General features: G+C 58.7%; 44 protein-coding genes, 3 tRNA genes and 2 riboswitches (1 of these 49 only partly in view). Of the genes, 31 read left to right on the plus strand and 16 right to left on the minus strand.

The annotated features are described in order from the left end of the window. The first annotated feature begins 410 nt into the window (after positions 1 to 410). Positions 411 to 1,055, plus strand: a complete 645-nt coding sequence (locus HMPREF2527_RS01155; RefSeq protein ID WP_070505790.1) for an L-alanine-DL-glutamate epimerase — start codon at positions 411 to 413, stop codon at positions 1,053 to 1,055. A gap of 150 nt (positions 1,056 to 1,205) precedes the next feature. Here the strand turns inward: HMPREF2527_RS01155 and HMPREF2527_RS09970 are convergent, their stop codons facing one another. From HMPREF2527_RS09970 to HMPREF2527_RS01170, 3 genes are all read right to left on the minus strand, one after another. Further along, complete coding sequence (locus tag HMPREF2527_RS09970; protein WP_070505792.1) at positions 1,206 to 1,646, minus strand: GNAT family N-acetyltransferase; 441 nt, start codon at positions 1,644 to 1,646, stop codon at positions 1,206 to 1,208. Positions 1,647 to 1,792: 146 nt separating this feature from the next. Beyond that, a complete protein-coding gene (locus tag HMPREF2527_RS01165; protein WP_049333921.1) occupies positions 1,793 to 2,323 on the minus strand; it encodes an alkylhydroperoxidase, AhpD family in 531 nt (176 codons plus the stop codon). Between the two features lie 3 nt (positions 2,324 to 2,326). Next, positions 2,327 to 2,905: a peroxiredoxin gene (locus tag HMPREF2527_RS01170; protein WP_070505794.1), complete on the minus strand. Its 579-nt coding sequence runs from the start codon at positions 2,903 to 2,905 to the stop codon at positions 2,327 to 2,329. Positions 2,906 to 3,131: 226 nt separating this feature from the next. On the opposite strand from HMPREF2527_RS01170, the gene HMPREF2527_RS01175 reads away from it, so the two are divergent. Further along, positions 3,132 to 3,764, plus strand: coding sequence for a GNAT family N-acetyltransferase (locus HMPREF2527_RS01175; protein WP_070505796.1), 633 nt, complete (start codon positions 3,132 to 3,134; stop codon positions 3,762 to 3,764). Positions 3,765 to 3,829: 65 nt separating this feature from the next. On the opposite strand, the gene HMPREF2527_RS01180 is transcribed toward HMPREF2527_RS01175, so the two are convergent. After that, positions 3,830 to 4,147: an acylphosphatase gene (locus tag HMPREF2527_RS01180; RefSeq protein ID WP_005509193.1), complete on the minus strand. Its 318-nt coding sequence runs from the start codon at positions 4,145 to 4,147 to the stop codon at positions 3,830 to 3,832. A 265-nt stretch (positions 4,148 to 4,412) separates the two neighbouring features. Between HMPREF2527_RS01180 and HMPREF2527_RS01185 the strand changes: the two genes are divergently transcribed. Both HMPREF2527_RS01185 and HMPREF2527_RS01190 read left to right on the plus strand, forming a co-directional pair. Continuing rightward, on the plus strand, positions 4,413 to 5,984 hold the full coding sequence (locus tag HMPREF2527_RS01185; RefSeq protein ID WP_070505798.1) for a DHA2 family efflux MFS transporter permease subunit: 1,572 nt from the start codon (positions 4,413 to 4,415) through the stop codon (positions 5,982 to 5,984). A gap of 369 nt (positions 5,985 to 6,353) precedes the next feature. After that, complete coding sequence (locus HMPREF2527_RS01190) at positions 6,354 to 7,481, plus strand: zinc-dependent metalloprotease family protein (protein WP_070505800.1); 1,128 nt, start codon at positions 6,354 to 6,356, stop codon at positions 7,479 to 7,481. A gap of 383 nt (positions 7,482 to 7,864) precedes the next feature. On the opposite strand, the gene HMPREF2527_RS01195 is transcribed toward HMPREF2527_RS01190, so the two are convergent. Together HMPREF2527_RS01195 and HMPREF2527_RS01200 are read right to left on the minus strand one after the other, a co-directional pair. Further along, positions 7,865 to 8,557 carry an SDR family oxidoreductase gene (locus HMPREF2527_RS01195; protein ID WP_044151027.1) on the minus strand — a complete coding sequence of 231 codons (693 nt, stop codon included), beginning with the start codon at positions 8,555 to 8,557 and terminating at the stop codon, positions 7,865 to 7,867. A 414-nt stretch (positions 8,558 to 8,971) separates the two neighbouring features. Beyond that, the gene (locus HMPREF2527_RS01200) at positions 8,972 to 9,823 is read right to left on the minus strand and encodes a transcriptional initiation protein Tat (RefSeq protein ID WP_070505802.1); all 852 of its coding nucleotides are present in this window, start codon (positions 9,821 to 9,823) and stop codon (positions 8,972 to 8,974) included. 233 nt (positions 9,824 to 10,056) lie between these two features. On the opposite strand from HMPREF2527_RS01200, the gene HMPREF2527_RS01205 reads away from it, so the two are divergent. Then, complete coding sequence (locus HMPREF2527_RS01205) at positions 10,057 to 11,142, plus strand: C4-dicarboxylate ABC transporter substrate-binding protein (protein WP_070505803.1); 1,086 nt, start codon at positions 10,057 to 10,059, stop codon at positions 11,140 to 11,142. A 159-nt stretch (positions 11,143 to 11,301) separates the two neighbouring features. On the opposite strand, the gene HMPREF2527_RS01210 is transcribed toward HMPREF2527_RS01205, so the two are convergent. The 4 genes from HMPREF2527_RS01210 to HMPREF2527_RS01225 all read right to left on the minus strand — a co-directional run bounded on the left by HMPREF2527_RS01210 (position 11,302) and on the right by HMPREF2527_RS01225 (position 16,676). Next, positions 11,302 to 13,425, minus strand: a complete 2,124-nt coding sequence (locus HMPREF2527_RS01210; protein WP_070505805.1) for an AMP-binding protein — start codon at positions 13,423 to 13,425, stop codon at positions 11,302 to 11,304. A 443-nt stretch (positions 13,426 to 13,868) separates the two neighbouring features. Further along, positions 13,869 to 14,711 (minus strand): ABC transporter permease, encoded by an 843-nt coding sequence (locus tag HMPREF2527_RS01215; RefSeq protein WP_049350468.1) that lies wholly within the window; start codon positions 14,709 to 14,711, stop codon positions 13,869 to 13,871. Next, positions 14,711 to 15,775 carry an aliphatic sulfonate ABC transporter substrate-binding protein gene (locus tag HMPREF2527_RS01220; protein ID WP_070505807.1) on the minus strand — a complete coding sequence of 355 codons (1,065 nt, stop codon included), beginning with the start codon at positions 15,773 to 15,775 and terminating at the stop codon, positions 14,711 to 14,713. Before HMPREF2527_RS01220 ends, HMPREF2527_RS01215 begins: the two co-directional genes overlap by 1 nt. A gap of 64 nt (positions 15,776 to 15,839) precedes the next feature. After that, positions 15,840 to 16,676 (minus strand): ABC transporter ATP-binding protein, encoded by an 837-nt coding sequence (locus HMPREF2527_RS01225; RefSeq protein ID WP_070505809.1) that lies wholly within the window; start codon positions 16,674 to 16,676, stop codon positions 15,840 to 15,842. 4 nt (positions 16,677 to 16,680) lie between these two features. Further along, a riboswitch (SAM riboswitch) is annotated at positions 16,681 to 16,777 on the minus strand. Between the two features lie 175 nt (positions 16,778 to 16,952). Further along, positions 16,953 to 17,061: riboswitch (SAM riboswitch) on the plus strand. Between the two features lie 114 nt (positions 17,062 to 17,175). Between HMPREF2527_RS01225 and HMPREF2527_RS01230 the strand changes: the two genes are divergently transcribed. Continuing rightward, positions 17,176 to 18,603: an LLM class flavin-dependent oxidoreductase gene (locus HMPREF2527_RS01230; RefSeq protein WP_070505811.1), complete on the plus strand. Its 1,428-nt coding sequence runs from the start codon at positions 17,176 to 17,178 to the stop codon at positions 18,601 to 18,603. 180 nt (positions 18,604 to 18,783) lie between these two features. Beyond that, entirely contained in the window at positions 18,784 to 19,212 is a 429-nt protein-coding gene (locus tag HMPREF2527_RS01235; protein ID WP_070505814.1) for a YchJ family protein, read from the plus strand. A 137-nt stretch (positions 19,213 to 19,349) separates the two neighbouring features. On the opposite strand, the gene HMPREF2527_RS01240 is transcribed toward HMPREF2527_RS01235, so the two are convergent. Both HMPREF2527_RS01240 and HMPREF2527_RS01245 read right to left on the minus strand, forming a co-directional pair. Further along, a complete protein-coding gene (locus HMPREF2527_RS01240; protein WP_070505816.1) occupies positions 19,350 to 20,798 on the minus strand; it encodes an NCS2 family permease in 1,449 nt (482 codons plus the stop codon). A gap of 320 nt (positions 20,799 to 21,118) precedes the next feature. Next, the gene (locus HMPREF2527_RS01245; protein WP_070505818.1) at positions 21,119 to 22,585 is read right to left on the minus strand and encodes an NCS2 family permease; all 1,467 of its coding nucleotides are present in this window, start codon (positions 22,583 to 22,585) and stop codon (positions 21,119 to 21,121) included. A gap of 347 nt (positions 22,586 to 22,932) precedes the next feature. Between HMPREF2527_RS01245 and HMPREF2527_RS01250 the strand changes: the two genes are divergently transcribed. The 5 genes from HMPREF2527_RS01250 to HMPREF2527_RS01270 all read left to right on the plus strand — a co-directional run bounded on the left by HMPREF2527_RS01250 (position 22,933) and on the right by HMPREF2527_RS01270 (position 28,350). After that, complete coding sequence (locus tag HMPREF2527_RS01250; RefSeq protein ID WP_070505820.1) at positions 22,933 to 24,903, plus strand: hypothetical protein; 1,971 nt, start codon at positions 22,933 to 22,935, stop codon at positions 24,901 to 24,903. A 39-nt stretch (positions 24,904 to 24,942) separates the two neighbouring features. After that, the gene (locus HMPREF2527_RS01255; RefSeq protein WP_210390347.1) at positions 24,943 to 25,659 is read left to right on the plus strand and encodes an ABC transporter ATP-binding protein; all 717 of its coding nucleotides are present in this window, start codon (positions 24,943 to 24,945) and stop codon (positions 25,657 to 25,659) included. 239 nt (positions 25,660 to 25,898) lie between these two features. Then, entirely contained in the window at positions 25,899 to 26,105 is a 207-nt protein-coding gene (locus tag HMPREF2527_RS09780; RefSeq protein WP_155115169.1) for a hypothetical protein, read from the plus strand. A gap of 181 nt (positions 26,106 to 26,286) precedes the next feature. Continuing rightward, a complete protein-coding gene (locus HMPREF2527_RS01265) occupies positions 26,287 to 26,652 on the plus strand; it encodes a DUF2218 domain-containing protein (protein ID WP_070505823.1) in 366 nt (121 codons plus the stop codon). Between the two features lie 294 nt (positions 26,653 to 26,946). Beyond that, complete coding sequence (locus HMPREF2527_RS01270) at positions 26,947 to 28,350, plus strand: FAD-dependent oxidoreductase (RefSeq protein WP_070505826.1); 1,404 nt, start codon at positions 26,947 to 26,949, stop codon at positions 28,348 to 28,350. Between the two features lie 368 nt (positions 28,351 to 28,718). Here HMPREF2527_RS01270 and HMPREF2527_RS01275 read toward each other — a convergent pair whose 3' ends face one another. Then, positions 28,719 to 29,300 (minus strand): hypothetical protein, encoded by a 582-nt coding sequence (locus tag HMPREF2527_RS01275; protein WP_005507238.1) that lies wholly within the window; start codon positions 29,298 to 29,300, stop codon positions 28,719 to 28,721. A gap of 938 nt (positions 29,301 to 30,238) precedes the next feature. Between HMPREF2527_RS01275 and HMPREF2527_RS01280 the strand changes: the two genes are divergently transcribed. From HMPREF2527_RS01280 to HMPREF2527_RS01310, 7 genes are all read left to right on the plus strand, one after another. After that, a tRNA-Glu gene (locus HMPREF2527_RS01280) sits at positions 30,239 to 30,311 on the plus strand. A 68-nt stretch (positions 30,312 to 30,379) separates the two neighbouring features. Beyond that, positions 30,380 to 30,453: transfer RNA gene (locus tag HMPREF2527_RS01285), tRNA-Asp, on the plus strand. 73 nt (positions 30,454 to 30,526) lie between these two features. Next, a tRNA-Phe gene (locus HMPREF2527_RS01290) sits at positions 30,527 to 30,599 on the plus strand. A 250-nt stretch (positions 30,600 to 30,849) separates the two neighbouring features. Further along, on the plus strand, positions 30,850 to 31,782 hold the full coding sequence (locus HMPREF2527_RS01295) for an ABC transporter ATP-binding protein (protein WP_012904237.1): 933 nt from the start codon (positions 30,850 to 30,852) through the stop codon (positions 31,780 to 31,782). Next, positions 31,779 to 32,558 (plus strand): ABC transporter permease, encoded by a 780-nt coding sequence (locus HMPREF2527_RS01300; protein WP_070505828.1) that lies wholly within the window; start codon positions 31,779 to 31,781, stop codon positions 32,556 to 32,558. Before HMPREF2527_RS01295 ends, HMPREF2527_RS01300 begins: the two co-directional genes overlap by 4 nt. 3 nt (positions 32,559 to 32,561) lie before the next feature. After that, positions 32,562 to 33,260 (plus strand): ABC transporter permease, encoded by a 699-nt coding sequence (locus tag HMPREF2527_RS01305; protein ID WP_070505830.1) that lies wholly within the window; start codon positions 32,562 to 32,564, stop codon positions 33,258 to 33,260. Between the two features lie 5 nt (positions 33,261 to 33,265). After that, positions 33,266 to 34,231, plus strand: a complete 966-nt coding sequence (locus HMPREF2527_RS01310) for an ABC transporter substrate-binding protein (RefSeq protein ID WP_070505942.1) — start codon at positions 33,266 to 33,268, stop codon at positions 34,229 to 34,231. Between the two features lie 144 nt (positions 34,232 to 34,375). On the opposite strand, the gene HMPREF2527_RS01315 is transcribed toward HMPREF2527_RS01310, so the two are convergent. Then, on the minus strand, positions 34,376 to 36,178 hold the full coding sequence (locus tag HMPREF2527_RS01315) for an alpha,alpha-phosphotrehalase (RefSeq protein ID WP_070505832.1): 1,803 nt from the start codon (positions 36,176 to 36,178) through the stop codon (positions 34,376 to 34,378). A gap of 404 nt (positions 36,179 to 36,582) precedes the next feature. Between HMPREF2527_RS01315 and ilvD the strand changes: the two genes are divergently transcribed. Continuing rightward, the gene (gene ilvD / locus HMPREF2527_RS01320) at positions 36,583 to 38,427 is read left to right on the plus strand and encodes a dihydroxy-acid dehydratase (protein WP_070505834.1); all 1,845 of its coding nucleotides are present in this window, start codon (positions 36,583 to 36,585) and stop codon (positions 38,425 to 38,427) included. Positions 38,428 to 38,667: 240 nt separating this feature from the next. Further along, the gene (locus HMPREF2527_RS01325) at positions 38,668 to 39,702 is read left to right on the plus strand and encodes a 2-oxoglutarate dehydrogenase (RefSeq protein ID WP_070505836.1); all 1,035 of its coding nucleotides are present in this window, start codon (positions 38,668 to 38,670) and stop codon (positions 39,700 to 39,702) included. A gap of 122 nt (positions 39,703 to 39,824) precedes the next feature. Here HMPREF2527_RS01325 and HMPREF2527_RS01330 read toward each other — a convergent pair whose 3' ends face one another. Beyond that, positions 39,825 to 40,103 carry a putative quinol monooxygenase gene (locus tag HMPREF2527_RS01330; protein WP_044150828.1) on the minus strand — a complete coding sequence of 93 codons (279 nt, stop codon included), beginning with the start codon at positions 40,101 to 40,103 and terminating at the stop codon, positions 39,825 to 39,827. A gap of 293 nt (positions 40,104 to 40,396) precedes the next feature. Between HMPREF2527_RS01330 and HMPREF2527_RS01335 the strand changes: the two genes are divergently transcribed. Further along, positions 40,397 to 41,593, plus strand: a complete 1,197-nt coding sequence (locus HMPREF2527_RS01335; RefSeq protein ID WP_005509232.1) for an RNase H family protein — start codon at positions 40,397 to 40,399, stop codon at positions 41,591 to 41,593. Positions 41,594 to 41,883: 290 nt separating this feature from the next. Here the strand turns inward: HMPREF2527_RS01335 and cls are convergent, their stop codons facing one another. After that, positions 41,884 to 43,362, minus strand: a complete 1,479-nt coding sequence (gene cls, locus HMPREF2527_RS01345) for a cardiolipin synthase (protein ID WP_049340251.1) — start codon at positions 43,360 to 43,362, stop codon at positions 41,884 to 41,886. 188 nt (positions 43,363 to 43,550) lie between these two features. On the opposite strand from cls, the gene HMPREF2527_RS01350 reads away from it, so the two are divergent. From HMPREF2527_RS01350 to HMPREF2527_RS01390, 9 genes are all read left to right on the plus strand, one after another. Next, positions 43,551 to 44,222, plus strand: coding sequence for a TetR/AcrR family transcriptional regulator (locus tag HMPREF2527_RS01350; RefSeq protein ID WP_239662189.1), 672 nt, complete (start codon positions 43,551 to 43,553; stop codon positions 44,220 to 44,222). Positions 44,223 to 44,353: 131 nt separating this feature from the next. Beyond that, positions 44,354 to 46,090, plus strand: coding sequence for an MDR family MFS transporter (locus tag HMPREF2527_RS01355; RefSeq protein WP_070505840.1), 1,737 nt, complete (start codon positions 44,354 to 44,356; stop codon positions 46,088 to 46,090). A gap of 516 nt (positions 46,091 to 46,606) precedes the next feature. Then, positions 46,607 to 47,602, plus strand: coding sequence for an ABC transporter permease (locus tag HMPREF2527_RS01360; protein WP_005507218.1), 996 nt, complete (start codon positions 46,607 to 46,609; stop codon positions 47,600 to 47,602). Continuing rightward, positions 47,599 to 48,600 carry an ABC transporter permease gene (locus HMPREF2527_RS01365; protein WP_005507216.1) on the plus strand — a complete coding sequence of 334 codons (1,002 nt, stop codon included), beginning with the start codon at positions 47,599 to 47,601 and terminating at the stop codon, positions 48,598 to 48,600. The genes HMPREF2527_RS01360 and HMPREF2527_RS01365 overlap by 4 nt, the downstream gene beginning before the upstream one ends. Beyond that, positions 48,600 to 50,693, plus strand: a complete 2,094-nt coding sequence (locus HMPREF2527_RS01370; protein WP_070505842.1) for an ABC transporter ATP-binding protein — start codon at positions 48,600 to 48,602, stop codon at positions 50,691 to 50,693. The genes HMPREF2527_RS01365 and HMPREF2527_RS01370 overlap by 1 nt, the downstream gene beginning before the upstream one ends. A 429-nt stretch (positions 50,694 to 51,122) precedes the next feature. Continuing rightward, positions 51,123 to 52,823 carry an ABC transporter family substrate-binding protein gene (locus HMPREF2527_RS01375; RefSeq protein WP_070505844.1) on the plus strand — a complete coding sequence of 567 codons (1,701 nt, stop codon included), beginning with the start codon at positions 51,123 to 51,125 and terminating at the stop codon, positions 52,821 to 52,823. 368 nt (positions 52,824 to 53,191) lie between these two features. Continuing rightward, a complete protein-coding gene (locus HMPREF2527_RS01380) occupies positions 53,192 to 54,922 on the plus strand; it encodes an ABC transporter family substrate-binding protein (RefSeq protein WP_070505846.1) in 1,731 nt (576 codons plus the stop codon). A gap of 409 nt (positions 54,923 to 55,331) precedes the next feature. Continuing rightward, positions 55,332 to 57,032: an ABC transporter family substrate-binding protein gene (locus HMPREF2527_RS01385; RefSeq protein WP_070505848.1), complete on the plus strand. Its 1,701-nt coding sequence runs from the start codon at positions 55,332 to 55,334 to the stop codon at positions 57,030 to 57,032. A gap of 443 nt (positions 57,033 to 57,475) precedes the next feature. Then, positions 57,476 to 57,671, plus strand: the beginning of a protein-coding gene (locus HMPREF2527_RS01390) for an ABC transporter family substrate-binding protein (protein WP_070505850.1). The gene runs 1,514 nt beyond the window's last position; the window shows 196 of its 1,710 coding nt (coding positions 1-196); its start codon is at positions 57,476 to 57,478; the stop codon falls past the right edge of the window.

Genomic DNA, 57,671 nt, shown 5'->3' on the forward strand with positions numbered 1-57,671 from the left:
GGGGGGGGGGTCGGGTGACGACGTTATCACCGCATCCGGCTCTGTCTGCCTGTGCGCGTACCTGAAATGGCACCGATTTATTGTAGACCCGCCGCCGCTCCTGCTCCTAGTTGAAAAGTGCTCATGACGAGCTCTGAGACGAGAAGGAGAAGCTTGTGGGCGCGCTAAAAGATGGGCGTAGAATGAGTGAATCTCCACCCCCAATGCTGTCAGGATTGTTTTTGCGCTTGGCGCCACATGGTGTGCCATTGCTGGCACGGCGCTGTCGGCGCTCATGGTGTGGTTGCCATCGCGTAGCCGGAACGCTCGCTAAGCTGGAGCTAGACGAATACTAGAGGCATGTGGCCCGGTCGTTTGATAGACCGGGCCACATCGCAAATCGTTATCTGCGTAAGGTGAAAGGAGCCGCCGTGGCGGTATCGCGCGACGAAGTTTTCGGGGTCCTGCAGGGGGTTATACCCCATCTGGAGGAGGCGCTTCCCGGCTGGTCGGTGCGCCCCAACATCACGGGTACCGGCGCGGTGGGGCTCTACCTGGACGGCCCCGCAATCTACCGGGACGGCGAGCCCCTGGCCGGCGTGAACGTCGAGGGTGAGCCGGTCGCCCGCCACCTGTGCGGCACGATTCAGACCGCCGACCGCGGCCTGCCGCAGGAGCTCGGGCAGGTGCGTTACCAGTACATCCTGGGAGTGAGCGTGGCGGAGCACGAGAGCGAGTACCCCGAGCCGGCCGACCTGGCGAGCATGGGGGAGCCGAGCTGGGTTCCTGCGCTGAGGGCCCTGGAGGCGCTGGTGGAGTCCGAGGACCGCGAGACGCTGTTCATCAGCCGTGGCGGGTGCGTGCCGGGTCGCCGCGTCCTGGGTAAGCGCCGTGTGGCGCTGCGGCGCGAGTTCTTCCCCGGTAAGCCCTGGCTGGGTTTGGGCACGATTGACTGGTGTGCGGGCGTGCGCTCGACCCCGGTGTACGCCGAAGATCTGGTGGCTCTGGTGGCCGCGGCGACGCGCCTGGCGAGCGGCTGGGATGCCGCCCTGCGAGCGGACTCGGCGACCAGCTGAAACAAAAGTAGCTAAAACAAAGCGGCGCATCCGACCCGGAAAAGGGGTGGATGCGCCGCTTCTGTGTAAGCTCTAACGTTTAGTGGTTTAGCCCAGTGCCTCAGCCAGTTTGAACGAGTTGAGCCGTATCAAGCCGCATGCGATATTGCCTTATCGATAGCATGCAAGGGTGATGCATCCTGCTACCTCTACGGGGGCGTAACCGTAGCATTTGTAGAGCGCAACGGCGTGTTCACTAGCGGTGTCGGTAGTGATGAGTCGCTGTCGAATGTCTTCTCGGTCAAAGTCCTCAATGACACGCTTTAGAAGCGCAGAACCAATGCCCTGACGCTGGGCGTGCGGATGCACTAGGAGGTCCTGAATGTAGGCGATAGAGTGTCCGTCCCCGATGGCGCGTACTAGCCCGACGAGCCGTCCCGTTCCTTCCTGCATCACCTCTTGTGCGGTGTAGAGATACCGGGACCCTTCCAGCATTGGGATGAGACGTTCGGGTGTTTTGGTATAGGCGCTCCAGCCGACAGAATCGTAAAGCTCAGTAAGTTCTTCCACGCTGGGATAGGGGCTGGTGGAGTCCAAAATACAGTACCGCATACAGGCATTGTATAGCGCCAAATCGGGGGAATTTAGAAACTGCTACCCAACACGTTGCTGGGCTTGAGGACATAAAGGAAGCGGCGCATCCGACCCGTAATGGGAAGGATGCGCCGCTTCTGTGTAAGCTCTAACGCTTAGTAGGTTTAGCCCAGTGCCTCAGCCAGCTGAATGCCCTGCGCCACGCCACCGAGGGTTGCAGCAATACGGATCAGGTCGTTGACCTGCTCCTTGGTTGCGCCCTCTTCGCGCAGGGTGTGCTCGTGAGCCTCAACGCAGTGGGAGCAGCCGTTGACTGCGGACACTGCCAGTGCGAACATCTCGAAGTCCAGCTTCTCAATGCCACCGTTCTTACCGATAATCTGCATGCGCAGGTTTGCACGCTGGTCATCGTATGCACCGTGCAGGAAGCCACGGGTGCGGTAGAAGATGTTGTTCATGCCCATGATGGTCGCAGCACCCAGAGCAGCCTCGTAAGCGGTGTCGCTCAGGTGCTCCTTAGCCTCTGCAGCAATCTCAACAACAACAGAGTCAACCTTGGTCGCTGCTGCGGTTGCGAGGATTGCGCCCCAGAGCTGCTGCTCGGTCAGGGAGGTGATGCGGGGCAGGGAGGACAGGTTGAGGTTCATGTCCTTCGCGTAGGAAGGCAGAGCCGAACGCAGGTTATCGATGCTCATGGATTACTTCATCTCCTTGAATGCGTCGATGGTCGCTGCACCCTTCTGCCAGTTGCATGCGCACAGCTCGTCGGACTGCAGTGCGTCCAGCTGGCGGAGCTCGTCGGTGTTACGGCCGACGGAGTCAGCGGTAATGGAGACCGACTGAATGGTGTTGTGGGGGTCGATGATGAAGGTTGCGCGGTCTGCAACGCCTTCCTTGTTCAGGATGCCCAGTGCGCTGACCAGCTCACGCTTGAGGTCGGATGCCATGACGATGGGCAGGTCCAGGAGCTCTTCGTGGGAGCGGCGCCATGCGTAGTGGGTGTACTCGTTGTCAACGGAAACACCGACTACCTGGGTGTCGCGCGCCTCGAACTCGTCAGCGAGCTTGCCGAATGCTGCAATCTCGGTGGGGCAAACGAAGGTGAAGTCCTTCGGCCAGAAGAAGACGACGCGCCAGGTGCCTTCGTCCAGACCCTCGGAGGAGACGGTGGTGAAGTAGTCTTCGGGCTTGGTTGCTTCGATGTCAGCCAGCTTACCGGGGACAACGCCGGTGAGCTCGTATGCGGGGAACTGGTCGCCGATGGTCAGAACTGCCATGGTGTTCTTCTTTCTATTTCGTGCCGCGCTGATTCGTTGCGCGGCGCTTGTTCTAAGTGGTGCCCAATGGGCGGGCTCGATGACTATTTTATTATGAATAATTCATAATAATCAAGTGATGACGGGTGAAAATGCGAGTATTAAGTCGTGATTTGCGTCACTAAATATTCTGGGATGTTCACAAAAGCTTTTCCGACGCACAAACCCGAGGGTTTAAGCTCGAACCATGACCCCCGAACACAGCGACTTTTCTGAGCACAGCGAACACGTAGAGCCCAACCAGCCCGAACTCATTACCGAGCGCCTCACCCTCCGCCACCTGTGCGAGGCGGACATCCCCGACATCGTGGAATCCTGCCGCGACCCGCAAATGATTCGCTACACCCGCGTACCGCTAAACTACACGCGCGCCGACGCTGAGGACTCCCTACTCACCACCGCCCGTCAAATTGCCGCCGGGCAGATCCAACGCTGGGCGATTGACGCCTCCGGTGTGTTCGCAGGGAGTATCGAGCTGCGCTTGGCTGACGGTACCCCCGAAAGCCCCGGAACTCGCGCCGAACTGGGCTATTACGCAGCTCCGAAGGCGCGCGGAAAGGGCTATATGACTGAGGCGCTGCGAGCCGTCCTCGGCTATGCTTTCGACCCGCTCGGGCTGGGTCTTGATACCGTCCGCTGGACCGCCCTGGCGGGTAACGAGGTATCCGAACGTGTGGCGATTAAAGCGGGTTTTACCGGCATCTATGACGATATTGACCCGAACTCCGGCCGCCCCGACGAGAACGGCCACCCGGTGCAGCATCGGGTACGCCGAGCCGATATGACCCGCGCCCAGTTCGCGGCGCTCTGGGCTAACTAAACTGCGCTCTGGACGTAACGTGCACGGGGTTGAGCGGGAGCCCATGAGAAAGCCCCGCAATCTAGCTACCTGATGCCGAAGCCGCGGAACGAGCCGTTCGGCTCCTCCCACTCGACGAGAACCTCATCCACGCGCCCGGCGGTGTCGTCACCGCGCAGCACATCCACCAGGCGAGCGCAGGAGGCAGCGGTACCCTCCGCAACGACCTTCACGCGTCCGTCGTCGAGGTTCTCGGCGTAGCCGGTTAGGCCCATGGGCTTGGCGGTTCCGGCGCACCACCAGCGGAAGCCCACACCCTGCACTTTGCCGCTGACGAAAGCGACGAGGCGGATTTCGGCGGGTTCTGCCGGGGTGCGGTCGGTGAAGAAATCAAAGAAACCCATGGGTCCTCCCGGGGTCATCTCATTGTGAGTGGTCTGATGGGGGTGAGCGCCGGTGGTGGCGCCCGGATTAGCTTCTATAGCTTCAGTCTAGGGGGTGCGGGGTGCCTGTTGCCTGGTTGCCGCGCGCACACGCCGTGAAGAGCTGAATAAGGGTAAAGCAACCGAAGCCACGCCCTGAAAAGGAGTAACATTAGGGACATTCACTCAGCGGTAACGCTGAAGACACAGACATCTACCCGCATACAACCCATCCCCTGGAGGATCATTGAGTTCACGCCCTAAAAAAGCGCCTCTCGTCGGTAACCCGGCGAAGACACCCTACAAGCCCTGGCCTGCTCTCTGGTCCCTGGTTGTTGGCTTCTTCATGATCCTGGTGGATGGCAATATCGTCACCATCGCCCTGCCGCACATGCTGCAGGATCTGGAGGCATCCCTGTCGGCGGGTATGTGGGTGACGAGCGCCTACCTGCTGGCGTATGCGGTGCCGCTGCTCATTACCGGTCGTATGGGTGACCGCTTCGGTCAGAAGAACCTGTACATGATCGGTATGGGTATTTTTACGCTTGCCTCCCTGTGGTGTGGTCTGGCGCCGAATGTTGAGTCGTTGATTACTGCCCGCGTGGTGCAGGGCCTAGGCGCGTCGCTGATGACCCCGCAGACCATGTCTCTGATTACGCTCATGTTCCCGCCGAATGCGCGCGGTGTCGCCATGAGCATTTGGGGTGCGACTGCGGGTGTCGCCTCGCTGGTCGGCCCGATTCTGGGCGGCGTGCTGGTGGATACCCTCGGCTGGGGCTGGATCTTCTTCATCAACATTCCGGTTGGCCTGGTCGGCCTGTTCTTGGCGTGGCGTAATGTGCCGGTGTTCGAGCAGAAGAAGCACAGCTTCGACTGGTTGGGCGTGGTGCTTTCGGCGGTCGGTCTGTTCCTGCTGGTTTTCGGTATTCAGGAAGGCGCTACCTACGACTGGGGCACCATCACTGACTCGTTCATGGGCACCGGTGTTCCGGTGAGCGTGTGGGGCCTGATTATTGCCGGCATTCTGGTGCTGGGCCTGTTCATCGGGTGGCAGGCGATTAACCCGCGTGAGCCGCTGGTTCCGCTGAGCCTTTTCAGTGACCGTAACTTCTCCGTGTCGAATGTGGCTATTTCCGCTATGGGTGTGGTTGCTATCAGTATGGCGTTCCCGCTGACCCTGTACCTGCAGCAGGTGGAGGGCCTGGACCCGACCCAGGCTGCGCTGATGACCGCCCCGATGGCGTTGTTCTCGGGCGCGTTGGCGCCGGTGGTGGGTGCGCGTCTGAACCGCTATGACCCCAAGTGGTTTGCGGTGATGGGCTTTACGCTGCTGGTTATTGGTTTTGCTCTGCTCCGCCCGACGATGGTTGCTGACGGCAACCTGTGGCTGATGGTTGGCCCGATGATTATCCTGGGTGCGGCGAATGCCTGCATTTGGGGTCCGCTGTCGGTGTCGGCGACCCGTAACCTGCCGCCTGAGCGTGCCGGTGCCGGTTCGGGCGTGTACAACGAGACCCGTCAGATGGCGTCGGTGCTTGGTTCGGCTGCGATTACCACGATTATGGCTTCTGCAATTACTTCGCACCTGTCCGCGTTGGGTCCTGCTGCCGCAGCGGGCGGTAGCTCTCACGGCGGTGCTGGAGGCGGCGTACTCCCGCAGATTCTGCGTGAACCCTACGCGGCGGCAATGGCTGATTCCATGATGCTGCCCCTGGCCGCTTCGGCTGTGGGTGCGGTCGTGTGCCTGTTCTACACCTCCCGGAAGGCTTCGGAGGCGAAGGCCGTCGCGCAGAACGCTGAGGTGGAGACCACTAAGTAGAAGGCTTATCAGAACGGTTTTACGTCGTATTTGGTGCATAAACCTGAAAAATTACGTCATATTTGGTGCATAAACCTGAAAAATGGTGTTATACCGGGAAAATCTAGATGCACTCTGTGTATGATGAAGCGGATTATTGTTGCTCTGAGGTGTCAAAACCTCGTGAGGGCGCAATGATCCGCTGTTCTTTAAGCGGCATCCCGCGCCACCATACTTGTTCGGGGTGCCGCGCCACAGCGCATACATATACACTCTCCGCATAGACTGTGCCCAATGATCCAATAATTCACTCAACGCTGCCTCCGGCAAACATATAATCACGAGGGTCCTCGCGCGCATTTATGCGAACGAATACGAGAAGAGATACAAATGGCTTTCTCATTTTCTACCCGCGCGGCACGTACCGCGCTCGCCTCGGCGGCGATGCTTGTGCTCAGCTTGGTTGCTGTCCCCGCAGCGCAGGCGTATAACCCCGATATTGATGGCGACGGAATCGGTAATATTTTGGAGATGAGGGGGTATGACGGCAACCGTGACGGCAAACTGGAGATTGACTACCCAGGCATGGGCGCCAACCCCTTGAAGAAGGACCTCTTTGTCGAGATGGACTACATGCCCGGTCTGCTTGCTAGCGAAGAAGAGCTCGACCGCATCACCGAAATCTTCGCGAATATGCCGATTCGCAACCCCAACGGAACCACCGGTATCAACCTTCACCTGGATGCCGGTAACGCCCGCAGCGCCAAGTACAACCTCGGCGGTGGTAACGAAGTCCCCTACCAGCAACTGGATAGCACCATGGAGAAGTGGTACGAGATCCGAAGGGCTAATATGGACCCGGACCGTGGACCTGCCTTCCACTACATGATTTGGGGTGACGCCCACGATGAATACGGGTCCTCAGGACTGGGTTACATAGGCGGTCTAGGGTTCGTCGTGACTGTGGGTCCGCGCTTCTGGGGCAAGTCCGCAACTTCCGATGTTCGCGTGGCGACCTTCGTGCACGAGCTTGGCCACAACCTCGGCTTGCGTCACGGTGGTACCGGGGGTGTGAACTACAAGCCGAACTACATGAGCATCATGAACTACCGTTACCAGCTTAGGGGCATAGAACGCCCGGACGGCACGAAGTACTTCGGCTACTCGACCCGCGTCTACAAGGACCTGGACGAGAACAAGCTGGACGAGAAGACCGGCTTTGGTCGCAATGCCTACGGCCTGTACTATAGGGGAGCTCCCGCCTGGGAGGCTATCGACTTCAATCGCAACGGCAAGATTGATGACGAGCCGGTGTCGGTCGACCTTAACCGTGATGGTGAGAAAACCATCCTGACCGCACCGAATGACATGAAGAATATAAAGCTGCCGGCTACTGATGTGGATTATAACGAGGACGGTGCGAATTCTTCCGAGCAGAAGTTCTCTGGAGAGATTGAAGAGAACGAGATGACCGCCGACCGTGCGCGTGCCGAGGGTCTGGTTCCCGCGAAGGACTAAGCGGTAGCAGTCACCGGCGGTGCCCGGTAGGATAAGCCTTAAACACAGCGAGGGGCCCGGTATCCATAATGGATGCCGGGCCCCTGGTGTTTTAAATTCGCTGTCTTAGCGGGTCATTTCCCTTTAGCGGGTGATGGTCGCCGAAGCAGTCAGACCAGAAATGTCCTGGTAAGCTACGCCTCGGCGGGCTCTTCCGGGGTTTTGTCGGCGAAGAGATCGAAGAATCCCACGGGAACCTCTTGCAGTTGCTCTAAAAATTCATGGTACTTTAGGATACTGAGCGATGCGGCACCAACCTTGCGTGAGAGAAAAACACGCCTCAAACCCGTGAAGAGGCTCGGGGCGCGTCCGCACTCAGCCGGGACGGGTGCATCCGGCAAACCCTAGCGCAGCTTATTGCTGTTAGGCGCCGATGCGAGAGCCTGAGCTATCGGGGTGGGCCCGCCAATAAACGGGAGCGCCTTCCCAACCGTGGACGGGTCCTCAAGAACCGCCGCCAGCACCTGGGCAACGGTGGCCCGCGGAGTATTAGATTCGGCGCCGGGCGTGTGGGCGGGCTCAATCCCCAGAGTAATGCCGCCTGCCTCCTCAAGGGTGAGCGTCCCCGGCCCCAGAATCGTGTAATCCAGCCCCGAGCCGCGCAGGTGCTCATCGGCGATCGTCTTCGACTCGGCGTAGGCGTAAAAACTGTCATCAGGGTCGATGCCGTGCCCGGAACCCGCGCCCAGGTACGATACCATCACGTACCGTTTAATACCGGCCAGCCGCGCCGCATCCATCGACCGGATCGCAGCGTCACGGTCAATCGCATAGGTGCGTTCGGGGCCACCTACACCGCCCGCACCCGCGGACCACACCAGCACTTCTGTATGTAAATCCTTGAAGAGCTTCGCCATCTCCTCGGTGCTCAACGCGGTAATGTCAGCGACCACAGGGTTCGCCCCGCGCGTGACAATATCCTCTGACTGCTCCGGCCTGCGAATAAGCGCATTGACCGCATGCCCGCGCTCCACCAGCAGCGGCTCGGCCAGAAGAGCAACCTTGCCGTGCCCGCCAATGATCGTAACGTTAGCCATCGTATCCTCCTGTATGTTGAAAAATACTTGTATATCCAGAATAGGCTTGCTGTGCCGCAACGTCTATGGTTTTTCTTATGCTTCCCGAGAACGACAGATACCCGCATTCCCTGTGCTGATGCGCTCAAACAGCACCGCATGATGAGAATTCTCGTGCGGGGCTCAAGACGGCGTTATGATGAAGTGCTAGGTTTTTATTGCCCGGCGGCACCGATGACGTGAACGACAAGCCGAACTACCTGAGCGTCATGAACTATTGCTACCAGCTGAGGGTCTGGTTCCCGCGAAGGACTAGTCTCTAGCGGCTGTCGGCGGCGACCGATACGCTAAACCTTAAATACAGTGAGGGGCCCGGTATCCATAACAGATGCCGGGCCCCTCGCTGATGCTCGGTACCTTAGCGGGTCATTTCCCTTAGCGGCTGATGGTCGCCGAAGCGCGCAAACCAGCCAGGTCCTGGAAGGTGTACTCGCCGCCCTCGGTCAGCTGCATTGCGACGCTACCGCTGGTGATCTGAGCGGTGGTGGTCAGGGTGTAGCTGGAGGTCACCTCAGTGAAGTACACCGGAACCAGCGAAGCCAGCACCTGCGCGTAGCTCACGCCGTCCTTCGCGGTGGCTTCCAGGTAGTCGGAGGTGCGGATGTCCAGTACGCCGGTCCAGACGTTGTCCTCGATGACCGGCTCGTAGAACTTCGCAGTGTATGCGATGCCGTTGAACGCCGCCACGGCGGGGTTGTTGGTCTTTGCGCCGCCCGCACTCTTGGCGAGTGCCGGGATCTCAACGTCGTTCTCGGTGTCCCACAGCAGCGGGTCGGTGACGTCCTCGGCGGTGGGGAAAGTGAACTCGAAGGTCACCTGCAGATGCGCCTGAGGGTACAGCCAGGAGCTGCCCTGGAACTCGCCCTTGGAGTTGATGGGTGCGGAAATCCACAGACCCGCGCCACCGTACAGGCCGGCACCGACGCTACCTCCGGGGGTGAAGGTGCCGCCGCCGCGGCTCTGCGGGGTGGTGGAGGTTGCGGTGATGTTGGGAACCTGCACGGTGTAGGAGTCCAGACCGTAGCGGGTATCAAAGTCGTTGGAGGGGTTCGAGTTGAACGCCTGGGTGAAGACACCGAACTTCAGGGTCGGGGTTTCCTGCGCGTCGGTGGATGCCGCGTAGGCGGGTACCGCTGCGGCGGTTGCGATGACGGGGGTGCTCCATGCGGCACCCTTGATGAGTGCGCGGCGGTTCAGACCGTTAGTGGTGTTCGAGGAAGAAGTCATGGGATCTCTCTTGTTGTGAAAAATGTGGTGATGCATGTGATTTGAATTACTGATACTCTAATGTAATTCAGCTCATCTTCAAAATTATCTCAACTTTTACTTCAATGTATGAACATTGCGGCACCCAGCTCACCTAATACGTGAAACGGGAGCATCATGGAAACCGTGGAGAACGCCCTCCCGGAAAACTCCACAGAAACACCACCGGTCACCACACACTGAAGGAACACAACATGGCATTTATGAAGAGCGCACGCGTCACGCTTGCCTCCCTCGCAGTGCTCTGCCTGGGCACTATCGCAGCCCCCGCAGCAAACGCCTACAGCCCCGATATTGACGGCGACGGCATCCCCAACACCTGGGAAATGAAGGGCTACGACGCTGACGGCGACGGCAAAATCGACGTCGACTTCCCCGCAATGGGCGCAGACCCCAACCACAAGGACATCTTCGTTGAGATGGACTACATGGCAGGTCTGCTGCCCAGCGAAGACGAACTGGACCGCATCACCAAGATTTATGCCGACCTGCCCCTGCGCAACCCCGACGGCACTACCGGCGTGAACATCCACCTGGACGCCGGTAGCGCCCGCAGCGCCAAGTACAACCTGGGCGGCGGCAACGAAATCAGCTACCAGGCACTCGACAGCGAATTCAAGGCGCTCCACCGAATCAAGGCAACCGAAGGTAAGTTCAACCCCGCCCGCGAAGGCACCTTCCACTACATGATCTGGGGCGACTACTACGACAACAGCTACTCCTCCGGTATCGCTAACTTTGGCGGTCGTAACTTTATGGTCACCGTCGGCCCGACCTTCTGGGGCGAGGCAAGCAGCAACATCCGCGTGGCAGTGTTCGTGCACGAGCTCGGCCACAACCTCGCGCTGAGCCACGGCGGCTGGGACGAAATCAACTACAAGCCCAACTACTACAGCGTCATGAACTACCAGTACACCCTCACCGGTGTGCCCATGGCTGACGGTAGCCGCTACTTCGGCTACTCCACCGCCGAGTACCGCATGCTCAACGAGGCGAAGCTGTACGAGGCGCGCGGCTTCGGCCCCCGCGCGGCTGGCTTCCTGTACAAGGGTAAGCCCGCCAACCAGCCGATTGACTTCAACGGCAACGGCAAGATTGACACCGAGCCGGTGTCCGTGGACCTCAACGGTGACGGCATGATCACGAACCTGGGCGCGGCAAGCGATGTGAAGATGATCCGCTTCCAGGCGACCGAGCACCCCGAGAAGGACAAGGGCCCCGAGCACATTGAACCGAGCGGTATTACTGCTGAACACGCTCGTTCGCTGGGCCTGATTTAAGCGGCGCAACGCCAACAAAGAGCCCTGTCAGCTCAGTAAAATGGCATAGCAAAAGGTGCGGATACCGAATCATCATTCGGTATCCGCACCTTTACTCTATACAGCTTTTAGCTTAGCGCAGCGTGCAGTTCGGCACAGTGCTCAGCTCAGCAGCAGAGCCTAGACAGCCTCGCTCACGCGGCCAGTATCCACCAGCACCTGCGCGATGTGGCCCAGCGCCTCCTCATTCTGCAGCGAAGAAACATCGCCCAAAGAACGGCCCTGGTACAGCTCACCGAGCAGACGGCGAGTAATCTTACCCGAACGGGTCTTCGGGATATCGGCAACCGCCACAACGTCCTTCGGCTTAGCAATCGGGCCAATGTGCTCACGCACATGGTCAGTCAGCGCCGCCTTCAGCTCATCCTCAGTCAGGTCCTTACCCTCATCGGTGAGCGTCACGTAGGCGACCGCCTGGTGACCGGTCAGGTCATCCTCCACGGGGCAGACACCAGCCTCAACCACAGCCGGGTGAGTCACCAGAGCCGACTCAATCTCAATCGTGGACAGACGGTGACCCGAAATGTTAATCACGTCATCAATACGGCCGAGGATGTACACGTTACCCTCTTCGTCTTCCTTCGCGCCGTCGCCAGCGAGGAACCAGCCGCGCTCGCCGTAGTGGCGCCAATAGGAATCCAGGAAACGCTGCGGGTTCTGCCACACGGTACGAGCCATCGAGGGGCCAATCTTATCGACCACGATGAAGCCCTGCTTGCCGGGTTCGACCGGGTCGCCGTGCTCATCCACCACGCGGGTGGATACGCCGGGAACGGCGCGGGTAGCGCAACCGGGCAGGGGAGTGCAGTGCGGGGTGCCCTCCGGGTAGGTGCCCTCGGGCGCGAATGCGGGGTCGTGCGGGCGCGGGGAGCACACGGTCGAACCGGTTTCAGACTGCCACCAGGTGTCGATGAACGCCGCGGTGCCGCCGCCCACGTGCTGACGCAGCCAGCGCCACGCCTCCGGGTTAATGGATTCACCCACCGAACCGAGCAGACGCACGGTCGAGAAGTCGTACTTGCCGGGCTCCGGGCCGTTCGGGAACGCACCCATGAGGGAGCGAATCAGGGTCGGGGCGGTGTAGTAGTTGGTCACGCCGTAGCGTTCGATGACCTCAAAGTGGCGGCCGAAGTGCGGGGTGTTCGGGGTACCCTCGTAAATCACCTCGGAGACACCGTTAACCAGCGGGCCGTAGATTTCGTAGGTGTGCGCGGTAACCCACGCCAGGTCGGCGGTGCACCAGTGAACGGTGGACTCAACCTTTTCCGGGTCGTTGACCGCGGACAGCTCGTCCGGGCGCAGCACGCCGTTCTCGTCCACGTAATCCGGCAGCAAATCGTAGAGCAGCGCGTGAGTGTACGCGGTCTGCACCAGGTATCCAGCCATGGTGTGCACCAGGCCCTTGGGCTTACCGGTCGTGCCGGAGGTGTAAATAATGAACAGCGGGTCCTCGGCGTCGTGCAGTTCGTAGGCGTGGGTGTCCGGCTGGTCGTCCACCAGGTCGTGGTACCAGACGTCGCGGCCCTCAGTCCACGGCACAGCGGCGTGCGCTACCGGGTCGGAGGCGCTGGTGCGGTCCACCACGATAACGTGCTCGATATTGTTCTCACCGGAGCATGCCTCGTCGGCGTTGACCTTCACGGGAACGACCTTGCCGCGGCGGTTCTGGCCGTCGGTGGTGATGAGAACCTTCGCGCCGGTGTCTTCCACACGGAACTTCAGCGCCTCGGCGGAGAAACCACCGAAGACGAGGGAGTGGATCGCGCCAATACGCGCGCAGGCGAGGGTGAAAATAATGGTTTCGGGGATGACGGGCAGGTAGATGACCACACGGTCACCCTTGCGCACGCCCAGGGACAGCAGACCGTTCGCTGCCTTCGCGATGCGGCGCTGCAGCTCTGCGTAGGTGATGGCTTCGCGGTCTCCGGGTTCACCTTCAAAGTAGAGGGCTACCTTGTCGCCGCGGCCTGCCTCCACGTGGCGGTCCACGCAGTTGTAGGCGACGTTGAGCTTACCGCCCTCGAACCACTTAATTTTGGGGATGCTGAACTGTTCGATGCCGTCCTCGTCGAAGCCGAGGGACTTCGGTTTCTCGAAACGGTGCGCGGTGTGCCAGGGCTCAGCCCAGGTGAGGCGCTGCGCCTGCTTCTCCCAGAACGCGACGCGTGCCTCGTCAGATTCGAGGGCGGGGTTCGGGGTGGGGTTCAGCGGGTCGGTGAACGAGTAGGGGGTGGGCAGTCCCATTTTTCTCCCATCGGTTGCTGGCATTAGCACCCTTGCTCGCCGCGCCGCTGTCTGTGTGACCGTGGGGTCTGTGTGTGCGTTGGCGAGGGGGTTGCTGCGACGTCGTTGAGCCAGGTCTCTCGGTCGCTCTGGATGGTTTGCCTTCTTAGTAAAGCGCGCTCCGGGCTCGGACGCAAAGGGGACCGTCATATTCGGAATGGTGAGTACCAGTTCGTAATATAACGACATATTTAAAGACCCCGCCCCGCGCTCACTGCTGTGGGGCGCGGGGCGGGATTCATCATCATCATTCAGTAGGCGACAGGTTTCCCCGCCGACTTCTTTCTCCGGCGCGTAGCGATGATTAGCTCACCTTTGGGGAGCAGCCACGCGGCGGACATCTCTCCTAAAACTCAGCGCGTGCTGAGTGTTACGTTTAGCTGTGGTGCTAGTTGCTGGTGGCGTTAGTTGCTGGGGTACTTCGCCTTCACCCAGCGCTCGAACACGCCCACCAGCGCGTCGGTAATCTTACCGAGCACCGCCAGCGCCACAATAGCCAGCAGCAGGCGGTCAGTGCGACCGTTGTTCTGCGAGTCGGTCAGCAGATAACCCAGACCCATGGACGCACCCAGCAACTCAGCGGCGACCAGGAACAGCCACGCCTGAGCCAGCGCCAGACGCAGACCCGAAACGACCGACGGCAGAACCGCGGGAAGCTGAACCGTGGTGAACAGGCGCAGACCCTTCAGACCGAAGGCGCGTGCCGCCTCCACAAGCTTGGGGTCAACGTGCGCCAGAGCCGCAGAAACCGTGGTGTACACCGGGAAGAATGCACCAATAGCAACCAGGGTCACCTTGGAATTCTCGCCGATACCGATCCACAGCAGAAGCAGCGGAACCCACGCCAGGGACGGCACGGCACGCAGCGCACCAATGGTCGGTGCGGCAATCAGACGCACCGGCGCAGACAAGCCAATCAGCGCACCCAGCACCAGGCCGAGCACGGCACCAATACCGAAACCAATCAGCACACGCTGAGTAGAAATCGCCACGTGGCGGCCCAACTCGCCGCGCTGCGCCAGCTCAACACCAGCGCTGACCACACGGTCGGGGGAGGGCAGCTGAACCTGGGTGAACACGCCGTTCGTGCTCAGAATGTACCAGAGGGCAATCAGCGCCAGGGGAAGAATCAGGCCCAGGTACTGCTTACCGGCGAACGGGTTCGACGGCAGCTTCACGGAAGAGACACGCTTCTCGGCACGCTCAGCGCGAGCGCTGGAGGCGGCGGTAATCGTTGCGGCGGTCATTACTTCTCAACCACCTTTGCGATCTTCTCGACGGCTGCGCTGTCAGCCTTCTTTGCGAACTGGTCGTCCACAATGCTGTTCAGTGCCTTGTCCACGTCGGACTGGGAGGGAACGTCGCCGGACTCCACCAGGATCGGGCCGACACCCTTGAGAACCTCAACCTGCTTAGCGCCCGGAACCGGGTCGATATCCAGGTGGGTGCGCTCCATGACGACCTGGGCGGTCTCGTGCTTAATGCCGGACTCCTCCTCGACAATCTTCACAGCCTCTTCGGGGTTCTTCTTAGCCCAGGCGCGAGCGTACTCGTACACGTCCACGATGACCTGCACGGCGGTCGGGTTGGACTGAATGAACTTCTCGGTCGCGTTCAGGAAGCCGTAGGTGTTGAAGTTCAGGTTGCGGTAGAAGAGCACGTCGCCGCTTTCCACCTCGGCGGCAGCCATGATCGGGTCCAGGCCGCTCCACGCGTTGACCTGACCGTTATCCAGGGCGGTGCGGCCGTCGGCGTGCTGCAGGTTCTGAATGGTCAGGTCCGAAGCAGAAATACCCTCCTGCTTGAGTGCCTGCAGCAGCAGGAAGTACGGGTCGGTACCCTTGGTCACGGCAACGGTCTTACCCTTCAGGTCCGCAACCTTGGTGATGCCCGAATCCTTGCGGGTCACCAGAGCCGACCACTCCGGCTGCGAGTAGAGGCTGATGACCTTGATGGGGGAGCCGTTCGCGCGTGCCAGCAGCGCCGCCGAACCGGCGGTCGAGCCGACATCAATATTGCCGCTACGCAGCGCCTCATTCGCCTTGTTCGAGCCGGCCGACTTGACCCACTCAACCTTCTTACCCTCGGCGGCGAGGGCGGTCTCAAGCCAACCCTTCTTGCGGATAATCAGGGACAGCGGGTTGTAGGTCGCGTAGTCAATGGTCACGGTGTTCTGGCCGCCACCACCGGCAGCACCGGAGGCGTTAGCGGAACCGGAACCTTCACCGGCGCAGGCGCTGAGCAGAGTAGCAAAAGCGGCGGCTGCGGCAAGGGACTTGAGGGCGGTACGGCGAGACGGGGAGTAAGTCATGATGAAATCTTTTCGCTTCTGAAGATGATGATGTGATGTGTAAGAAATGCGTTTCGTGGCGGCTTTAGGCGTTATCTTCCACGCCGAGCTCAGCCAACAGTTCGCTACGCAGCGCCGTGATCTCTGCATCGGCGCGGTCACGCGGGTGAGAACGGTCAACGGTCACAATGCGCTGGATGGTGGCGGGCGCCTCCGGGGTGTCCTTACCGAGGACAATCACCCGGTCAGAGAGGTACAGCGCCTCTTCCACATCGTGGGTGACCAGCAGAATCGTGGTCGGGTCTTGACGGTGCACGTCCAACAGCAAATCCTGCATGTTGATGCGGGTCAGCGCATCCAGAGCACCGAAGGGCTCGTCGAGCAGCAGCACGCCGGGGTTGCGTGCGAGCGCTCGTGCCAGGGACACGCGCTGAGCCATACCGCCTGAAATTTCCTTGGGACGGTGGGTTGCGTATTCGCCCAGGCCGACCAGGTCGAGCAGGCTCGCTACGGATGCTGCGCCTTCAGATTTTTTGGTGCCCTGCGGCAGTCCGAGCGCCACGTTGTCGGCGACGGTGCGCCAGGGGAGCAGGCGCGGTTCCTGAAAGCCGATAGCTACGCGGGGGTCGAGGCCGGTCACTGCCTTCTCGCCGATACGCACGGTACCTGCGGTGATGCGGTTCAGGCCTGCCGCTGCACGCAGGAGGGTGGATTTGCCGCATCCGGAGGATCCGATGACGGAGATAATCTCGCCGGGGGCTGCGGTGAAGGAGACTCCGCGAAGAACTTCGTGGGTTCCGCCGGGCACGGGGAAAGACTGTCCGACGCCTTCAAAGCTCAAGGGGACGGCGGCGGTGGATACGGCACGGCGGCCGTTCTTTTCACTGGTGGGTACGTCAGTTACTGCACTGTTGAGTGTCATGTCACTTCCATCGTTCCTGGCGTTAGCACCGGGGGCGGAAGAATCCGTGCCGGTTGCTGCGACGTCGTGGAGCCAGGTCTCTCAGTCGCTCTGGATGGTTTGCTTCTCCCACCCTATGGGCTGTGGCGTGCCTCAATCAACCCGGCGGGCGCGTATGAATTTCTATGACCGTATATTTCGCATTTATCACGAAATATTTCGGTCCCGCGTCACAAAAAGATTTTTTCGTCACAAACGTGACCTCCCTCCCGCGCGCCCCGTACACTCAAACCACGAGATCATGAGTCCCGGCGCTAAGCTCTGGCTAGCCGGGCGGCAACCCTCTCCCGTAGCGGGGTGCCCCAGATGATGATCTGGCCTCAACGTTACGAGGCAAGTACGGCGCGAACGCGCCACCTGCACGAAGGCCACCACCGAACGCAGAAGGCAAGAAGGAGGCGGCGCGCGGGGTGCAGGGCACTAACCCGATCGTCCCCGATCATTCGCGAAAGGAAAATCGATGGCTGAGCAGAAGAAGCGCATCGTAGTTAACGCATTCGAAATGACCTGCATTGGTCACCAGAGTTTCGACCTCTGGCGTCACCCGCGCTCCCGCGCAACCGAGTACAACACCATCAAGTACTGGACTGACCTGGCTAAGACCCTTGAGCGCGGTCTGTTTGACGCCGTGTTCATCGCTGACGTGGTCGGCATCTACGACGTGTACAAGAACTCTGCCGCTCCCGCTATCGAGGGTGCCGCTCAGGTTCCCGTGAATGACCCCGCAACCCAGATTTCTGCAATGGCTGCAGTGACCGAGCACCTCGGCTTCGGCGTGACTGCTGCCGCTACTTTCGAGCAGCCCTACACCCTGGCTCGCCGCTACGCCTCCCTCGACCACCTCACTGAGGGCCGCGTCGGCTTCAACGTTGTGACTTCTTACCTGCCTTCGGCTGCTGAGAACCAGGGCCTGCCCACCCAGATCCCGCACGACGAGCGTTACGAGATCGCTGACGAGTTCCTGGACGTCTGCTACAAGCTGTGGGAAGGCTCCTGGGAGGACGGCGCGGTCGTCAAGGACCGCGAGCGCGGCATCTACGCTGACCCCTCTAAGGTCCACCCGATTGGCCACAAGGGCAAGTACTTCTCCGTGCCCGGCATCTCCCTGACCGAGCCGAGCCCGCAGCGCACCCCCGTGATTTTCCAGGCTGGCGCATCCAGCCGCGGCCAGAAGTTCTCCGGCAAGCACGCTGAGGCTGTGTTCATCAGCGCCCTGCGCCCGGACCTGACCCGCGTTGTGACCGACCGTATTCGCGCCGCTGCCGAGGAGCAGGGCCGTAGCCGTGACGACGTCAAGATCCTCGCAATGCTCTCCGTCATCGTGGATGAGACCGAAGAGAAGGCAAAGGCAAAGTACGAGGATTACAAGAAGTACGTGAACCTCGACTCTGCACAGGCTATTGTCGGCGGCTGGTCCGGTGTTGACCTGTCCCAGTTCGACGAGGACGAGGTCCTGAACTACGTGCAGACCGAGTCGATTCAGTCCTTCCTGACCCCCTTCACCCTGCAGGCGAAGGACAAGAAGTGGACCCGCAAGGCCATCGCTGAGCACACCACCCTCGGCGGCATGGGCGAGGTCATTGTTGGTGACCCGGTTCAGGTTGCTGACGAGCTTGAGCGCTGGATTGACGAGGGTGGCCTGGACGGCATCAACCTGGCGTACCACGTCTCCCCGGGCTCCTTCGAGGACTTCATCGAGTACGTTGTTCCCGAGCTGCAGAAGCGCGGCCGCTACCGCACCGAGTACGAGGGCAACACCCTGCGCGAGAACATCTTCGGCAAGGGCCACACCAAGGTCGCTGACTCCCACCCGGCTGCTAAGTACCGCGGCGCATACGTGGGCAAGCCTTCGGCTGCTGACACCCCGGCTCGTGCAATCGCTGAATAAGCGTTGCCGCTGATGCGAACCGTGTAGGTTCGCTCAAACTTAACGATTGAAAACAAGAACGCCCGTTCTGCTGGAGGATTTGTATCCCCGGCAGGGCGGGCGTTTCTTTGCGCTGTGCCGCCGTCGCTTTCTTGATACAGGGCACCTTCTTGACGCGGCGCTTTCTTTATACTGGTTGGCATGATTGAACTTAACCATGATGACCGCTGCCCCTGCTCGAGCGGCGAGGTGTACGGCACCTGCTGCGGCAGGTTCCTGGGCGAGTTTGCCGCCTCCGGCACGCTGACTGCTCCCGCGCCGGAGCAGCTGATGCGCTCGCGTTTTACCGCGTTTGCGACCGGGGATGCGGCGTACCTGCTGGCGAGCTGGCATCCGAGTACTCGCCCGGCTACCTTGGAGTTGGAGGATGATATCCGCTGGTATCGCCTGGATATTCTGGGTGCTTCGGGTGGCCCGTTTGATGCGTCCGGTACGGTGGAGTTCGTTGCGTATTACCGTTCGGTGCCGGGTGTCCCTGCGGAGGAGCGGGTGAAGGGCAGCATGCATGAGCTGTCGCGCTTTGAGAAGGTGGGCGGCACCTGGCTCTATGTGGATGGAGACGTCCGCTAAATCTCGTAACTTTCCCTGCCTCTCATACGTGCAGAGTGTGGGCATAGAAGAAATGGCAGAATCATTCCGAAACCGGAACGATTCTGCCATTCTTTGTTGACGCCTCTCAACGAGGCTAACTATCGGGACTGTTGGACTTAGCTAGTCCAGCCGTTAATGATGCCCATACCGAAGTAAATCACGAACACCGCGGACACCAGGTACATCAGCCAGTGCACGTCCTTGCCGCGGCCCTGCACCAGGCGAATGAAGGTGTAGGACACGAAACCGGCGCCAATACCGTTCGCAATCGAGTACGACAGCGGCATGAAAATAATGGTCAGGAACGCCGGGATGCCCAGACCCCAGTCAGTCCAGTCAATATTCACAGCCTGGCGGATCATCAGGAAGCCGACCACAACCAGTGCGGGGGCAACCGCCTCGAAGGGAACGATGGTGACCAGGGGCGAGATGAAAATCGCCAGCAGGAACAGCACACCGGTCACAATGTTCGCGAAACCGGTGCGTGCGCCCGCACCAATACCGGTAGCGGACTCCACGAAAATCTGGTTCGCCGAACCGGACGCGCCACCACCAACAACGGAACCGAACGCATCCACGAGCAGGACCTTGTCGATGTCCTCAACCTTGCCGTCCTTCATGGTGCCAGCCTCGGCGGCAAGACCGACCGAAACGCCCATCGCGTCGAAGAACACAGACAGCAGAATGGTGAACACCAGCAGCGACGCAGCCAGCGGGCCGATGTGGGTGAATGCGCCGAACAGGTCAGCGGAACCGATGAGGGAGAAGTTCGGGGTGGTGAACTTCATGTCCGCCAGGGAAGGCACGTTCAGGGACCAGCCGGTCGCCGCCTCCTTCACAGAACCGGAGGGGACAACCGCCTCCAGAATCAGGGACAGCGCGGTGGAGGCGAGCACGCCCCACAGGATCGCACCCTTCACGTTACGGATGAACAGGGCGATGGTGAAGAACAAGCCGAAGAGGAAGACGAGGGTGGGCCAGCCGAGCAGGTGACCGCCCGCGCCGAGGCTCACCGGAACGGTGGTGCCGGCTGCGTCAGGCATGCGGCGGATAATGCCGGAGTCGACCAGACCGATAAAGGAAATGAAGAAGCCGATACCGACCACAATCGCGGTCTTGAGCGACTCAGGGACCGCCTCAAACACCGCGGTACGGAAGCCGGTGAGCACCAGAACGGTCATGATTAGACCGGCAAGAACGACCAGGCCCATGATGTCTGCCCAGGTCAGGTTCGGGGTGGTGGCAATGGTGGAGGCGAGCAGCGCGTTCACGCCCAGGCCAGCCGCCATGGCGAAGGGCTGCTTAGCGATAACACCCATGAGGATGGTCATCACGCCGGCAACCAGCGCGGTCACAGCCGCGACGGGTGCGATACCGAGGGTGCGTTCGGATGCGTCAGCACCGGTACCGATGACGAGGGGGTTCAGCACCACGATGTAGCTCATGGCGAAGAATGCGGCGAGGCCGCCGCGGAATTCTGCGGCGATGGAGGAGCCGCGTTCGGAAATCTTGAAGTAGCGGTCGAGTGCGCTGGTGGGCGCTGCCGCCTTCTGGGGTTCAGACATGTGAGGATCCGTTGATGTTGTTCGGTGTGTACTGTTGCGCCGCCGGTTTCGCGGGTGAAGCTCGCGGGTAAATCCCGGGTTGGGCGCCACAATGGTTCAACCATTGTAGGCGCCGCCTCCTAACTTGTGCCATTGAAACGCGTTGTGTGCGGCGGTTCAGTCGGTGATGTGGTGTTTCCCCGACCCCTGCAACCAGAATTGGGTAGTTGGGGTAGAGGGAAGAATAGCGCAGGGCGGGGTACCGGCAACCCGAAGGTGCCGATACCCCGCCCTGATGGCGCCCGCTCCTCCACGTGTGGAGGGTGAGGCACCCGATGTATTTAGTGCATCCAGCCGGTAATCAGGCCGTTAGCGAAGAAGATGAGGAACACTGCGGAAACCACGTACATGAGCCAGTGAACTTCCTTGCCGCGACCCTGCACCAGGCGGATGAAGACGTAGGACAGGAAGCCTGCACCGATACCGTCCGCGATGGAGTATGCCAGCGGCATGAAGATGATGGTCATGAACGCGGGGATACCCAGACCCCAGTCGTTCCAGTCGATGTTCACTGCCTGGCGGATCATCAGGAAGCCAACGAACACCATTGCGGGTGCAACAGCTTCGAAGGGCACGATGGTGACCAGCGGGGACAGGAAGATTGCGACGAGGAACAGTGCGCCGGTGACGATGTTCGCGAAGCCGGTGCGTGCGCCCGCGCCGATACCGGTTGCGGACTCCACGAAGATCTGGCTTGCGGAGGAGGAGGTGCCACCGCCGGCTACGGAGCCGAGGGCGTCCACGAGCAGGACCTTGTCGACGTTCTCGATCTGGCCGTCCTTGATGGTGCCTGCTTCGGTTGCGAGACCGACGGAGGTGCCCATTGCGTCGAAGAACGCGGAGATGAGGATGGTGAAGATCAGCAGAACAGCTGCCATGCCGCCGAGGGTGCCGAAGGCAGCGAACAGGTCAGCGGAGCCGAACAGGGAGAAGTCGGGCAGCTTGCTGGTGTTGGAGTCCCAGACGGGGACGTTCAGGGACCAGCCGGTGGGGGACTTAACCGAGCTGCCGGAGGGCACGACCTTCTCCAGGATGATGGAGAGGGCGGTGGAGGCAAGCACACCGTAGAGGATTGCACCCTTCACATTACGGATGAACAGCGCAATGGTGAGGAACAGGCCGAACAGGAAGACCAGGGTGGGCCAGCCGAGCAGGTGGCCGCTCACGCCGAAGGAGACGGGCACGGTGGTGCCTGCTGCGTCGGGCATACGGCGGATGATACCTGCGTTGACGAGGCCGATGAACGCAATGAAGAAGCCGATACCGACGACGATTGCGACCTTGAGCGATTCGGGGACCGCGTTGAACACTGCGGTGCGGAAGCCGGTCAGCACGAGGATGGTCATCAGCACACCAGCCCATACGACGAGACCCATGATGGCGGGCCAGGTCAGTCCGGGGGTGGAGGCGATGGTGGTTGCCAGTAGCGCGTTCACGCCGAGGCCTGCCGCCATGGCGAAGGGCTGCTTGGCGATGACGCCCATGAGGATGGTCATGACGCCTGCGACCAGTGCGGTCATTGCTGCGACCTGCGGTACGCCGAGCGCGTTGCCGGATGCGTCCTTGCCGAGGCCGATGATGAGGGGGTTCAGCACGACGATGTAGCTCATCGCGAAGAAGGTGGCGAGGCCGCCGCGGAATTCGGCGGCGATGGTGGAGCCTCGCTCAGTGATTTTGAAGTAACGGTCCAGTGCGCCCTTGGCTTCTGCCTTGGGGGTCTGGGGAGCCGCGGTGTTCTCAGAAGACATTCGTGAAAATCCGTAGATACTCATAGTCGGGGCGGGCGCCGGGGTTCCGAGCCCGCATAAAAAAGTGCCACTTCCCGGTGTGTTGGGGAGGTGACACTGTTGTTACCGAAATATTCTACGGTTAAAGTTTCTCTAAGCGTTAATCCAGGAAACTCCCAGCTTTCGTTCAGAAAGCCTGAAAAGGCACTGTAGAAACTATAAAATCCGCTGACTAGCAAAAAAATATATGTTTTGAATCTAAATAATTCGAAAATCTATACCATTTAGGTTGTGAAGGTGGTAGTCTTCTAGCACCAGGCCTGCGGTGGTGAAGTTTAGACCCACCCGCTACAGACGGGGATTCAACGATGAAAAATGCTCTGAGAGTGTGCGCAGTATTGTGCACAGTTCTGACCTTTCTGCTGGGTAGCGCCCTCATCTCTGTCCTGGAGACGCAGACTCCTCTGGGTACCAATGCGCAGGCACAGCTTTCTCTCCGTGCTTCGCAACAGTCTAAGTCTGAGCTGATTCAGAACTTTGATACTCTGGTGGATCGCTACGCTACCGATGGTGCCCAGCTACTCAAGGTGGTCGCCGACCCCGAAGATTTTTGGCACGGAAAATCCGTCTACGTGTTTGGGGCGAATTCACTGAGCTCTGACGGTGAAACTATCGATTGGTTCGACCCGGATAAGCACGGGAAAAAATATCCGTCACGAGCACTTGGGGATTCTTCGCTTGACGGCCAATACGCGCTAGCGGGTAGCCAAGAATTTGTGCGTGCTTTTGAAAACCTTGCCCGTGAACAAGGCATGGATGTTAAAGTTACCTCCGTTAACCCGGTGCGTGTTGTCTACGGGGCAGTTACTTCTTCGGGCTCTCTGACGAGCCTTATCTGCCTCGCTGTGCTCTTCTGTACCGCAATCATGGGGTGGTTGTCGGTCCGTTCGCGAACTCAGAATATTCTGCTTCTGAACGGATACTCCCCGCAGCGTCTGCAGCGAAGGGATGCACAAGACCTCCTGCTCCTGGCGCTACCTCCTGCAGTGGTAACAGCATTGTGCATGGGATGCGTAGAGGGGTTCGTGTATGGTGTGGCGCATCTTCCTCAACTGTTGGGGGTTACGGCGCTGATTTTTGCCGTGTTTACCGTTCTCATGCTGGTTGCTCTACTGCTGATCAACCTCATGACTTGGCCGAGTATTACTGCTGTGGGACGTAGGGAACCGGCGTATCGACGTTTTACAGTTCCGAGTGCAATCGCTAAGTATGCTGTGGTGGTTTTAGTGGCGTGCACTATTCCGGGTCTGGTCTCAAGCGCTCAAGTGAGTTTGGGTAGGAGCGATTCGGCGGCTGGCTGGTCTCTTCTTTCTGACCAGTACACCTTACGGGTGAACGTGCCTGAAGCGACGATACGGGATGAACAGGCGCTCGCCTCCTACGACCAGGCTACAGTGCGTGCTTTAGGTTCTCTTGAATCACGGAACGGTGTCCTCTTGTCCTATGCGTTGGAAAACGTTAAGGGTTTGGAGGGTAGCGGATACGATGGTGCTCTTATGGTGAACCGCGCCTATGTGGACCTTCTTCAGCAGCGTCTTGGCTTGTCGTTCAAGAACGTTGAGGATAGCAACTTCCCTGGATCTCAGTCTTTGCGTGCAGAGTATTCTTTCCACCAGAAGGACCGGGAGGATCGCGGATTTACTCTGCTCACTGTGGAGGATAAAACCAACTCGTCGGGGGTAAAGGTGCCTGCTTTGAGCTCTCAGGATTCACGGCTTCTGAACTATAAAAAGCCTGTTCTTGTGGTAACCGAATCGGCGACGCAGAATCTACAACCTTCCTTTATTTCTGCGGCCTTGACTACCGGTAACGTCATGGTCTCTCAGCCTGCGTCTGTACGGGCTGCCTACAACGCTGAGGAAATTGGGCAGACCCTACTTTCTGTGGACCGCGCGGGAGAGGAACACCTTTACATCGCGCAGCTGGAACGTAACCAGTATGTTGCGCATCTAGTGGGCCTAGCAATTCTCTGTGCGGCACTCATTATTGGCACAGCAATTAATACGTACATTACCCTTGCGGCTCGTGCTCGTAATGATTTTGTTTTACGTACTGCTGGTCTGCCTCTCAGAACAATTTTTAGTGGGTACCTTCTGAAGGAAACCTGCATTGTGTGCCTTTGCTCTGCTGCTGGGTTGGTACTTCTTCTGGTGCAGGGAGCAGAGTACGCCTTTTCAGCGATGGCGGCACCGCTGTTGTACGGCACTATTCTGGCGCTGGTGCTGAGACTGAGTTTTAACCGTATCTTCACCGCGACGGTTCACCGTCGTCACGTATAGGAGTGAATGATGAGGAATACTGTTTATCCCTCTGGCAATGTGGAACATCCTGAGGTAACTATCGCCTCCCGCGACATTGTGGTGTATGCGCAGGGGCAGCCCATTCTCCAGAGTCCTCACTTTGAGGCATATGCGGGGGAAGTAACTGGCATTGTGGGTCCGAGCGGATGCGGTAAAACGACGCTTTTGAATGTGTTGGGTCTGCTGATGCCGCCTCATGAGGGTGAGGTTGTTATTGGGGGCCGGCATATGGAACGTGCTCGCGAGAAGGAGCGTCTTGCGTTCTGGGCTGATGAAGCTTCCTTCGTTTTTCAGGATTACGGAATTATTGAGGAATGGAGCGTTATCGAGAATATTCTGCTTGATCGTAAGACCTTTGGTCGTGCTCGTATTACGGATGAGAGCCGCGAGCTTTTGAACGTCATTGGTCTTGAAGGGAAGGAACGTACTTCGGCTGCCCTGCTGAGTGGTGGTGAGAAGCAGAGGGTGGGTATCGCTCGGGCAATCCACAAGGGTGTGCGCTACATTTTTGCGGATGAGCCGACGGCAAGTCTTGATGCTGAGAACCGGGCATTGGTTGTTGAGCTGTTGAGCTCTGCTGCTCGGCGTGGAGCCACAGTTATCGTGGCGACTCATGATGCAGATATGATGACCGCCTGCGATAGGGTATGCCGTCTTGAAGCCCCTACCAGAATTCCCGATTCGGGATTAGTGGATGTAAATGTAAATTCTCATCGGAAGGAGAACGGATCATGACGACAAGGAGCCCTCTAGCTCGTGATGAGTATGATCGTGCGCCGGAAAATTCAGGAAGCGATGCCCCTCAAAAGAATGGATTGCGGCATCTGCCGCGAAAAGTGGTGGGCGTTCTAGTATCTTGCGTGGTGTTTGTTGGCGCTCTTCTGGGCCTGTACTGGGGCGGGGCTTTTGAGCCATGGCTGAATGAGTATTCGACCACTACACCAGCCTGTGCAACAGCTTCTTCACCGGAGGATGTGCAGCAAGCTCTTGCGCGGACTGAAGAGCTTAACGCTATTCGTTCGACTGCGAAGAATGTTGAATTCTCCCAGACTCTTCTGTGTGATGGGCAGAAGGCTGTTTTGACGATTACGTACACTGACCGGTCGGATTTTAAGCGTTTGAATGATGCGGTGACTTCGGCACATTTGGGTGCTGCTGCTGAGATTAAGCTCAAGAGGTAGGCGTGTAAAGAACGGTGGTTGTTTATCGCCCCTGCGCGAACAATGATAGTGCGTTAGGTTAGTAGACCCTAAGTTTCTGCTATATTCAAGGTGAAACAATGCGTCGCCGGATGCAGGGTTCCGTGTGGTGAGCCTTTTTCGGCATAGATGAGAATTCGGCATAGATGAGAAGGAACCCACCGTGACTGAAACTCCCCAGGAAAACACCGCTGAGAATTACCCCGCCGCGGAATCCCTGCCGGTACGCCAGCGCGCCGTCGTAGCAACCGACCGCCCCGCCCGATACATCAAGCAGCTCGGCTCGCACATGGGCCGCAAGCTCGGCACCGCAGAACTGCCCGACGGTATCCGCCTCACCTTCAACCGCGACGGTATTTTCCGCGGCTACGGTGACCTGCGCGAAATCGACGGTGCCCTCATCATGGAGGTGCGCGCCGAAAGCGACGAGTTGGCTGCTGGTCTGGCGGATGTGCTGGACCGCCACCTGGTCCGCTTCGGTGAGCGTGACGAACTGGTCGTCACCTTCGAGGCGGTACCCGCCTCCTAGTCCCTGCTTTCTAGTCTTCGTTACCCTGCCCCGCCCTCCTGCACCTCGGAGGGTGGGGCAGTTCTATGCCCACTGCGTGCGGAGGCGCCCGGGGTCGAACGCGCCGCGCTGCCCGGATTAGGTGACCCCGCCCGGATTAGGTGACAGAAAATTGTCCTATTTAGTGGGCGACGACATATAAGCCCCCGAACACCCGTCAATCCCCGGTAAAATAGGCAAGAAGTGAACACTAAGCTCACCGCCTGTTCGCGCCGCACTGGGCGCCGGACGGTGAACTTCGAAAGGAAGATTTTCGTGTCTGAAGCAGCACGCCCCCTGCGCGTCGCCGTTATTGGTGCAGGTCCCGCCGGTATTTACACCGCCGATATCCTCACCAAGTCTGAAGAGGTCCGCACCGGCGCCGTTGAGGTCGCCATCGACATCTTCGACCGCTACCCCGCCCCCTTCGGCCTGATCCGCTACGGTGTGGCACCGGATCACCCCCGCATCAAGGGCATCATCACCGCGCTGCACAAGGTCTTGGACCGCGGCGACATCCGTTTCTTCGGCAACGTCGAATACGGCAAGGACCTGACCCTCGCCGACCTGCGCGAACACTACGACGCCATCATCTTCGCAACCGGCGCGATTTTTGATGCACCCCTGAACATTAAGGGCATCGACCTGGATGGCTCCTACGGCGCAGCAGACTTCGTCTCCTGGTACGACGGCCACCCCGACTACCCCCGCACCTGGCCGCTCGAAGCTGAGCAGGTTGCAGTGCTCGGTAACGGCAACGTCGCCCTGGATGTTTCCCGAATCCTCTCCAAGCACGCTGACGACCTGCTCGTCACCGAAATCCCCGACAACGTCTACCAGGGCCTGAAGGCTTCCCCCGTGACCGACGTGCACGTCTTCGGTCGCCGCGGCCCCGCACAGATGAAGTTCACCCCGCTCGAGCTGCGCGAACTCGCACACTCTCGCGACGTGGACATCGTCCTGTACGAAGAGGACTTCCAGTTCGACGAGGCTTCTGAGGAAGCAATGGAGAAGAACGCCCAGACCAAGGTCATGATGAAGACCCTGCGCGGCTGGCTGGAAGACCAGAAGACCAACGAGCAGACCGCATCCCGCCGCCTGCACCTGCACTTCCTGCAGTCCCCGCACGAAATCCTCGGCGAAGACGGCAAGGTCGTGGGCCTGCGCATGGAACGCAACAAGCTCGATGGCAACGGCGGCATCATCGGCACCGGCGAGTACGTGGACTACCCCGTACAGGCTGTCTACCGCGCAATCGGCTACTTCGGTTCCGAACTGCCCGAAATCGGTTACGACGACAAGCGCGGCGTCATCACCAACGTTGAGGGTCGCGTCGTGGACGAGAACGGCGAGGTCGTTCCCGGCCTGTACGCATCCGGTTGGATTAAGCGCGGCCCCGTCGGCCTGATCGGCTCCACCAAGTCTGACGCGCTCGAGACCATCACCCACCTGCTCGAGGACCGCGAGAACCTCTACACCGCACCCGAGCCGGAGGCAGAGGCATTCAGCGCCTACCTGGACTCCAAGGGCATCAAGTACACCACCTGGGAAGGCTGGCACCGCCTGGACGACCACGAGAAGGCACTGGGCGCCGCATCCAAGGATGCAGCCGGTGAGCCTCGCGCCCGTGTGAAGGTTGTGGACCGCGACGAGATGATTAACGTCTCCCGCGGCGAGTAATCCTTACGTTGAGTACGTAGAGTATAGAAATCGACCCCGTACCGTGAACCGGTGCGGGGTCGATTTTTGTCTATATATAAGGAGGTAATAAGAAGTAGGGGAGTAGCGGGGGAGGAAGCTCAAGAAGCGCTCGCCCGGAAGAGCCGTCGAAAGAGCGGTTAAAGAAACCCACCCCGCACCATGAGGTCATGCGGGGTGGGCTGGGTAGGCGCCGAAGACACTCGAGGACATACCCTCCGGCTACCCGGACGCGCAGCGAGCCCATGCAGTGACTCCACGTGCGGCGCATCCCTTTAACGGGGTCTAGAAAGCTAAAGAAACACCAAGATTAGCTCTCTAAACAAGCGCATAGCCGTACGGTGTGTAGACTATGCACACTTTTTGAGGACGTCTTCAATGCCCAAAATGGCCTTGAGTACGGTTTCAGTTTCAGTACCCAGCTTCTTGCGGGCTTCACCAGAAATGACGGCCTTCACGATGTTCTTGAAGGTCTTCCACTGCTTGAAGGCGTTAACGAGTGCCTTAATAAGCTTGTAAATGGCGATGCCCAGCTGAATGACAAACTTTGCAATACTGACAACGCAGGCAATAACACCAACGGGGGAGAGCGCTGCGTGGGCGCGTCCATCAGACTTACGAACAGCGGCCTTAGCGCTTGCAATCTGACGGCCTGCGTCAGTGCCCTGGACGGTGGTCAGGTTGCCCAGTGCGCTCTCAATGCCGCTATTAACGCGGTTGGAGGATCCAGGCTTCGCATACTTCAAACGGGCAGGTACCTGCTCTAGGCGGCGCAGAATCAGCTTGAGCTGCTGGTCGGCAGTCATTGCCTTCTGCGGGTGCGCCATCTGCTGTGCCTGCGCTGCGGGTGCAGCTGCACAGCCGAGAGCGATGGTTGCGGTGCCTACGCCGAGTGCACGGAATGCCGTGCGGCGATTCATCGTTGCGGACACTGGATCCCCCTTTGGATCTCTATGCGGTTTATCGGTGCTGTAATGTGCGGTGACTTTACGTCTGGGGCTCCGGAAGTGGCCCCGTGCAAGGTCCGGAAGTGACCTTACGCCCTCTATAGTACGGTGCTCAAAGAGGGGGCTTCAAGCTATTTCAGGGGGTATTTTCAGCTGGCTTTCATCTCTCCTTGTCAATCGCTAGAGGTTTATCAAATCTTTATATTTCTGCGTCGTCATAATTGCGTAGATATCTGCACTGAGAGAAAAATAAGCGTCTGACAAGCCGGTTTATTGTATTCCCAAGAGTGAATATTTGCATCTACGTGCATTCTGGCCTGTAGTTGCTTTGCGCGGCACATTTTTGAGGGCTCCGGGGGTGCTGGGGTGAACCCTCTAGAGAGGTGTTGCTGTGCACTCTCTTGCAGATATTTGCACCCAGGGTAGCGTCTTGCCTGCATGTCCTATATAAGCGCGTAGAAAGTTGTCGAAAATTTTTTGGAGATATTGTGGAGTTTTTTGGCCGCTGCGATGCGCATAAGAGGGGTGTATAAGAGATGTGAAGGTGGGTTTTTGGAATTCTTGCGGGACTGATGCCGGCATCTTCGAAACAAAATTTCGGAGGAGTTTGTAGAAAATCTGTAGAAATGGAGGTAGCGAAAAAGTCTTTCTCTGGGCTCCTGTAGGTACCCAAACGTGTCTAAAAACCTTCCAAAAGCCTCTGATATGGGGTGTTGTGAAGAAATTTTAAAATTTTTTGAAGTTTTTCTGAATCCTCATTGACAAGCTTAAACACATATGTGCCAGGCTATAAATGGTCGAAAATGGGGGTCAAAATCGGGCAAAATCGAACAAAACGGTTTGCACGCCTCCGCAAACCTGTCATAGACTAGTGGAGGTTCGAACGACGGGATGAAGAAAACGGAACCTGTTCGATCGACTAGGCCCCCATCGTCTAGCGGCCTAGGACGCCGCCCTTTCACGGCGGTAGCACGGGTTCAAATCCCGTTGGGGGTACTTGCAAATCTCACGATTTGCAAAGCCAAGTTAGATGATATAGAGTTTACTTCTGTTGATTCCAACAAGGCCCCGTAGCGCAGTTGGTTAGCGCGCCGCCCTGTCACGGCGGAGGTCGCGGGTTCAAGTCCCGTCGGGGTCGCTCTGGCCGCGTAAGTTCAGATGATTATTCATCCGAAGACGCGGTCATTGCGTATCTAAAAGTAAATACGCAAGGCTCTGTAGCTCAGTTGGTAGAGCGTACGACTGAAAATCGTAAGGTCACCGGATCGACGCCGGTCGGAGCCACGAAATCCGCCTCCAGGCTTCTACAGTGGGGCGGGTTTTGTTTTTAAAAAACTTTGCGGTTGCAGATACTGCAAAACCGTCGAAAAGGCGGCATCTTGGGAATAAAACCCTGAGATGCCGCCTTTTTATATACGGTCTATGTACAGAACAGGTACACCACACTCACTGTAGAAACGCCCAGCAGGAAGCTACTCGATAATTTCTGCTCAAAGAGCGCATACAACGGGTTGCAGAAAGGATTGCCGCACCCATGACTGCCCAGAATTTCAGTACACAGCCTCCGGAGAGCTCACCCCAGATTCCCTGGGCAAAAAATGCTGCTGTCGATAGTGCTCAGGCGGGCGGAATCCGCCTCGAGAACATCACCAAAAGCTACCCGAGCCGAACCGGTGAACCCACCACGGTGCTGCAGAACCTGAACCTGCATATTCCCGCCGGGCAGATTACCGTGTTCGTTGGCCCCTCCGGCTGCGGTAAAACCACTAGTCTGCGCATGATTAACCGCATGGTGGAGCCCAACAGTGGCACCATCACCATTGACGGCGTGAACGTGCACGAGAAGAACCCCTACGAGCTGCGCCGCGGCATTGGCTACGTGATGCAGCAGGGTGGGCTCATGCCGCACCGCACCGTCGCGCAGAATATTGCCACCGTACCGCGCCTGCTCGGCGCCTCCCACAAGGAGGCGCAGGCGCGCGCCCTCGAACTGCTCAACGTGGTCGGTTTGGATTCTTCGTACGCCAAGCGCTACCCCTCCCAGCTTTCGGGCGGTCAAGTGCAGCGCGTTGGTGTGGCGCGTGCTCTCGCCGCCGATGCGCCCGTCCTGCTGATGGACGAGCCGTTCTCCGCGGTGGATCCGGTGGTGCGTACCGACCTGCAGAAAGAGCTGCTGCGCCTACAGGGGCAACTCGCCAAGACGATCGTGTTCGTCACCCACGACATTGACGAGGCGCTTCTGCTCGGCGATACAATCGCCGTCTTCGCGGAGGGTGGCCGCCTCGCACAGTTCGGTACTTCAGAAGAGATTCTCTACAGCCCCGCCGATGATTTTGTGCGCTCCTTCGTGAGCCGCTCCGTTGCCGGCCTGCTGGATGAGCAGACGGTGCGCCAGGCGCGTGAACGCCGACTTGCCGCCTCCCGAGAAGCACAGAATGGTGCGGTAGAAGGCGAGAAAAGCGAATGAGTCTTCTAGAAAATAGTGTGATCGCGGCACCACCTCTCACCGCGCATCCCCTAGTGGCATCACCCCTCGCCGCAAGCGACATGCACTGGGAATGGGTCGCCACCAATAGTCAGCGCATCCTCGAGCTGACCCTCAGCCACCTCTACCAGGGCGTCGTGCCCGTCGCGATTGGCGCTCTCGTCGCGCTGCCGGTCGCCTACTACGCGAGCCGTCGCCGCGACCGCGGCTCCGAACGCCGCATCGGTGCGCGAACCCTCATGCATCTCTCCTCACTGCTGTACACCATCCCCTCGATCGCGCTTTTTGTGCTGATGCCGCTCATTCTGGGAACCTCCATTATTTCCCCGCTGAACGTGCTCGTTGCCCTGAGTGTCTACTCCTTCTCGCTCATGGTGCGCTCCGGCGTGGATGCCTTCGACTCTGTGCCCGATAGCGTGCACGAATCTGGACGCGCCCTCGGATACACGCCCCGACAGGCGCTGATGGAGCTCTACCTGCCCCTCGCTACGCCCGTCATTATGGCAGGAATCCGCGTGGCAACCGTGGCAAATATTGCGATGGTGTCCGTGGGTGCCCTCATCGGTGTGCCCTCGCTCGGCACGCTCTTCACCGACGGACTCGCGCGCAATATCCCTTCGGAAATCCTGGCTGGCGTAATCCTTAGCCTGCTGCTCGCGTTGGTCCTCGACCTGCTCCTTATCCTTCTGACGAGGGCACTTACACCCTGGCAGGCGGCTACGGTTGCGAACCGCCGCAGCCCCGAAAGGAAGGCATAACCCGTGAACGTCATAGAACGAACCTTCGCCTACCTCATGGACGGCGCCAACTGGCAGGGAAGCGGCGGAATCCTCGTGCGCCTGCTCGAACACCTGAGCGTCACCGCCCTCGCCACCGCCTGCGCGGCACTCATCGTCGTGCCCCTCGGTCTCTGGGCTGGACACCACCGACCCTCCGACGGCGCTAACCGCCGCCGCAGCAACCTGCTCATGAGCGCCGTAGCCGCCACCCGCGCGCTACCCGCGCTCGGTCTGCTCACCATCCTGGCGCTCTGGCTGGGCGTCTCAACCCTGCCCGCCCTCATCGTGCTCATTATTATTGCGGCGGCACCCCTGCTCGCCGGAGTTCTTGAAGGCCTCGCCGCTGTGCCGGAAGACCTCGTGGACGCAGCCCGCGCCCAGGGCCTCACCGAATGGCAGATTCTGACCCGCCTCGAAATCCCGCTCGCCGCCAACATGATGCTCGGCGGGCTCCGCTCCGCACTCGTGCAGGTCATCGCAACCGCGACCATCGTCGCCTACCTGAGCGGCGGAACCCTCGGCAGGTACCTCTTCGACGGGCTCGCCGTGCGAGATTACCCGCGCATGCTCGTCGCAACCCTGCTCGTGGCGCTTCTCGCCTTCGCCGTGGACGCGCTCATGGGCCTCGTGCAGCGTGCGCTCACCCCCGCGGGGCTCACCATCAACCGGAAGAAGGCATGAACCCGATGAATCAGACGCCTCGAACCTTCTCGCGCCGTACCGTATCTCGTCGCACTGCCCTAGCCGCCGCCGGAGCGCTCGGCATGGCGGGTATTCTTAGCGCCTGCGGGCTCAGCGGCGACAAAGTCTTCAGTGGCGAACACGAAGGAATCATCGTTGGCTCAGCGGCCTTCGCCGAATCCCAAATTCTCGCCGAAATCTACGCCGGAGCCCTCGCCCGGGCGGGATTCAATGCCCGCACCCAGCTAAGCATCGGCGCCCGCGAAGCGTACCTGGGGGCACTCGCCTCCGGTGCGGTGGACGTTATCCCGGACTACTCCGGAAACCTACTGCTCTACCTGGACCCGAAGGCTACAGCTAACACTGCGCAGGAGATTCTGCAGGCGCTACCCGCCGCCCTCGGCACCCTCACCACGGGTGGCTCCGGGGCTGAAATCCGCGCCCTGAACGCCTCCGAGGCGGAGGATAAGGACTCGCTTGTCGTTACCGCGCAGACCGCCCAGAAGTACGGTCTGCGAAGCCTTGAAGACCTCGCCTCCCGCTGTACGAATCTGAAGCTTGGCGCCGCCCCAGAGTTTGCCGAGCGCGCCTACGGCATCCCGGGTCTGAAAGAGAAGTACGGATGCGTCCCCGCCGAGTTTGTGCCCCTCTCGGATGGCGGCGGCGCGCTGACCGTCAAGGCCCTGCTGGATGACACCGTGCAGGTGGTGGACCTCTACTCGACCACCCCCGCAATTGAGCAGAATCAGCTGGTGGTGCTGGAGGATCCGAAGAATATGATTCTGGCTCAGCAGGTGCTGCCCATTATTAATACGTCGCGAGTTCCCGACTCCGCGGCGGAGGTTCTGAATCGTGTCTCGGCGAAGCTCACTACCGCCGATTTGCGCACTCTCAATGACCGTGTTTCGGGTACCTCCAAGCAGGAGCCCGCGCAGGCGGCGGCTACCTGGCTGAACGAGCACGGATTCTAAGACTCTGCCTGATATTCCACATAAATTCCTCTACAGGAATGGTTATAAACAAAACCGACCTGGGAATATTCTAGAAATAGAATATTGCCAGGTCGGTTTATATCATCCCGCCCCACAGGCTAGGGGAGAGGCGCAGAACCGCTTTTAGCCCTCAATCAGCAGCGCCAGAGCCTCGTAGGGGCGCAGGCTCAGCGTCACCGTCTCGGCCGAATCAGACACAGCAGAGGAGTCCACCGCAGAATTCTTGTAATTACACACCAGCACGCGACCGGAACGAACAAACTCAGCCGGAACCTCAACCTCGGTCGGCTCACCGTAGAAGTTCGTCAATACCAGCAGGCGCTGCGCCGGGCTATCCTTCTCAGCTTCAGCGGGAAGCTCACGCAGGTACGCAAACACCCGCTCGTGATCCAACGCGTAGGGCGCGTACGAACCCACAGAGATGACCGGGTACTGCTTACGCAGGGCAATCAGGTTGCGGTAGTAGGGCAGAATCACGCCGTCACGTTCCTCATCCTCCACCGAAATACCGGCACCAGTCGCCGCATCACGCACCGGGGCGGGAGCCAGCCACGGCGACGTGGAACCGAAACCAGCGGTCGCCGGATCCGCGGTCCACTGCATCGGCACACGCGAATTATCGCGAGCCTTCGACGCCACAATCTCCAGGGTCTGCTGCTCGTTCAGGCCGCGCTCACGCAGCATCGCGTAGGCGTTGTGCGCCTCCACATCCACGTACTGCTCGATTGAGGAGTAGACCGGGTCAATCATGCCGATTTCCTCGCCCTGGTACACGTACGGGGTGCCGCGCAGCAGGTGAATTACGGTCGCTAGCATGGTCGCCGACTCGGCACGGTAACGCTCAACGTCGCCAAAACGGTTCAGTGCGCGCGGCTGGTCGTGGTTATTCCAGAACAGCGCGTTCCAGCCGCCGCCGGCCTGCATACCCAGCGCCCAATCGTTCAGGATCTGCTTCAACTCGGCAAAACGGAACGGCACCTTCGACCACTTCTCGCCGTTCTCGTAGTCCACCTTCAGATGGTGGAAGCTGAACACCATGTCCAGCTCGTGGTGTGCCGGGTTGGAGTAGCCCACGCAGTTTTCGATGCTGGTCGAGGACATTTCGCCCACGGTCACGGTGTCATCATGCTGACCGAAGGAGGCGCGGTTCAGCTGCTGAATGCGGGTGTGCACAATCGGGGTGTCGGTGTATTGCGCCTTGTCCACGGTGCCTTCGGGGGCGTCGAGTAGCTCTTCACCCTTGCCGATGACGTTAATGACGTCAAAACGGAAACCGCGCACACCCTTCTCGTACCAGAAGTTCACGACCTTAAACAGCTCGTCGCGCACAACCGGGTTGTACCAGTTCACGTCCGCTTGGGTGCGGTCGTACAGGTGCATGTAGAACAGAGGAGTGCCGTGCTCATCCGTGTACTCGCCGAAGCGGGACCAGCAGGGGCCGCCGAACTTCGACTCCCAGTTGGTCGGTTCGCGTAGCTGACCGTCCTCGGTGTATTTGCCGGGGCGAATGTAGAAGTAGTCCCAGTATTCGCGTTCACCGGCGAGCGCACGCTGGAACCATTCGTGCTCGGTCGAGACGTGGTTGAGGACCATGTCGAACATGACGCCCACACCGTGCTCGGCGAGGGCGGCGATCATCTCTTCGACATCCTCCATGGTGCCCAGGTCGGGGTTAATGGCGTAGTAGTCGGAGATGTCGTAGCCGTTGTCGTTCTGCGGGGAGGCGAAGAACGGGTTGAACCACACCATGTCCACGCCCAGGGAGGCAATGTAGGGCACCTTCTCGATGACGCCGCGCAGGTCGCCGTAGGCGCCACCGGCGGAGGAGTAGAAGGACTTGGGGTACACCTGGTAGATGACGGAAGACGCGAAGTCCTTGCCGCCTGCCGGGGTGAGGGTGAGCGATGCGGTGGGTGCCTGTGCCATGGAAACCTTCTGAAACGTGAGCAGGGTTCAGTGCCTATGAAAGCGTGTATAAATCAGTGTGTTGGGAACGAACCGCGTCGGTGCTACATATGCGCAGCGAGGTTCGTCCGCGGCAGACACAGACGCCTGCCGCCTCCCGGTGCCGTTCGCCGACTGAATATCGCCGCCCGCAACCTGGGCTCATTCCAGATTAGGGGGCATAATGGGGTGATGTCCCCCATCTACCCCAAAGGGGGCAATTCTGCCGCAGATCCGGCACAACCCCCGTGGCCTCAACCCTCCCACCGATAGGCGGTTGTAGGCTCGTGCGCGTTTCGATGCATGAAACCAAAGTGACCCTGAGCTGAAGAGCGTTGGACGCCGCGCGTAAAATCAGTACTTGCATCACTACGGAAGGTAAAACAATGCCAGAACTGCGTTCACGTACTTCAACTCACGGCCGTAACATGGCTGGTGCCCGCGCCCTGTGGCGTGCCACCGGCATGGGCGATGACGACTTCGGCAAGCCCATTATTGCTATCGCGAACTCCTTCACCCAGTTCGTGCCCGGCCACGTGCATCTGAAGGACATGGGTGAGCTGGTCGCCGGCGCGATTCGTGAGGCTGGCGGCGTCGCCAAGGAATTTAACACTATCGCTGTTGATGACGGTATTGCGATGGGCCACGACGGTATGCTCTACTCGCTGCCTTCCCGCGATCTGATCGCTGACTCGGTCGAGTACATGGTCAACGCGCACCGTGCCGACGCGCTGGTCTGCATCTCTAACTGTGACAAGATTACCCCCGGTATGCTTCTGGCGGCTATGCGCCTGAACATCCCCACCATCTTTGTCTCTGGCGGCCCTATGGAGTCCGGCGAGGGTATTGAGGGTATTGTTGAGCACCGCCTCGACCTCATTGATGCCATGGTGATGGCTGTTGACGATAGCGTCAGTGACGCTGCGCTCGCTCAGGTTGAGAAGAATGCATGCCCGACCTGCGGTTCGTGCGCGGGTATGTTCACCGCGAACTCCATGAACTGCCTGAATGAGGCGATTGGTCTGGCGCTGCCCGGTAACGGCACCACCCTGGCTACTCAGGTTGCTCGTAAGGAGCTGTTCCTGGATGCTGGTCGCCGCATCGTTGAGCTGGCTAAGCGCTACTACGAGCAGGATGACGAGTCGGTTCTGCCCCGCTCCATTGCGACCAAGGAGGCGTTCGAGAACGCTATGGCGCTGGATGTGGCGATGGGAGGTTCGACTAACACCGTGCTGCACACCCTGGCGATTGCGCACGAGGCGGGTGCTGACTTCACCCTGAAGGATATTGACCGCATTTCGCGTCAGGTTCCCTGCCTGGCGAAGGTTGCCCCGAACTCCACCAAGTACCACATTGAGCACGTGCACCGTGCCGGTGGTATTCCCGCACTGCTGGGTGAGCTGAACCGTGCCGGCCTGCTACACAAGAACGTTCATTCTGTTCACGCTGATTCGCTGGACGAGTGGCTGGACGAGTGGGATATCCGCGGCGGCAAGGCGAGCGAGAAGGCGAAGGATCTGTTCCTCGCAGCTCCCGGCGGCGTGCGCACCACCCACGCGTTCTCCACCGCCAACAAGTACGAGTCCCACGAGACTGACGCTGAGAACGGTTGCATCCGTTCGGTCGAGCACGCCTACACCAAGGACGGCGGCCTGGCGGTCCTGTACGGCAACATCGCTCAGGACGGCGCAATCATCAAGTCCGCTGGTATTGATGAGGAGCTGTTCCACTTCAAGGGTCGCGCCTTCGTGGTCGAGTCTCAGGACGAGGCTGTGTACGAGATCCTGTCGAAGAACGTGAAGGAAGGCGACGTTGTCGTCATCCAGTACGAGGGCCCGAAGGGCGGCCCCGGCATGCAGGAAATGCTGTACCCGACCTCCTACCTGAAGGGTCTGGGCCTGGGCAAGAAATGTGCACTGATTACTGACGGTCGTTTCTCCGGTGGTACCTCCGGTATTTCGATTGGTCACGTCTCCCCGGAGGCGGCTGCTGGCGGCGCTATCGGCCTGGTGCAGACCGGCGACGAGATTGAGATTGACGTGAATAACCGCATCCTGCGTGTAAACGTTTCGGATGAGGAGCTGGCTGCTCGCCGCGAGGCGAAGGGTGCCGCACCGTGGCGTCCGACCAAGCCGCGTGAGCGTCACGTATCGAACGCCCTGAAGGTGTACGGTATGCTGGCTGCTTCGGCTGATAAGGGTGGCGTGCGTATCCTGCCTGAGGACGCATAAACCCCTCACGTATCGTGTGAGAATTTAATATTCTTGCCCCTAAGGGTCGGTGCTCTGTTCTGCAGTTTTTCTGCGGGGCGGGGTGCCGACCTTTTTAACGTTTTTGAGAGTCCGGTGCGGCGTATTGCCTTGTCAAGGCTATTGCAGTAGGGTGTAGGAGGGTACTTAGGTACCCGATTCACCGACTCAGCACAACCACTCAAACACAACGCAATTCGCAACCCTCACGAGGACGTATTCATGGTTACCCTGCCCGCACGCGCACAGCGTGCCTTTACTTGCCGTACCCTGGCGGCTCTTGCCTGCATCGGTGCGCTCGCTTTGAGCTCTTGCTCTGCCCAGCCGCAGGCTGATGAGTCTGAAACCGCCCCGATGAAGGTGGCGACTTCTTCCGCGCCCGTGGACGCTAAGACCCTGTTCACCGCGGCGGATGGCTCCTGGAAACCGAATACCGTGCAGATTGCTGCCGGCTTGGATTCCCCTGTAACCTACGATTCGGTGGCGACCCCCACGAATGAGCCGAGCACCAACGCCGAGTACGAGGCGGCATACGCCACGGCGAGCGGCTCCGTGAGCACTATCGATCCTGGTACTCGCTGTGGCGTGACGAGTCTGCTGGGTGGTTCCGCCGGTATTTACGTGTATGACGGTTCGGATTGCGCGAAGGCTCAGGAGGCGGTGCGCCTCTTCAACAGCCGCAAGAACCAGGACGGCGCGGCGAGTGTTGAGTGGTACCAGTGCGCTACGAAGGTGCAGGGCCGCGACTACATTACGGGTGCCTGCTTCACTCAGAGCGGTAGCGCCGATAAGCCGCGCCTGGCGCTGATTCCGGCACAGACCCGCATGCTGTCGGGTACGCTGACTTTCGCTGAAGCGTACGGTGGCGGCACTTTCGGTCAGGGTGATTCTGCGAAGACTGTTGAGGCGCTGCGTTTCACCAGCCCGGACTCTAAGGTCGCGTGTTCGGTGACCCCGTCAGGTGTGGACTGCCAGGCGCTGGTGGGCGTGACCCTGGAGGGCTGGGATGCCGCATCCGGTAAGGCACAGCAGCGCGTGCACATGGTGCAGGGCCAGGCGCCCGAGGTGAGCCTGGTCGGTCAGACCGCCACCCCGGAGCCGGTGAATACTGAGGGTATTGTTGCCCTATCTACCGGTCAGGTGGTGACTGCGTACGGTTACACCTGCAAGTCGGTGAATACCGGTAAGGTGCATTGCGTGAGCGCGACGAATGGTTTCACACTTGATTCGATGGAGGTCGGCCTAGAGCGCCGATAAGCCGAGAGCGCCGCCAGTAGCCGCGCTCGCTTCCAAGGCTGGTATGCCTCCATGGCTGACATACGAAGGTGCCCGGCACCCCTCACGTAGGGGGTGCCGGGCACCTCGGTCTTTAATGTTGCTTAGCGGAAGTTGACGATGCGAACGTCCAGCTCGGAGGAGAGCAGCGGCTCCCATGCGGCGACAGCCTTCTGGAAGTGTTCGGTGCCCATGTGCTTTTCGAGCAGTTCCTGGGATTCCCAACGCTCGATGAATGCGAAGTCGGTGTCGGAGACGGCACCGAAGTCGTAGCTGACGTTGCCTTCGTCCTGGCGGCTTGCGGTCACGAGCGGTTCGATGGTCTTGAGGAATTCTTCGACGTGCTCGGGCTTGACGGATACTCCGGCGTAAACACCAATCATGGGGCTCTCCTTATCGGGTGGTGCGGCGGTTGCCGCGTCGTATATGACTCTTTTACCGTACACCTTTCCCCACGCCTCGGTGAGGTATGCGCGGGGGTTTCTCGCGCTGTGTTCTGTGCTGGGTTTTGTGTTGTGCCGGTGCGTGAGAGGAGTTGCGGTTATTCCATTCGCTAACTGTAAAAAAGGTGTTTTATATTTGCGTGCCCCTTTCTTTTCGACCTATAAAAGAATGAGGACGATATACCGTATGAATGGAAGGAGACGCGGTATGGCACACATGGGGGGTGACACTCATGGGATTTTCACCGGCGCATATCAAACGATGCACCCTGACCTGGGAGGCGCCCGACTATAGCGCCTCGTACCCTGCCGGGTACACGGATCAGGGCGTTGCTGTGATTGCGGTGGCTCAGGAGCATCGTAAGGCGCAGGGTTTTTGTTATTCGGCATTGTCGACGGTGGTTTTTATTTCTAAGCAGGACGGCACCCGCACTGTGGTGAATGAGGAGCCGATGCTTTTCACTCACGTTCATTCCCTGATGGAGTGCTGTGATGAGGTGCATCCGCGTCTGCTGGGTCGTGCCGTGCTTTCTGCGTGGGATGTGGTTCCTGAGCAGTACCGTCAGAACCTGGTGACGATTGCTGCTGACCGTAAGAATTTGAAGCATCTTTTCCGTGATTGCGACCAGTTGAAGGGGATTATGGAGTACCGCGCCTTTGAGAAGGTGCTGGACCCGTACGATAACCATTCTTTGGGTGAAGTGCATGTGAAGCTTGCTGGCACGCCCGCGTATGAGCGGATGCAGGCTGAGGTGTGTGCGGCACGTACCGCCGTGGATGAGATGGTGGAGGAGGCACTGACCCCTCGACCGCTGGATCAGCTGCAGGACTATAGCGTTTTCACGGATTGTTCGTTCCGTTCGACTCACAATAAGAAGTATCAGCGTGGCGGCCGTATGGGTATCGCCGGCGTGAGTGAGGACGGCTTCTATTTTCATGCCCACTATGATGGCGTGAATATTATGACCGGTGAGCTGTCTGCGATGTTGGCGGCTTATACGGTGTTCCATAGCGGTTCGCGCCGCCTGATTATTCATACGGATTCTTTGGGTGCGTTGACGTTTGTGTTGCGTTTGGCGCATAGCCGTTGGGCTTTTGAGGCGTGGGTTTCTGAGGGTATTCAGGATGAGCGCGTGGTGGCTCAGATGCGTGCTTTGACGGAGGCTATCCGCGAGAAGCGTGTGCTGGTGAAGCATGTTCCGGGTCATACGGGCCACGGTTTGCAGGAGAGTAGCGACTCTGTGTCGAAGATGCATCGCCATTTTCCGGGGCAGATTGTGGATAAGCGTCACCAGAGCGAGTTTAATCAGCGTTGCGAGTCGATTATTACTGCTTTGTCGGGTTGTGCGAAGGCTGTTCGCCTGCTTGCGCCGGAGTGGTTGCAGATTAAACCTTCTTCAATCCACACGGGAAACCGTTTATGGCGCTAAACTAGTCCAGGGTAGAAATGAACGCGCGATGCATTCGCCGCATACGAAGGTATGCGATGTCGGAGGTGTCGCGTGTTTCTTTTTGCCCTTTTCTGTGCGTGTTTGTCGGCTGGTTGCTGATTGCGACCGTGGGGTTGCTGGGTACGAGCCTGGGCGTAACGGCGATTGTGGCAGAGAACCAGATTTTGCTGGTGTTGGCGTTCTTCACTGTTATCGTTCCAGTGCATCCTGCGATAGCGCCTCATGCAATAAAATTGCCCACCCGGGGTTATCCGGGTGGGCAGTTTTATTTAGAGGAGCGATGACCACAGTCGGCAGAGGTTCTCCACCATCTTGATGCGGCGCGGGCGCTCCGCCCACTGGGTGTACAGCAGCTCGGTGCAGACCTGCTCGTATTCGGCGCATACTTCATCCAGCATCGCGACCATGCCGCGGTCAATGACGAACGTTGACACTTCCATGTTCAGTGAGAAGGAACGCGGGTCCATATTGGACGAGCCAATGAACGTAATTTCGTCGTCGACCATCATGAACTTGGAGTGCAACACGGTCGGGCTGGGGTACTGCAGAATACGCACACCCGCCTGCAGCAGCTGCTCGTAGTAGGAACGCTGCGCCATGTTCGGCAGGAACTGGTCGCCCTTCTCGCACACAATCACGGTGGTTTCAATACCGGAGTAGGCGGCGTTCGTGAGTGCCTGCAGTAGGGTCTCTTCGGGCACGAAGTAGGGCGAGCAGATGGTAATACGCCGCTCGGCGTTGTAGATCAGGTAGTTAATGAGGCGCAGGTTGTTTTCGGTTTCAAAACCGGGGCCGGAGGGCACAACCTGGGCGCGCATCCCATCCTTGTAGTAGGGGATATTGGTGTTAATTTCTGCCAGGATCAGCTGGTTCGTTTCGGAGTACCAGTCGGAGACGAAAACGGCGTTGAGCTCTTCAACGATGGGGCCGGTGCAGGAGAAGGTCAGGTCCTTCCACTCCAAGCCCTTCTTAATGTTTTCGGGCATGTCGTAGGAGCGGTGAATAGCGTTCTGCGAACCGGAGAACGCGACGCGTCCGTCCACGACGAGGACCTTGCGGTGGTTACGCAGGTCGGGTCGCTGCCACTTGAGTTTCCACGGTTTGAGCGGCAGCATGAGGCGCCACTGCATACCCGAGTCGTTGAGCATTTTCACGAGTTTCTTATAGGACGGGTATTTGCGGGAGCCGATGTGGTCGAGGAGTACGCGCACCTGTACACCGCGTTCGTGGGCTGCGAAGAGGGCGTCCCAGAGGACTGCGCTCGCCTCGTCGTAGGCGGTGATGTAGAACTCGAAGTGCACGTATTTGGTGGCGCGGTCGACTTCTTCCGCCATGGCGACCATTGCCTCGTGGTTGTCGGTGTGGAGGGTGAATTGGTTGCCGCCGACCAGGGGGAGTGAGCCCAGGGTGTAGTTGAGCTGGCTGGCTGCCTTTGCGGGGTCGGAGAGGTCGTCGGTGCGGGTGAGGAAGGGCTTGTTCTCGCTGACTTCGCGGATCAAGTCGTTCATGGCGTGTTGGCGTGCGCGGCGGTAGGCGGGCAGGCGCGAGGAGCCGAAGACGAGGAATGCGATGAACCCTACGAAGGGGATGAAGAAGATGGCCATGAGCCAGCCCAGGGCAACCACGGGTTTGCGGTTGTAGGGGAGCCAACAGAGGGCTGCGAGTCGGATGAGGATATCGGCGATGCCGAGTGCGAGGCGTAGCCAGTCGGGCAGGAAGTCGAGGTAGGCGGGGGCAAACAAGTTCATCCCTCTATTATGCCGATGTTTTGTGTGGGGCTTGGGGGAGTGGGTTTGCCGCTTCGTATGTGATGTGTCGGTATTGTGTGCGGGTGTTGTGTGCCAGTGGCGGGGCCGGAGTTTAGCCGGCTATGCTGTGAGCCTTAACGCTAAAAATGCACTTGAGCATTGTGTGCAGTGGTGAAATAATTGCAGTTATGCAGAAAAAGGAACAGAGCCTTCGCGAACGCCGCCGCGAACAAACCTGGACGGCAATCCACGAAGCAGCCCTCAAACGCGTCCGCGACCATGGGATGCGCGGAACCACCGTTGAAGAAATCGCCCAGGAGGCGGGCGTCTCCCCGCGTACCTTCTTCAACTACTTCCCCTCCAAAGAGGACGCCGTTCTGGGTCTGCGTGAACCGGTGGTCAGCGAGGAAATCCTCGAAACAGACCGCGCCCACGAGGATGACAACACCATCATTCGTGTAACCCACCTTCTCTGGGAGGTCATTTTCCAGAGCTTCCACTACGCCAATGGCAAGGACCCCCGAGCTCCCTTTCAGGAGTTCCCCGAGTCCGCGAAACGAATGAAAATGCACTACATGAAGTGCGAACAGGTGCTCACCGATTACCTGAACACTATTGACTGGGTGGCTTTTGACGCGGCCGGTCGCCGCGGCCCCTTCCCGCGCCGAACCCCCGCTGACCCGCTGACCGATCACTTCCGGGAGCGATCACGCGCAAAGGTCCAGCTTGCCTCCGCGGTGCTTCGTCAGCTGGAGTTCGCCCGCGACCTGGAAGATAAAGAGGATATTGCCCGCCATATCCGCCAGACGGTGAAGACCTTCCAGTTCCTGCTTTTTGAGCAGAACCGACCGGCAATCTAGCGGCGGTTCACTGCTACAAACTACAAAAGCCCGCCGGAAACCGAATCCGAGGCCCCGAATCGAGGCAACCGAATCCAGAGCCCGGCGGACATTCACAACAGATATATATAGAACGTAACTAAGGATTATCGATGAGTACAGAGGAAAAGAAGCTACCTCAGCCGCCAGCCGGCGAGGCTAAGCAGGAAAGTAAAAACCGCATCCGCGCCATGTTCCTGGGCCTGGTCATTGTGATGCTCATGTCCTCGCTGAACCAAACGATTCTGGCGCCGTCGCTGCCCACGATTGTGGGTGAGCTTCACGGCGTGGAGCACATGAGCTGGGTGATTACCATTTTCATCCTGCTTTCGACGATTACGATGCCGGTCTACGGCAAGCTTTCTGACCAGTTCGGACGCAAGCCCTTCCTGATTTTTGCGATTGTCTCTTTCATGGCGGGTTCGATTGTTGGCGCGCTCGCTCAGGACATGAATTGGCTGATTTTTGCTCGTGCCCTGCAGGGTCTGGGCGGTGGCGGTCTGATGATTCTGTCTCAGGCTGTGATTGCTGACGTGATTCCTCCCCGCGACCGCGGCCGCTACATGGGTATTATCGGTGGCGTTTTTGCTTTCTCGTCGGTGGCTGGTCCGCTGATTGGTGGCTGGATTACTGAGGGGCCGGGCTGGCGTTGGGCGTTCTGGCTGAACCTGCCGCTGGCTATTCTGTCGATTCTTGCGGTGATTTTCTTGCTGCCGCACCGCCCGTTCCGTGAGCGTGAGAAGCACAGCATCGACTACCTTGGCTCGCTGATTCTGATGGCGGGTACGAGTGCGCTGGTGCTTGCTACGATTTGGGGTGGCAACCAGTACGAGTGGGCTTCGCCGCAGATTATTGGTCTGCTGATTTTCTCGGTGGTTGCTGCGCTGGTGTTCATCCCGGTGGAGAACCGTGCGGCTGAGCCGGTCATGCCCATGTACCTGTTCAAGAACCGTAACTTCCTGCTGACTCTGGGTGCTTCGTTGGCGCTGGGTGTGGCAATGTTCGGTGCGGTGGAGTACATCCCGACTTATCTGCAGATGGCGCTGGGTGTGAGCGCTACGGTGGCTGGTCTGCTGATGATCCCGATGATGGGTGTCATGCTGGTGGTGTCCATTGTGACGGGCCGCGTGGTGTCGAAGAGCGGTCGCTACAAGCGTTACGTGACGAGCGGTACCGCGATTGTGGCGCTGGGCCTGTTCCTGCTGTCGACCGTGACTATTGAGACTCCGACCTGGCTGTTCTGTGTGTACCTTGCGGTGATGGGTGCCGGTCTGGGTATGTCCATGCAGTTCTTGACTCTGATTGTTCAGAATGCGTTCCCGGTGAGTGTGGTTGGTACCGCGACGGCGTCGAATAACTTCTTCCGTCAGGTGGGTGCTACTGTGGGTGCCTCGCTGGTGGGTGGTCTGTTTACCTCGCGTCTGACCTCGCTGATTTCTGAGCGTATGCCGCAGCAGGCGCTGCAGTCTTCGGGTAGCCATGCGTCTTCGTCTCTGACTCCTGAACTGGTGGCGTCTTTGCCGGAGCCGGTGCACGGCATCATTGTGAATGCGTATAACGATGCGTTGATTCCGCTGTTCCTGTACCTGGTGCCGCTGGGTCTGGTGTCTACGCTGCTTCTGTTCTTCATTCGTGAGGATGCGCTGGCGACGACCCTGGAGACTGAGCCGGCTGTTGATATTGCTCGTGCGGCGACTGGCGCGATTCCGGTGATTACTCCTGAGATGGCTGCTAAGGACGCGCAGGCTTTGAAGAGCATGCACGGCTCTGCTCGTGCTCGTATTGCCGAGTCGTTGAGCTCGGAGGCTTCGCCGGATTCGCCGGATTCGGAGCCTAACGCTAAGAGCTAGGGTCTTAGCGCTAGATGCGGAGGCGTTGCCTTCCTATATAAGTGGCGCCCCGGTGCGAGTCGTGTGCTCATGCCGGGGCGCTGTTTTTGGCTGAGTTGCCTTAAATAGCGCGCTTAAGAGGTGTGCCTTAGTGCTTGGTTTAGGGGTTGGAAGTGTTGGTTTAGTCCCCTAAACGGTGGGTTTACGTGGTGTTTTACCCTGTTAAAGCGCTTATCGAAAAGGTTATTACGTCCCTATGTCGAGAGAATTGTTTCGGATGTAAAATTTTCGTAAAAATTGTTAATCCGCCCCTTTTCCCCGGTATTCCGGGGCATTTTTTTACCCAGCTCCCTTTTAGCTTGCATACAGGCTGTTCTAAGGGGTGAAAGTGCCCAATGTGGGTTTGGTGGAAGTGTTACAGGCTATATAAGATAAAGTAAATATGCTCCTAGTGACAGTCATCACGAAGCAGTGCACTGGGACAGCATGACACACATGCCTTAACACCGACATCTACACAAGGAGGGGAACCGTCCCATGTTTAGGTACATCCTCCAGCGATCGCTGACGTACCTCGTCATGGTCTTTATTACGACCACGATGGGTTACTTTGCAGCGGTTACTGCCCTGAAGCCTGCCCTCTTGGAGCAGGAAAAGGTTCCGAAGCCTAGCCCCGAGCAGGTGAACCGTAACTTCGCATCCCTGGGTCTCGATCCCGAAATGAACCCCTGGGACCGCTACGTTCAGTGGCTGACCAATGTGGTCACCAAGTTCGATTGGGGCCGTAGCCCCAACGGCGCGTACATTAACCAGGAATTTGGCCAGCGCGTGTGGGTTTCTACCCGCCTGCTGCTGGTGGCTACCATTCTCTCGATTGTGATTGGTATTGCCCTGGGTGTGTACTCGGCAGCTCGCCAGTACAAGTTCTCTGACCGTGTTATCACCGGTTACTCCTACCTGGTCTACATCATCCCCGCTCCCGTTGCTTACTTCGTGGTGCAGCAGGGCGCGACCACTATCAACAACATCGCCGTTGCTAATGGTGGAGAGAAGATTTTCTATGTGACCGGTATTTCGACTCCGGGTCTGACCGGATTCTGGGAAATCACCATGGATATGGCGGCGCACTACGTCGTGCCGACCTTCTGTATGACCATCTTCGGTTGGGCTGGTTACCAGATTGCACAGCGTCAGTACCTGCTCGATAACGTGAACGCTGACTTCGTGCGTACCGCTCGTGCTAAGGGCTTGACCCGTAACCAGGCGATTACTCGCCACGCACTGCGCGTCTCCTTCATCCCCGTGGCACAGTCCATCGCGTACCAGATTCCGATGATTTTTGCGGGTGCATTCTTCGCCGAGACCGTCTTTGCATGGCCCGGTATCGGTAAGTGGTCGATTGACTCCATTTCCGCGCAGGACGTGAACGCTGCGACCGTGACCCTCGCGTACGGTTCTGCACTGTTCGCTGTCGGTGCGATCATCGCTGATATCGCTACCACCATCGTCGACCCCCGAGTGAGGATCTCATGAGTCAGGTAACTGCAACTTCCTCCGTACCGGTGGTACAGGAGAACGGTGACTTCAAGGTCATCAACAAGAGCGTTATTATTCTGCGCCGCTTCCTGCGTAACAAGGCTGCAGTCTTCGGTCTGTGCGTGTTCATCGGCATGGGTCTGTTCGGTCTGTTCGGTAAGTACCTGACCAAGTACAAGCCCAACGACATTGACTACATGGCGCTGGGTGAAGGCCCCTCGGCCGAGCACTGGTTCGGTACCACCATCGCGGGTAATGACGTGTTCGCCATGATGTCTGAGGCCGTCTGGACCTCTCTCCAGATTGGTGTGGTCGTCGGTTTGGCCACTGTGTTCATCTCCGCAGTTTACGGTTGTGTGATGGCGTACTTCGGTGGCTGGATTGACAAGATTATGCTGTTCATCCTCGAGACCCTGATCATGGTTCCCTCGCTGCTGATTCTGGCAATTCTGATTAACGGTCAGGTTGGTAAGCAGATTCAGAAGAGCGTCCCCACCTGGGTTCTGCTCTCTGCAGTGCTGATTGCCTTCGGCTGGATGGGTAGCGCCCGTGTTATTCGTGCAATGGCGCAGTCCCTCATCAACCGCGACTTCGTGAAGGCTGCACGCTACATGGGTGTGCACCCCTTCAAGATTGTGATGCGCCACCTGGTTCCGAACATTGGCTCCCTGCTGGTTCTGAACTTCACCAGCGGCATCATGGGCGCTGTGCTCTCTGAGGTCGCTTACTCCTTCATCGGCATCGGTATTAAGTACCCCAACTACTCGCTGGGCTCGCTGATTTCGGATGCTTCGCAGCAGATTAACACCCTGCCGCACATGTTCTGGTTCCCGGTTCTGTTCTTCTTCCTGCTGGTTGGTCCGCTGGCCCTCATGAACGACGGTCTGCGTGACGCATTCGACCCGACTTCGATGTCGGTCGGTAAGATCAAGAAGTCCAAGAAGAACGAGAAGGCAGAGGCACCCGCTGCCGCTGCAAAGGAGGCGAAGAACTAATGAGTACCTCTCCCGTTCTGAGCGTTAAGGACCTCAACGTCCGCTTCAACACTGAGAATGGCGTCGTGCACGCTGTTCGCGGTGTGAACTTTGACCTGTACCCCGGTAAGACCCTGGGTATTGTGGGTGAGTCCGGTTCCGGTAAGTCCGTTGCTTCCATGGCGATCATGGGCCTGCACCCGACCACCGCTGACATCACCGGTTCGGTTAAGTACAACGGCACCGAGCTGCTGGGTCTGAGCGATAAGGAAATGTGCGCATACCGCGGCAAGGAAATCTCTATGATTTTCCAGGATCCGCTGTCCTCGCTGACCCCCGTGTACACCATTGGTGACCAGATTGCTGAGGTGCTCAAGGTCCACAACAAGGGCATGAGCAAGCAGGCTATCAAGGACCGTTCCATCGAACTGATGCGTATGGTGGGTATTCCTTCGCCGGCTGACCGCCTGCGTTCCTTCCCGCACGAGTTCTCCGGTGGTATGCGTCAGCGCATCATGATCGCTATGGCGATTGCGAATGACCCCCGCGTGCTCATCGCCGATGAGCCCACCACCGCACTGGATGTGACCATTCAGGCGCAGGTGTTGGAGGTTATGCAGAAGGCTCAGGAAGAGACCGGCGCAGCGACCATCATGATTACCCACGACCTCGGTGTTGTGGCTGGTATGGCTGACGACATTCTGGTGATGTACGCCGGTAAGCCGGTGGAGATTGCTAAGGCAGAAGACCTGTACAAGCATCCCTCCCACCCGTACACCATCGGTCTGCTGGGTGCGGTCCCGCGTGTGGACCGTTCCGAGAAGGTCTCCCTGGTTCCGATTGAGGGTACCCCTCCGAACCTGATTAACCCGGTGACCGCGTGCTCCTTCCGCCCGCGTTGCCCCATCGCTAAGAGCGGTGGCCAGTGCTGCCAGGACTCCAGCGGAGAGCCCGATCTGCAGCTGCTGGAAGGCGTTGGCGAGGGCCACTACTCCTCCTGCACCATCTCTCAGGAGCTGGTCGGTAAGACCGCTGACGAGCTGTACCCGGTTCCGGAGCCCCCGGTATCGAAGTACGACGGCATTCCGCGTGAGGAGCGTGCCCCCGTCCTGGAGGTCCGCAACGTCAAGAAGCACTTCCCGCTCATGAAGGGTGCGCTGATTAAGCGCCGCGTGGGCACTGTGAAGGCTGTGAACGGCCTGTCCTTCGACATTCGCGAGGGCGAGTGCTTCTCCATCGTGGGTGAGTCCGGTTGTGGTAAGACCACCACCCTGCTGGAAATCATGGAGTTCAACAAGAACACCGACGGTGAGATTCTGATTAACGGAACCTCCACCAAGGACGGCAAGTCCGCAGGTGAGATTCTTGAGCTGCGTAAGAACCAGCAGATGGTGTTCCAGGACCCCACCGGTGCTTTGGATCCGCGCTTCACCGTTTACGAGGTGCTTGCTGAGCCCCTGGAAAACCAGGGCATGAACAAGGCAGACATCAAGAAGCGCGTCATCGAGCTGATGCACATTGTGGGTCTGCAGCCTGATCACGTGAACCGCTTCCCGAACCAGTTCTCTGGTGGTCAGCGTCAGCGTATCGGTATTGCTCGTGCGCTTGCTGTGAACCCCAAGCTCGTGGTTCTGGATGAGCCGGTGTCCGCGCTGGACGTGTCCGTCCAGGCTGGTGTGATTAACCTGTTGGAGGAGCTGCGTGCAAACCTGGGCCTGAGCTACCTGATGGTTGCTCACGACCTTGCGGTGATTCGCCACGCATCCGACCGCGTTGCAGTGATGTACCTGGGTCGTATTGTTGAGATTGGTGACGTCGACCAGGTGTTCGACAACCCGATCCACCCGTACACCCGTGCACTGCTCTCGGCGATTCCGGTTCCGGATCCCGAGGTTGAGGCAAAGCGCCACCGCATTATGCTTGAGGGCGACCTGCCCACTCCGGTGAACGCGCCTAAGGGCTGTGGCTTCTCGAGCCGTTGCCCGGTCTTCAAGCTGCTGCCTGAGGACAAGAAGCGTCGTTGCCTGGAGGAGATGCCGGAACTGACCCCCGTTGAGGGCCAGGATCACGGTTATGCTTGCTACTACCCTGAGGCTGAGGCCGCTACGGTGTAGCTCTAGAGTCGGCTGAATAAGTCGCATGTGTGCCGAGGGGCGAATATTCGTTGAATATTCGCCCCTCGGGTTTTTTATGCCCGGTATTGGTGGGCTGTACGTTGTTCGAGATTGTCACCTAGTGAGACGGGGGGAACCGCAGAATGTGGCGCTAGGCACTGAAACGGTCCGGAAAACGGGTAAAACCGCCCTGACTAGGTATAACCTTTCTCACCATTCAAGATATGAATATTTATGGAAGAGCTTTCCTGCTGGCAGTAAGCCATAATTAAGCCTGTGGGTGCGCCGCTAGGGGCGTACCTCAAGGAACACATTCATAGACCGGCACTAATTCATCGCTCACCGCACCCTATTGCGGCGCATGAGCAGGGAATCCTTGACGCTTTCCTGCAGGATTATTGAGGGTCAAACGTATAAGAGGACACTCTCATGGAGAAGAATTTCATCCTGAACCGTCGTACCGTTCTCGGTGGCGCTGCAGCACTGGGTACCGTGGGCGTACTGGCTGCGTGCGGCTCGTCCAAGGACTCCAAGGCAACCACCAAGGGTGCAACCGTGGGCACCGATGCCAAGGAGCTTTATGACCTTGCTGAGGCCGCTGTTTCTGAGCTGAAGGATGGCGGCACTCTGCGCCTGGCTGTTCCGGGTATTGGTCCGGACTTCAACCTTTTCAGCGCGGACGGCAACTCCCTGTACACTCAGACCGCTATGAGCCCCGTGGCTTACGCAGGCCTGTGGCAGGGTGACCCCCTGGGTAAGCGCACTCTGGCTCCCGAGTTTGCGAAGAGCTTCGATGTCGCCGAAGAAAACGGTCTGCCCGTCGTCTCCATTGAGCTGAACCCCCAGGCTAAGTTCAACGATGGTACCCCCATCGACTACAAGGCTCTGCAGGCTACCTGGAACATCCTCAAGAGCACCGATGGTGACTACAAGGTCGGAAGCAGCGGCATCTACAGCAGCATTGCTTCCGTGGATCGCGACGGTGATGACTTCAAGGTGAAGGTAACTTTCTCCGCACCTTACTACCCGCTGAATACCCTCTTCGCTGGCATTGTGCACCCGGCTCTGCTGGACAAGGAACTCTTCAACACTGGTTTCGTTGACAAGCCGCACCCCGAGTACTGGGTTGGCCCCTTCACCATTGCTGAAGGTGGTTGGAACTCGACCGAGAAGACCCTGACCCTGACCCGCAACGACAAGTGGTGGGGCGAGAAGCCCGTTCTGGAGCGCATTGTCTTCCGTCAGATGGATCCCGCTGCTGAGCGCGCGGCATTCAAGAACGATGAGCTTGATGCGATTGGTGCTACCACCGCTTCCGCATACAAGGAGCTCAAGGACGTTGCTAACATCGAGATCCGCCGAGGCTCTCGCCTGTTCTCCGGTGGCGTGACCATGAACCCCGCCCGCATGCAGGATGTTGCTCTGCGCCGCGCTGTGGTTACTGGTCTGAACCGTGAGGCTCTCGCCAAGGTTCGTTTCCAGGGCCTGGATTACGAAGAGAAGCTTCCCAACTCGATGATTCACATGCCCTTCAACGAGTACTACCAGGACACCTACCCGACCCCGAACAACGATGCTGCTGCTGCATCCAAGATTCTGGAAGATGCAGGCTACACCAAGAACGGTGAGTTCTACGAGAAGGACGGCAAGCAGGCTGCCTTCAAGTTCTCCATCTTCGGTGAGGATCCCACCTCCAAGGCTGTCGGTCAGACCCTGGTTCAGCAGCTGAAGTCCGTAGGTATTAATGCTGAGCTCGACTCCCGTGCTGTTAGCGAGTTTAACAAGACCATGGCCTCCAAGGACTACGACGCAACCTCCTCCGGTTTCGCTCCGAGCTCCCCGGATGCTACCGAGGCTACCGAGCAGTTCTACATGCGCCGTAAGCCTGAGGAAGCTGGTTCCGATGAGATCAATGAGATGATCGCAAAGATGAAGCTCATTGCTGACGACAAGGAACGCAACCAGGCTTGCAATGAGATCGAGAAGAAGCACCTGGCTGAGTTCGCAGTGCTGATTCCGCTCATGAACGGCCCCGAGTACAAGTTCGTGAAGAAGGGTCTGCGCAACTACGGCGTGTCCCTCTTCCAGGGCACCGGCATTCACTGGGAGAAGGTTGGTTGGGCTAAGTAAGTCCTCATCCCTTCACCTCCTAGGTGAATAGCCTAGAGCTATTGAAAGTGTCCACCCGGATTATCCGGGTGGACACTTTTTGCATTTCTGGAGGGGGTGCTTTGGGTGCTTTTATGTACCGATGCAGGGGAGCGGGGGTATAGCTATCCGGAAAAATCTGAAGAATTCGCGCAAAAACAGGGTATTCATAGTATGAATATTCAAAAAACACGATAAATATTAAGAAATATTGTGAAAATGCTTGGTTTTCGCTCTCGAGGTGCGCTACAGTGAAGTCATACAAAGTTATGCAGTGCTCTGCATAAATAATCATTACTTCGGGAATACGGGGTACACCCGCCCGCACAAGATAGAAGGAAACCACTCCCATGACCGCCAACACCGCATACACCGCGAGTAGCCACGAAGCGACCAAGAACAGCTTCAGCCGCCGCGTCCTCATTGGCGGCACCGCGGCTCTGGGAGCTGTAGGTCTGCTCAGCGCCTGCGGCAACGGCAGCGCAAGCTCTGAAAAGACCAAGGCTGCCGGCGCCGGTGCCAAGATCGAAGACCTCTACGACATCAACGCCCAGGACGTGAACAGCCTGAAGAAGGGTGGCATCCTGCGCCTGCCCGCCGGATCCATCGGTCCGAACTTCAACTTCTACACCCAGAGCGGTAACACCAGCGATAACGTCAACGTTATGAGCACCATCAGTCAGGCTGGCATGTGGAACCTCGACTTTGATGGCACCTACAAGCTGAACACTGACTTCGCTGTCTCCTCCGAGCACAGCAAGAAGGGCGACAAGATTCAGGTTGCCGTCAAGCTCAACCCCAAGGCTGTCTTCAATGATGGCACCCCCATCACCTACAAGGCGCTCCAGTCCACCTGGAACATCTTCAAGAGCCTGGATAACGGCTACAACATTGTCACCAGCGGCATCTACGAATTCGTTGAATCCGTAGAAAAGGGCGAAGACGACTACAGCGCAACCGTCACCTTCTCCAAGCCCTTCTACCCGCTGCAGAGCCTCTTCTCTGAGATTCTGCACCCCGCACTGGAAGACGTCGAGCTCTTCAACAACGGCTTCGTGGATGCGCCCCACCCCGAGTACTGGGCTGGCCCCTTCACCCTGGCGGATAAGGGCTGGGACTCCACCGCGAAGACCTTCAGCGTTGTACCCAACGACAAGTGGTGGGGCACCAAGCCCCTGCTGGACAAGATTGTCTTTACCCAGATGGAATCCAGCGCTGCACGTGCCGCGTTCAAGAATGACGAAATTGACGCTATCGGTGCAAGCACCTCCTCCACCTATGCCGAGGTGAAGAACATTGCGGGTACCGAACTGCGTAAGGGCACCCGCCTCTACGCTGGCGGCCTGGATATTAACCCCCGCCGCGTCAAGGATGCTGCCCTGCGTAAGGCAATCTTCGTCGGCACCAACCGTGAAGCACTCGCAAAGATTCAGTTCCAGGGTCTGCCCTACGAGGAAGCTATCCCCGGTTCGATGATTCACATGCCCTTCTCGCCCTACTACCAGGATTCTTACCCGACCCCGAATAACAGTGTTTCGGAGGCGCAGAAGATTCTGGAAGCCGCCGGCTACACCAAGAACGGCGACTACTACGAGAAGGATGGCACGAAGGCTGGCTGTGCAGTGGTGGTCTTCGGTGATGACCCGACCACCAAGGGTAAGGCTCAGACCTTTACCCAGCAGATGAAGGATGTCGGTATCGAAATCCGCATTGACCAGCACTCCGATAGCGAATTCGCTACCATTCTGGGCAACTGGGACTACGATATTTCCTTCAGTGGCTACTCGGTCTCTGCTGACGCAACCGAGGGTACCAAGCAGTTCTACTACTCCGAGAACAACGAAGGTATCGGCAGCAAGGAAATCGATGCCCTCATCGACGCCATGACCCTCATTGAGGATGACAAGGAACGTAACCTTGCCTGTAACGAGATTGAGAAGAAGCACATGGCTGAGTTCGCCTTCCTGGGTACCATTACGAACGGTCCTGACTTTGTGATGGTCAAGAAGAATCTGGCTAACTATGGTCCGCGCCTGTATAAGTCGATGGACTGGGCTGCTGTGGGCTGGATGAACTCCTAGGGGTTCCTACCCTATGAGCGGGTCGAATGCGTATATGCGCGTTCGGCCCGCTTTGCTGTGCCCGCTGACTATTTCTGGAGGCGGGGGAGGGAGTGTCACTCGAAAGGTGGTGGGGTTGTGCCGACATGGATTTAGGCCCGCTGCCTTAGGGCCGGGCGTAATAATTAAGAAATATTTATCGTGTTGCGCACCTGTAGTGATGCGTGTGGTGTACACTACTAAAAATATTAAATGTGGCTTAGAACATAGCTTTAGGTCACATTATTTTGCATGGCTTGACCTGCCCGCCCATCACCGCAGATAGCAGGCGCTCCTACAGGCGGAAACCCCGCCTCCAGAGCACGCGAGCCACCCACTCTACACTGCAAACACTGCATCAGCGCAGTCCACACCCCGCAAGGAGCCCATCATGAGCCCCCACCCCATCCCCTCCCTCTCCGGATTCAACCCGATCATGAGCCGCCGCGTACTGTTCGGCGGCGCAACCGCCGTCGCTGCTGCCGGCGTACTGAGCGCTTGTGGCTCCTCGTCCTCCAAGACCGAGCACAAGGCAAGCGAAACCCCGTTCTATGAAATCAACGAGCAGGATGCCTCGAAGCTCAAGCAGGGCGGTACCCTGAACCTGAGCACTTACTCCCTCGGTCCGGACTTCAACCGTTTCTCCCAGAACGGCTCCAGCACCTCCGTCTCCGAAACCATGGGCGTTATCGCCGGTGCCGGCATCTGGCGCAGCACCTTCAAGGGTGAAGACGAGCTCGACCCCAACTACTGCCTCGGCTTCGAAGCTAAGGAAGTAGACGGCAAGATCACCGCAGAGGTTCGCCTGAACCCCAAGGCAGTCTTCAACGACGGCACCCCCATCGACATCGATGCACTCAAGGCAACCTGGCAGATCCAGCGTGACCCCGACGGCGAATACAAGATTGCCGCAGCAGGTATCTACGAGTACATCGAAAGCGTTGAAGCTATCGATGGCGACCGCTACCACGCACGCGTTGTCCTCAAGACCGCACACAACCCCGTCAAGGGTCTGCTCTTCGGCGGAATCCTGCACCCGGCGATGCTCGACGTAAACCTCTTCAACGAAGGCTTCGTGGACAACCCCCACCCCGAGCTCGGTTGCGGCCCCTTCACCCTGGCACCCAACGGCTGGAACTCCTCCGAGAAGACCTTCACTGCTGTGCCCAACGACAAGTGGTGGGGCGAGAAGCCCAAGCTGGACCGCATCGTCGTGCGTGAAATGGCAGACGCCGCAGCACGCGCCGCGTACAAGAACGGCGAACTGGACGTCGTCGAGTCACGTACCCTCAGCGCCTACAACGAGATGAAGGACGTTGCGAACTCTGAAATCCGCCGCGGTCGCCGCCTCTTCGCCGGCGGCATGAACCTGAACGCAGAGCACATCACTGATGTTGCTGTCCGTAAGGCAATCTTCCTGGGTATCGACCGTGGTGCTCTGGCAAAGATTCGCTTCCAGGGTCTGCCCTACGAAGAAGAAGTTCCCGGCTCGATGCTTCTGTTGGGTTCCTCCCAGTACTACCGCGACAACTACCCGGCACGTAACCCGGAGGAAGCACGCAAGGTCCTGGAGAAGGCAGGCTACACCAAGTCCGGCGACTTCTACGCGAAGGACGGCAAGACCATCACTCTGAAGCTGACCACCTTCGGTGATGACGCCACCACCAAGGGCCAGGCACAGACCTTCATCCAGAGCATGAAGGAAATCGGCATTAACTTCGAGCTCGATTCGCGTGCACAGTCTGAATTCTCGAAGGTTGTTGGTAATCGCGAGTACGACGTAAGCATTTCGGGCTTCGGCGTGACCTCCGAGCCGACCAGTGCAGCCGAGTACTTCTACCACTCCAAGAACTGGAACGGCGTCGGCACCCCCGAAATCGACGCTATGGTCGACGAGATGGTCACCATCCTCGACGACGCTAAGCGCGCCGAGAAGTGCAACGAAATTGAGAAGAAGCACATGAGCGAGGTTTGCCTCTTCATTCCCTTCCTCAATGGCCCGGACTTCAAGGCATGCCGCCCGAAGCTCGCTAACTACGGTGCGTTCCTCTTCAAGACCACCGACTGGTCTACCGTCGGCTGGATGGCATAAGCCGCAGTTTTAAGCTCCCTGCCCCCTATACGTTTTCGCAGTGTCGTATAGGGGTGGGGAGCTTTTTCTTGTGGAGGGTTCAGCGCGCTTTAGCTGCCCCGACGCTGTGCTTGTAACTTGTAATGACTCTCAAAGCACTGGGTGTGACGCGCTCGCGCGCCAATGCGACATAATATTTCATTTTTTAGTTTTCGCACGCGGCTTCCGCGTGATGATGCGGGTTCAGGCGCTGAACCCGTGATTTTTAGACGGTGTATAGTTCTTCCACGGATTGGACTGTGGTCTGCGTCGCTTCTTTTGGGGGTATACTGTGTTTCAACCACAAACAATGTGGGGGCTCTCACAAAGGTGATGGGCGGGAGCTTCGGCGCTCCCGCAAAATCGGCGCACAACACGGTGCGCTTATCAAATAGCACCTGAGCCCTCCGGCATGAGGAGAATACATGACTCATCTACGTATTAATCGCCGTACCCTGCTGACCGGCACTGTTGCCCTGGGTACCGTCGGCCTGCTCGCTGCATGCGGTGGCGGCTCTGACAAGAAGATCAGCGGTAAGGCTGCATCAAGCACCGAGGAAATCGTCAAGAACCTCGAAATCAACAAGCAGGACCGCTCCTCCCTCAAGCAGGGTGGCGAGT

The sequence above is a fragment of the Rothia sp. HMSC071B01 genome, assembly GCF_001808945.1.
GTDB lineage: Bacteria > Actinomycetota > Actinomycetes > Actinomycetales > Micrococcaceae > Rothia.

What these genes read in the sequence shown, in the direction of transcription:
- HMPREF2527_RS09970 (WP_070505792.1), bottom strand. Translation starts at nt 1,646, where the DNA reads ATGCGGTACTGTATTTTGGACTCCACCAGCCCCTATCCCAGCGTGGAA.
- HMPREF2527_RS01165 (WP_049333921.1), bottom strand. Translation starts at nt 2,323, where the DNA reads ATGAGCATCGATAACCTGCGTTCGGCTCTGCCTTCCTACGCGAAGGAC.
- HMPREF2527_RS01170 (WP_070505794.1), bottom strand. Translation starts at nt 2,905, where the DNA reads ATGGCAGTTCTGACCATCGGCGACCAGTTCCCCGCATACGAGCTCACC.
- HMPREF2527_RS01175 (WP_070505796.1), top strand. Translation starts at nt 3,132, where the DNA reads ATGACCCCCGAACACAGCGACTTTTCTGAGCACAGCGAACACGTAGAG.
- HMPREF2527_RS01180 (WP_005509193.1), bottom strand. Translation starts at nt 4,147, where the DNA reads ATGGGTTTCTTTGATTTCTTCACCGACCGCACCCCGGCAGAACCCGCC.
- HMPREF2527_RS01190 (WP_070505800.1), top strand. Translation starts at nt 6,354, where the DNA reads ATGGCTTTCTCATTTTCTACCCGCGCGGCACGTACCGCGCTCGCCTCG.
- HMPREF2527_RS01195 (WP_044151027.1), bottom strand. Translation starts at nt 8,557, where the DNA reads ATGGCTAACGTTACGATCATTGGCGGGCACGGCAAGGTTGCTCTTCTG.
- HMPREF2527_RS01200 (WP_070505802.1), bottom strand. Translation starts at nt 9,823, where the DNA reads ATGACTTCTTCCTCGAACACCACTAACGGTCTGAACCGCCGCGCACTC.
- HMPREF2527_RS01205 (WP_070505803.1), top strand. Translation starts at nt 10,057, where the DNA reads ATGGCATTTATGAAGAGCGCACGCGTCACGCTTGCCTCCCTCGCAGTG.
- HMPREF2527_RS01210 (WP_070505805.1), bottom strand. Translation starts at nt 13,425, where the DNA reads ATGGGACTGCCCACCCCCTACTCGTTCACCGACCCGCTGAACCCCACC.
- HMPREF2527_RS01215 (WP_049350468.1), bottom strand. Translation starts at nt 14,711, where the DNA reads ATGACCGCCGCAACGATTACCGCCGCCTCCAGCGCTCGCGCTGAGCGT.
- HMPREF2527_RS01220 (WP_070505807.1), bottom strand. Translation starts at nt 15,775, where the DNA reads ATGACTTACTCCCCGTCTCGCCGTACCGCCCTCAAGTCCCTTGCCGCA.
- HMPREF2527_RS01225 (WP_070505809.1), bottom strand. Translation starts at nt 16,676, where the DNA reads ATGACACTCAACAGTGCAGTAACTGACGTACCCACCAGTGAAAAGAAC.
- HMPREF2527_RS01230 (WP_070505811.1), top strand. Translation starts at nt 17,176, where the DNA reads ATGGCTGAGCAGAAGAAGCGCATCGTAGTTAACGCATTCGAAATGACC.
- HMPREF2527_RS01235 (WP_070505814.1), top strand. Translation starts at nt 18,784, where the DNA reads ATGATTGAACTTAACCATGATGACCGCTGCCCCTGCTCGAGCGGCGAG.
- HMPREF2527_RS01240 (WP_070505816.1), bottom strand. Translation starts at nt 20,798, where the DNA reads ATGTCTGAACCCCAGAAGGCGGCAGCGCCCACCAGCGCACTCGACCGC.
- HMPREF2527_RS01245 (WP_070505818.1), bottom strand. Translation starts at nt 22,585, where the DNA reads ATGTCTTCTGAGAACACCGCGGCTCCCCAGACCCCCAAGGCAGAAGCC.
- HMPREF2527_RS01250 (WP_070505820.1), top strand. Translation starts at nt 22,933, where the DNA reads ATGAAAAATGCTCTGAGAGTGTGCGCAGTATTGTGCACAGTTCTGACC.
- HMPREF2527_RS01295 (WP_012904237.1), top strand. Translation starts at nt 30,850, where the DNA reads ATGACTGCCCAGAATTTCAGTACACAGCCTCCGGAGAGCTCACCCCAG.
- HMPREF2527_RS01300 (WP_070505828.1), top strand. Translation starts at nt 31,779, where the DNA reads ATGAGTCTTCTAGAAAATAGTGTGATCGCGGCACCACCTCTCACCGCG.
- HMPREF2527_RS01310 (WP_070505942.1), top strand. Translation starts at nt 33,266, where the DNA reads ATGAATCAGACGCCTCGAACCTTCTCGCGCCGTACCGTATCTCGTCGC.
- HMPREF2527_RS01315 (WP_070505832.1), bottom strand. Translation starts at nt 36,178, where the DNA reads ATGGCACAGGCACCCACCGCATCGCTCACCCTCACCCCGGCAGGCGGC.
- ilvD (WP_070505834.1), top strand. Translation starts at nt 36,583, where the DNA reads ATGCCAGAACTGCGTTCACGTACTTCAACTCACGGCCGTAACATGGCT.
- HMPREF2527_RS01325 (WP_070505836.1), top strand. Translation starts at nt 38,668, where the DNA reads ATGGTTACCCTGCCCGCACGCGCACAGCGTGCCTTTACTTGCCGTACC.
- HMPREF2527_RS01330 (WP_044150828.1), bottom strand. Translation starts at nt 40,103, where the DNA reads ATGATTGGTGTTTACGCCGGAGTATCCGTCAAGCCCGAGCACGTCGAA.
- HMPREF2527_RS01335 (WP_005509232.1), top strand. Translation starts at nt 40,397, where the DNA reads ATGGGATTTTCACCGGCGCATATCAAACGATGCACCCTGACCTGGGAG.
- cls (WP_049340251.1), bottom strand. Translation starts at nt 43,362, where the DNA reads ATGAACTTGTTTGCCCCCGCCTACCTCGACTTCCTGCCCGACTGGCTA.
- HMPREF2527_RS01350 (WP_239662189.1), top strand. Translation starts at nt 43,551, where the DNA reads ATGCAGAAAAAGGAACAGAGCCTTCGCGAACGCCGCCGCGAACAAACC.
- HMPREF2527_RS01355 (WP_070505840.1), top strand. Translation starts at nt 44,354, where the DNA reads ATGAGTACAGAGGAAAAGAAGCTACCTCAGCCGCCAGCCGGCGAGGCT.
- HMPREF2527_RS01360 (WP_005507218.1), top strand. Translation starts at nt 46,607, where the DNA reads ATGTTTAGGTACATCCTCCAGCGATCGCTGACGTACCTCGTCATGGTC.
- HMPREF2527_RS01365 (WP_005507216.1), top strand. Translation starts at nt 47,599, where the DNA reads ATGAGTCAGGTAACTGCAACTTCCTCCGTACCGGTGGTACAGGAGAAC.
- HMPREF2527_RS01370 (WP_070505842.1), top strand. Translation starts at nt 48,600, where the DNA reads ATGAGTACCTCTCCCGTTCTGAGCGTTAAGGACCTCAACGTCCGCTTC.
- HMPREF2527_RS01375 (WP_070505844.1), top strand. Translation starts at nt 51,123, where the DNA reads ATGGAGAAGAATTTCATCCTGAACCGTCGTACCGTTCTCGGTGGCGCT.
- HMPREF2527_RS01380 (WP_070505846.1), top strand. Translation starts at nt 53,192, where the DNA reads ATGACCGCCAACACCGCATACACCGCGAGTAGCCACGAAGCGACCAAG.
- HMPREF2527_RS01385 (WP_070505848.1), top strand. Translation starts at nt 55,332, where the DNA reads ATGAGCCCCCACCCCATCCCCTCCCTCTCCGGATTCAACCCGATCATG.